This window comes from Pseudomonas sp. R28(2017) (genome assembly GCF_002112505.1).
In the GTDB taxonomy this organism is placed as follows: domain Bacteria; phylum Pseudomonadota; class Gammaproteobacteria; order Pseudomonadales; family Pseudomonadaceae; genus Aquipseudomonas.
Window position 1 is genome coordinate 170048 of the sequence record NZ_NEHW01000010.1, and the last position, 56285, is coordinate 226332.

General features: G+C 63.3%; 58 protein-coding genes (1 of these 58 cut by a window edge). 32 read left to right on the forward strand and 26 right to left on the reverse strand.

Translation table 11 applies throughout. The features are described 5' to 3' along the window. The first annotated feature begins 167 nt into the window (after window positions 1-167). The 13 genes from arcD (at window position 168) to CAF78_RS18735 (ending at window position 16087) form a co-directional block, all read left to right on the forward strand. Entirely contained in the window at window positions 168-1595 is a 1428-nt protein-coding gene (gene arcD / locus CAF78_RS18670; protein WP_085673523.1) for an arginine-ornithine antiporter, read from the forward strand. A gap of 33 nt (window positions 1596-1628) precedes the next feature. Then, complete coding sequence (gene arcA / locus CAF78_RS18675) at window positions 1629-2882, forward strand: arginine deiminase (RefSeq protein WP_085673525.1); 1254 nt, start codon at window positions 1629-1631, stop codon at window positions 2880-2882. Between the two features lie 69 nt (window positions 2883-2951). Next, on the forward strand, window positions 2952-3962 hold the full coding sequence (locus tag CAF78_RS18680) for an ornithine carbamoyltransferase (RefSeq protein WP_027920178.1): 1011 nt from the start codon (window positions 2952-2954) through the stop codon (window positions 3960-3962). Between the two features lie 62 nt (window positions 3963-4024). Beyond that, window positions 4025-4954 (forward strand): carbamate kinase, encoded by a 930-nt coding sequence (arcC, locus tag CAF78_RS18685; RefSeq protein WP_085673527.1) that lies wholly within the window; start codon window positions 4025-4027, stop codon window positions 4952-4954. Window positions 4955-5009: 55 nt separating this feature from the next. Then, complete coding sequence (locus CAF78_RS18690) at window positions 5010-5378, forward strand: DUF5064 family protein (RefSeq protein ID WP_085673529.1); 369 nt, start codon at window positions 5010-5012, stop codon at window positions 5376-5378. A 396-nt stretch (window positions 5379-5774) separates the two neighbouring features. Beyond that, window positions 5775-7103 (forward strand): IS110 family transposase, encoded by a 1329-nt coding sequence (locus CAF78_RS18700; protein ID WP_085673532.1) that lies wholly within the window; start codon window positions 5775-5777, stop codon window positions 7101-7103. Between the two features lie 134 nt (window positions 7104-7237). Beyond that, complete coding sequence (locus tag CAF78_RS18705) at window positions 7238-8746, forward strand: sigma-54-dependent transcriptional regulator (RefSeq protein ID WP_085673534.1); 1509 nt, start codon at window positions 7238-7240, stop codon at window positions 8744-8746. A 265-nt stretch (window positions 8747-9011) separates the two neighbouring features. Continuing rightward, on the forward strand, window positions 9012-9395 hold the full coding sequence (gcvH, locus tag CAF78_RS18710) for a glycine cleavage system protein GcvH (protein ID WP_085673536.1): 384 nt from the start codon (window positions 9012-9014) through the stop codon (window positions 9393-9395). Window positions 9396-9406: 11 nt separating this feature from the next. Beyond that, on the forward strand, window positions 9407-12262 hold the full coding sequence (gcvP, locus tag CAF78_RS18715) for an aminomethyl-transferring glycine dehydrogenase (protein WP_085673538.1): 2856 nt from the start codon (window positions 9407-9409) through the stop codon (window positions 12260-12262). 152 nt (window positions 12263-12414) lie between these two features. Then, on the forward strand, window positions 12415-13791 hold the full coding sequence (locus CAF78_RS18720) for an L-serine ammonia-lyase (protein ID WP_085673540.1): 1377 nt from the start codon (window positions 12415-12417) through the stop codon (window positions 13789-13791). 27 nt (window positions 13792-13818) lie between these two features. Then, on the forward strand, window positions 13819-14940 hold the full coding sequence (gene gcvT / locus CAF78_RS18725) for a glycine cleavage system aminomethyltransferase GcvT (protein WP_085673542.1): 1122 nt from the start codon (window positions 13819-13821) through the stop codon (window positions 14938-14940). Window positions 14941-15297: 357 nt separating this feature from the next. After that, window positions 15298-15507: a cold-shock protein gene (locus CAF78_RS18730; protein WP_016392187.1), complete on the forward strand. Its 210-nt coding sequence runs from the start codon at window positions 15298-15300 to the stop codon at window positions 15505-15507. A gap of 91 nt (window positions 15508-15598) precedes the next feature. Beyond that, window positions 15599-16087, forward strand: a complete 489-nt coding sequence (locus tag CAF78_RS18735) for an RDD family protein (RefSeq protein ID WP_085673544.1) — start codon at window positions 15599-15601, stop codon at window positions 16085-16087. 49 nt (window positions 16088-16136) lie between these two features. On the opposite strand, the gene lptG is transcribed toward CAF78_RS18735, so the two are convergent. Beyond that, window positions 16137-17198: an LPS export ABC transporter permease LptG gene (lptG, locus tag CAF78_RS18740; protein ID WP_085673546.1), complete on the reverse strand. Its 1062-nt coding sequence runs from the start codon at window positions 17196-17198 to the stop codon at window positions 16137-16139. Continuing rightward, entirely contained in the window at window positions 17191-18306 is a 1116-nt protein-coding gene (gene lptF / locus CAF78_RS18745; RefSeq protein ID WP_085673548.1) for an LPS export ABC transporter permease LptF, read from the reverse strand. Before lptF ends, lptG begins: the two co-directional genes overlap by 8 nt. 289 nt (window positions 18307-18595) lie before the next feature. Between lptF and CAF78_RS18755 the strand changes: the two genes are divergently transcribed. From CAF78_RS18755 to rlmF, 5 genes are all read left to right on the forward strand, one after another. Next, window positions 18596-20089 carry a leucyl aminopeptidase gene (locus CAF78_RS18755; protein WP_085673552.1) on the forward strand — a complete coding sequence of 498 codons (1494 nt, stop codon included), beginning with the start codon at window positions 18596-18598 and terminating at the stop codon, window positions 20087-20089. Window positions 20090-20139: 50 nt separating this feature from the next. Continuing rightward, window positions 20140-20568 carry a DNA polymerase III subunit chi gene (locus tag CAF78_RS18760; protein WP_085673554.1) on the forward strand — a complete coding sequence of 143 codons (429 nt, stop codon included), beginning with the start codon at window positions 20140-20142 and terminating at the stop codon, window positions 20566-20568. 5 nt (window positions 20569-20573) lie between these two features. Then, window positions 20574-20939, forward strand: a complete 366-nt coding sequence (locus CAF78_RS18765; RefSeq protein ID WP_085673556.1) for a DNA polymerase III subunit chi — start codon at window positions 20574-20576, stop codon at window positions 20937-20939. 209 nt (window positions 20940-21148) lie between these two features. Beyond that, window positions 21149-23995 (forward strand): valine--tRNA ligase, encoded by a 2847-nt coding sequence (locus CAF78_RS18770; RefSeq protein WP_085673558.1) that lies wholly within the window; start codon window positions 21149-21151, stop codon window positions 23993-23995. A gap of 172 nt (window positions 23996-24167) precedes the next feature. Beyond that, window positions 24168-25121, forward strand: a complete 954-nt coding sequence (gene rlmF / locus CAF78_RS18775) for a 23S rRNA (adenine(1618)-N(6))-methyltransferase RlmF (RefSeq protein WP_085673560.1) — start codon at window positions 24168-24170, stop codon at window positions 25119-25121. 51 nt (window positions 25122-25172) lie between these two features. On the opposite strand, the gene CAF78_RS18780 is transcribed toward rlmF, so the two are convergent. Then, window positions 25173-25454: an HU family DNA-binding protein gene (locus CAF78_RS18780; protein ID WP_027920195.1), complete on the reverse strand. Its 282-nt coding sequence runs from the start codon at window positions 25452-25454 to the stop codon at window positions 25173-25175. Between the two features lie 394 nt (window positions 25455-25848). Between CAF78_RS18780 and yejK the strand changes: the two genes are divergently transcribed. Beyond that, entirely contained in the window at window positions 25849-26856 is a 1008-nt protein-coding gene (gene yejK, locus CAF78_RS18785) for a nucleoid-associated protein YejK (protein ID WP_060511262.1), read from the forward strand. On the opposite strand, the gene CAF78_RS18790 is transcribed toward yejK, so the two are convergent. From CAF78_RS18790 to CAF78_RS18805, 4 genes are all read right to left on the reverse strand, one after another. Beyond that, complete coding sequence (locus tag CAF78_RS18790) at window positions 26857-27150, reverse strand: GIY-YIG nuclease family protein (protein ID WP_085673562.1); 294 nt, start codon at window positions 27148-27150, stop codon at window positions 26857-26859. Between the two features lie 18 nt (window positions 27151-27168). After that, window positions 27169-27639, reverse strand: a complete 471-nt coding sequence (locus CAF78_RS18795) for a nuclear transport factor 2 family protein (protein WP_085673564.1) — start codon at window positions 27637-27639, stop codon at window positions 27169-27171. Window positions 27640-27718: 79 nt separating this feature from the next. Next, the gene (locus tag CAF78_RS18800; RefSeq protein ID WP_085673567.1) at window positions 27719-28999 is read right to left on the reverse strand and encodes an MFS transporter; all 1281 of its coding nucleotides are present in this window, start codon (window positions 28997-28999) and stop codon (window positions 27719-27721) included. Window positions 29000-29012: 13 nt separating this feature from the next. Beyond that, window positions 29013-29663, reverse strand: a complete 651-nt coding sequence (locus tag CAF78_RS18805) for a FadR/GntR family transcriptional regulator (protein WP_085673569.1) — start codon at window positions 29661-29663, stop codon at window positions 29013-29015. Window positions 29664-29801: 138 nt separating this feature from the next. Here CAF78_RS18805 and CAF78_RS18810 point away from each other — a divergent pair, with 138 nt between their 5' ends. Further along, window positions 29802-31010 (forward strand): alkaline phosphatase family protein, encoded by a 1209-nt coding sequence (locus CAF78_RS18810; protein WP_085673571.1) that lies wholly within the window; start codon window positions 29802-29804, stop codon window positions 31008-31010. Between the two features lie 55 nt (window positions 31011-31065). Here CAF78_RS18810 and hisC read toward each other — a convergent pair whose 3' ends face one another. The 10 genes from hisC to CAF78_RS18860 form a co-directional block, all read right to left on the reverse strand. After that, on the reverse strand, window positions 31066-32115 hold the full coding sequence (gene hisC, locus CAF78_RS18815; RefSeq protein WP_085673573.1) for a histidinol-phosphate transaminase: 1050 nt from the start codon (window positions 32113-32115) through the stop codon (window positions 31066-31068). Between the two features lie 2 nt (window positions 32116-32117). Next, window positions 32118-33443, reverse strand: a complete 1326-nt coding sequence (gene hisD, locus CAF78_RS18820; protein WP_085673575.1) for a histidinol dehydrogenase — start codon at window positions 33441-33443, stop codon at window positions 32118-32120. A gap of 126 nt (window positions 33444-33569) precedes the next feature. Beyond that, on the reverse strand, window positions 33570-34205 hold the full coding sequence (hisG, locus tag CAF78_RS18825) for an ATP phosphoribosyltransferase (RefSeq protein WP_085673577.1): 636 nt from the start codon (window positions 34203-34205) through the stop codon (window positions 33570-33572). A 162-nt stretch (window positions 34206-34367) separates the two neighbouring features. Next, window positions 34368-35633 (reverse strand): UDP-N-acetylglucosamine 1-carboxyvinyltransferase, encoded by a 1266-nt coding sequence (murA, locus tag CAF78_RS18830; RefSeq protein ID WP_085673579.1) that lies wholly within the window; start codon window positions 35631-35633, stop codon window positions 34368-34370. A gap of 23 nt (window positions 35634-35656) precedes the next feature. Next, the gene (locus CAF78_RS18835) at window positions 35657-35896 is read right to left on the reverse strand and encodes a BolA family protein (RefSeq protein ID WP_003255121.1); all 240 of its coding nucleotides are present in this window, start codon (window positions 35894-35896) and stop codon (window positions 35657-35659) included. A gap of 118 nt (window positions 35897-36014) precedes the next feature. Continuing rightward, the gene (locus CAF78_RS18840) at window positions 36015-36317 is read right to left on the reverse strand and encodes a lipid asymmetry maintenance protein MlaB (protein WP_085673581.1); all 303 of its coding nucleotides are present in this window, start codon (window positions 36315-36317) and stop codon (window positions 36015-36017) included. After that, window positions 36314-36961: a phospholipid-binding protein MlaC gene (locus tag CAF78_RS18845; protein WP_085673583.1), complete on the reverse strand. Its 648-nt coding sequence runs from the start codon at window positions 36959-36961 to the stop codon at window positions 36314-36316. The genes CAF78_RS18840 and CAF78_RS18845 overlap by 4 nt, the downstream gene beginning before the upstream one ends. Window positions 36962-36970: 9 nt before the next feature. After that, entirely contained in the window at window positions 36971-37456 is a 486-nt protein-coding gene (gene mlaD / locus CAF78_RS18850) for an outer membrane lipid asymmetry maintenance protein MlaD (RefSeq protein ID WP_054885956.1), read from the reverse strand. Beyond that, window positions 37456-38253: a lipid asymmetry maintenance ABC transporter permease subunit MlaE gene (gene mlaE / locus CAF78_RS18855; protein ID WP_054885955.1), complete on the reverse strand. Its 798-nt coding sequence runs from the start codon at window positions 38251-38253 to the stop codon at window positions 37456-37458. Before mlaE ends, mlaD begins: the two co-directional genes overlap by 1 nt. Beyond that, window positions 38253-39062, reverse strand: a complete 810-nt coding sequence (locus tag CAF78_RS18860; RefSeq protein WP_043213285.1) for an ATP-binding cassette domain-containing protein — start codon at window positions 39060-39062, stop codon at window positions 38253-38255. Before CAF78_RS18860 ends, mlaE begins: the two co-directional genes overlap by 1 nt. A gap of 247 nt (window positions 39063-39309) precedes the next feature. Here CAF78_RS18860 and CAF78_RS18865 point away from each other — a divergent pair, with 247 nt between their 5' ends. From CAF78_RS18865 to CAF78_RS18915, 11 genes are all read left to right on the forward strand, one after another. Then, window positions 39310-40284 carry an SIS domain-containing protein gene (locus CAF78_RS18865; protein WP_085673586.1) on the forward strand — a complete coding sequence of 325 codons (975 nt, stop codon included), beginning with the start codon at window positions 39310-39312 and terminating at the stop codon, window positions 40282-40284. Window positions 40285-40298: 14 nt separating this feature from the next. Beyond that, the gene (gene kdsC, locus CAF78_RS18870) at window positions 40299-40823 is read left to right on the forward strand and encodes a 3-deoxy-manno-octulosonate-8-phosphatase KdsC (protein WP_085673588.1); all 525 of its coding nucleotides are present in this window, start codon (window positions 40299-40301) and stop codon (window positions 40821-40823) included. An 8-nt stretch (window positions 40824-40831) separates the two neighbouring features. After that, complete coding sequence (lptC, locus tag CAF78_RS18875; protein WP_085673590.1) at window positions 40832-41404, forward strand: LPS export ABC transporter periplasmic protein LptC; 573 nt, start codon at window positions 40832-40834, stop codon at window positions 41402-41404. Then, on the forward strand, window positions 41391-41915 hold the full coding sequence (gene lptA, locus CAF78_RS18880) for a lipopolysaccharide transport periplasmic protein LptA (protein ID WP_027595608.1): 525 nt from the start codon (window positions 41391-41393) through the stop codon (window positions 41913-41915). Before lptC ends, lptA begins: the two co-directional genes overlap by 14 nt. After that, entirely contained in the window at window positions 41916-42641 is a 726-nt protein-coding gene (gene lptB, locus CAF78_RS18885; RefSeq protein WP_060511298.1) for an LPS export ABC transporter ATP-binding protein, read from the forward strand. 176 nt (window positions 42642-42817) lie between these two features. Further along, on the forward strand, window positions 42818-44311 hold the full coding sequence (locus CAF78_RS18890; protein ID WP_085673593.1) for an RNA polymerase factor sigma-54: 1494 nt from the start codon (window positions 42818-42820) through the stop codon (window positions 44309-44311). 78 nt (window positions 44312-44389) lie between these two features. Then, window positions 44390-44698, forward strand: a complete 309-nt coding sequence (gene hpf / locus CAF78_RS18895) for a ribosome hibernation-promoting factor, HPF/YfiA family (protein ID WP_003255135.1) — start codon at window positions 44390-44392, stop codon at window positions 44696-44698. Between the two features lie 12 nt (window positions 44699-44710). After that, window positions 44711-45175 carry a PTS IIA-like nitrogen regulatory protein PtsN gene (gene ptsN, locus CAF78_RS18900; RefSeq protein WP_085673595.1) on the forward strand — a complete coding sequence of 155 codons (465 nt, stop codon included), beginning with the start codon at window positions 44711-44713 and terminating at the stop codon, window positions 45173-45175. Window positions 45176-45177: 2 nt separating this feature from the next. Continuing rightward, window positions 45178-46032, forward strand: a complete 855-nt coding sequence (rapZ, locus tag CAF78_RS18905; RefSeq protein ID WP_085673597.1) for an RNase adapter RapZ — start codon at window positions 45178-45180, stop codon at window positions 46030-46032. Window positions 46033-46052: 20 nt separating this feature from the next. Continuing rightward, a complete protein-coding gene (locus CAF78_RS18910) occupies window positions 46053-46325 on the forward strand; it encodes an HPr family phosphocarrier protein (protein ID WP_085673599.1) in 273 nt (90 codons plus the stop codon). A gap of 91 nt (window positions 46326-46416) precedes the next feature. Next, entirely contained in the window at window positions 46417-46746 is a 330-nt protein-coding gene (locus CAF78_RS18915) for a type II toxin-antitoxin system RelE/ParE family toxin (protein WP_143515067.1), read from the forward strand. A 23-nt stretch (window positions 46747-46769) separates the two neighbouring features. Here the strand turns inward: CAF78_RS18915 and CAF78_RS18920 are convergent, their stop codons facing one another. The 6 genes from CAF78_RS18920 to pmbA form a co-directional block, all read right to left on the reverse strand. Beyond that, entirely contained in the window at window positions 46770-47663 is an 894-nt protein-coding gene (locus CAF78_RS18920; RefSeq protein WP_085673601.1) for a ZIP family metal transporter, read from the reverse strand. Between the two features lie 11 nt (window positions 47664-47674). Continuing rightward, window positions 47675-48286, reverse strand: coding sequence for a superoxide dismutase (locus CAF78_RS18925; protein ID WP_085673603.1), 612 nt, complete (start codon window positions 48284-48286; stop codon window positions 47675-47677). Between the two features lies 1 nt (window position 48287). Continuing rightward, window positions 48288-48749, reverse strand: a complete 462-nt coding sequence (locus tag CAF78_RS18930; protein ID WP_085673605.1) for a hypothetical protein — start codon at window positions 48747-48749, stop codon at window positions 48288-48290. Window positions 48750-48778: 29 nt separating this feature from the next. After that, window positions 48779-50155 carry a lyase family protein gene (locus tag CAF78_RS18935; RefSeq protein ID WP_085673607.1) on the reverse strand — a complete coding sequence of 459 codons (1377 nt, stop codon included), beginning with the start codon at window positions 50153-50155 and terminating at the stop codon, window positions 48779-48781. Beyond that, window positions 50148-50549: a hypothetical protein gene (locus CAF78_RS18940; RefSeq protein WP_060484655.1), complete on the reverse strand. Its 402-nt coding sequence runs from the start codon at window positions 50547-50549 to the stop codon at window positions 50148-50150. The genes CAF78_RS18935 and CAF78_RS18940 overlap by 8 nt, the downstream gene beginning before the upstream one ends. Window positions 50550-50676: 127 nt before the next feature. After that, window positions 50677-52023, reverse strand: coding sequence for a metalloprotease PmbA (pmbA, locus tag CAF78_RS18945; protein ID WP_085673609.1), 1347 nt, complete (start codon window positions 52021-52023; stop codon window positions 50677-50679). Window positions 52024-52131: 108 nt separating this feature from the next. On the opposite strand from pmbA, the gene yjgA reads away from it, so the two are divergent. Beyond that, entirely contained in the window at window positions 52132-52653 is a 522-nt protein-coding gene (gene yjgA / locus CAF78_RS18950; RefSeq protein WP_085673611.1) for a ribosome biogenesis factor YjgA, read from the forward strand. A gap of 41 nt (window positions 52654-52694) precedes the next feature. Here yjgA and tldD read toward each other — a convergent pair whose 3' ends face one another. The 3 genes in view from tldD to CAF78_RS18965 are tightly spaced (at most 14 nt apart) and all read right to left on the reverse strand, a layout consistent with a single transcriptional unit that may run on beyond the window. Further along, window positions 52695-54134 carry a metalloprotease TldD gene (gene tldD, locus CAF78_RS18955; protein ID WP_085673613.1) on the reverse strand — a complete coding sequence of 480 codons (1440 nt, stop codon included), beginning with the start codon at window positions 54132-54134 and terminating at the stop codon, window positions 52695-52697. Window positions 54135-54136: 2 nt separating this feature from the next. After that, entirely contained in the window at window positions 54137-54988 is an 852-nt protein-coding gene (locus CAF78_RS18960) for a carbon-nitrogen hydrolase family protein (protein WP_085673615.1), read from the reverse strand. Between the two features lie 14 nt (window positions 54989-55002). After that, window positions 55003-56285, reverse strand: the 3' portion of a protein-coding gene (locus CAF78_RS18965; protein ID WP_085673617.1) for a YhdP family protein. It continues 2533 nt past the right edge of the window; only the last 1283 of its 3816 coding nucleotides appear in the window; its start codon lies beyond the right edge, outside the window; the stop codon is at window positions 55003-55005.

A 56285-nucleotide genomic window follows, 5' to 3' on the forward strand; every position in this document is an offset into this window, starting at 1 on the left:
ATGGAGATGCCAGCGCACAGGGCCTGCAGCTGAGCAGTCGGCACTCTCCAGGAGTCGCGCGTAGGAAATTTCCTACCTTCGCGTTGCCATGAACTGATCCAAGTCAGCTCATGGTCCAGGCGTCGGATTTATTCTGTCGTCAACTTTCTCCTGGCAGGAGTTGTTAAATGTCTGATTCTTCCGGAAAACTAAAGCTCGGCGCGTTAGTTGCACTTGTAGTGGGTTCGATGATTGGCGGCGGGATCTTCTCGCTGCCGCAAAACATGGCTGCCAGTGCAGGCGTTGGCGCGGTACTGATTGGCTGGGCGATCACGGCGGTCGGCATGCTGACCCTGGCCTTCGTGTTCCAGACCCTGGCCAACCGCAAGCCTGATCTGGATGGCGGTGTGTACGCTTACGCCAAGGCCGGCTTCGGCGACTACATGGGCTTCTCGTCGGCCTGGGGCTACTGGATCAGCGCCTGGCTGGGCAACGTCGGCTACTTCGTGCTGCTGTTCAGCACCCTCGGCTACTTCTTCCCGATCTTCGGTGAGGGCAACACCCCGGCGGCGATCATCGGTGCCTCGATATTGCTCTGGGCCGTGCACTTCCTGGTGCTGCGCGGCATCAAGGAAGCAGCGTTCATCAACCTGGTCACCACCGTGGCCAAGGTCGTGCCGCTGGTGCTGTTCGCGCTGATCTGCCTGTTCGCCTTCAGGCTCGATATCTTCACCGCCGACATCTGGGCGGTGGGCACCCCAGACCTGGGCAGCGTGATGAACCAGGTGCGCAACATGATGCTGGTCACCGTGTGGGTGTTCATCGGCATCGAAGGCGCGAGCATCTTCTCGTCGCGGGCGGAAAAACGCTCCGACGTGGGCAAGGCCACGGTCATCGGCTTCATCACCGTGCTGCTGTTCCTGGTACTGGTCAACGTGCTGTCGCTGGGCATCATGACCCAACCGGAACTGGCCAAGCTGCAGAACCCGTCGATGGCTGCCGTGCTCGAGCACGTGGTCGGCCACTGGGGCGCGGTGCTGATCAGCGTCGGCCTGATCATCTCGCTGCTCGGTGCCCTGCTGTCGTGGGTGCTGCTGTGCGCCGAGATCATGTTCGCCGCCGCCAAGGACCACACCATGCCGGAGTTCCTGCGCCGCGAGAACGCCAACCAGGTGCCGGCCAACGCCCTGTGGCTGACCAACGCCATGGTGCAGATCTTCCTGGTCATCACCCTGTTCTCCAGCAGTACCTACCTGTCGCTGATCTACCTCGCCACCTCGATGATCCTGGTGCCCTACCTGTGGTCGGCGGGCTATGCGTTCCTGCTGGCTCTGCGCAGCGAAACCTACGAACAGGCCCTGGCCGAGCGGCAGAAGGACCTGATCATCGGTGCCATCGCGCTGATATACGCCATCTGGCTGCTGTATGCCGGCGGCGTGAAATACCTGCTGCTCTCGGCCCTGCTCTATGCCCCTGGCGCGATCCTGTTCGCCAAGGCCAAGCGCGAGGTGGGCCAACCCATCTTCACCAACGTGGAAAAACTGATCTTCGCAGCCGTGGTCATCGGCGCCCTGGTGGCAGCCTTCGGCCTGTATGACGGCTTCCTGACCCTTTGACCCACGTCTTCGTTCAATTGGAGGAATGAAACCATGTCCGCTGAAAAACAGAAGTACGGTGTCCACTCAGAAGCCGGCAAGCTGCGCAAGGTAATGGTTTGCGCACCGGGCCTGGCGCACAAGCGGCTGACGCCAAGCAACTGTGACGAGCTGCTGTTCGACGACGTGATCTGGGTCGACCAGGCCAAGCGTGACCATTTCGACTTCGTCACCAAGATGCGCGAGCGCGGCGTCGATGTGCTGGAAATGCACAACCTGCTGACCGACATCGTCCAGCAACCCGAAGCCCTGAAGTGGATTCTCGACCGCAAGATCACCGATGACACCGTCGGTGTGGGCCTGAAGAACGAAGTGCGCAGCTGGCTCGAAGGCCTCGACCCGCGTCACCTGGCCGAATTCCTGATCGGCGGCGTGGCTGGCCAGGACCTGCCACAGAGCGAAGGCGCCGACGTGGTCAAGATGTACAACGACTACCTGGGCCACTCCAGCTTCATCCTGCCACCACTGCCCAACACCCAGTTCACCCGCGACACCACCTGCTGGATCTATGGCGGCGTGACGCTGAACCCGATGTACTGGCCGGCGCGTCGCCAGGAAACCCTGCTGACCACCGCCATCTACAAGTTCCACAAGGAGTTCACCAACGCCGACTTCCAGGTCTGGTACGGCGACCCGGACAAGGACCACGGCCAGTCCACCCTCGAAGGCGGTGACGTGATGCCGATCGGCAACGGCATCGTGCTGATCGGCATGGGCGAGCGCACCTCGCGCCAGGCCATCGGCCAGCTGGCGCGCAACCTGTTCGCCAAGGGCGCGGTCAAGGAAGTGATCGTCGCCGGGCTGCCGAAGTCCCGCGCCGCCATGCACCTGGACACCGTGTTCAGCTTCTGCGACCGCGACCTGGTCACGGTCTTCCCGGAAGTGGTCAACGAGATCGTACCGTTCATCATCCGCCCGGACGAGAAAAAGCCCTACGGCATGGACGTGCGCCGCATCAACAAGTCGTTCATCGAGGTGGTCGGCGAGCAACTGGGCGTCAAGCTGCGCGTGGTCGAGACCGGCGGCAACAGCTTCGCCGCCGAACGCGAACAGTGGGATGACGGCAACAACGTGGTGGCCATCGAGCCCGGCGTGGTCATCGGCTACGACCGCAACACCTACACCAACACCCTGCTGCGCAAGGCCGGCATCGAGGTCATCACCATCAGCGCCGGCGAGCTGGGCCGGGGCCGGGGCGGTGGCCACTGCATGACCTGCCCGATCGTGCGCGACCCAATCGACTACTAACGCCCATACACCCGGCCGCGCCCACGAAGCAGCGGCCGGGCCCCTCACCGAATTCAAGGAGTTACAGTCATGGCGTTCAACATTCACAACCGCAACCTGCTCAGCCTCGAACACCACACCACCCGTGAGCTGAAATACCTGCTGGACCTGTCCCGCGACCTCAAGCGCGCCAAGTACACCGGCACCGAGCAGCAGCACCTGAAGGGCAACAACATCGCCCTGATCTTCGAGAAGACCTCGACCCGTACCCGCTGCGCCTTCGAAGTCGCCGCCTATGACCAGGGCGCCAACGTCACCTACATCGACCCCAACTCGTCGCAGATCGGCCACAAGGAAAGCATGAAGGACACCGCCCGCGTGCTCGGGCGCATGTACGACGCCATCGAGTACCGCGGCTTCAAGCAGGAAATCGTCGAGGAGTTGGCCAAGTTCGCCGGCGTACCCGTGTTCAACGGCCTGACCGATGAATACCACCCGACCCAGATGATCGCCGACGTGCTGACCATGCGCGAACACAGCGACAAGCCACTGCACGACATCAGCTACGCCTACCTGGGCGACGCCCGCAACAACATGGGCAATTCGCTGCTGCTGATCGGCGCCAAGCTCGGCATGGACGTGCGCATCGCCGCGCCCAAGGCGCTGTGGCCACATGACGACCTGGTCGAGCGGTGCCACAAGTACGCCGAAGAAAGCGGTGCGCGCATCACCCTGACCGAGGACCCTAAGGCGGCGGTCAAGGGCGTCGACTTCATCCACACCGACGTCTGGGTGTCGATGGGCGAGCCGATCGAAGCCTGGGGCGAGCGCATCAAGCAGCTCAAGCCCTACCAGGTGAACAAGGAGCTGATGAAAGCCAGCGGCAACCCACGGACCAAGTTCATGCACTGCCTGCCAGCGTTCCACAACTCCGAGACCAAGGTCGGCAAGCAGATTGCCGAACAGTACCCGGACCTGGCCAACGGCATCGAAGTGACCGATGACGTGTTCGAGTCGCCGGCGTGCATCGCCTTCGAGCAGGCGGAAAACCGCATGCATACCATCAAGGCGATCCTGGTTTCGACCCTGGCTGACCTGTAAGCCGGCCGCGCCGCCCTGCCCATGGGGCGGCGCCCTTCCCTCTTCGTTAAAGGACATTCCCCATGCGTATCGTTGTTGCATTGGGCGGCAACGCCCTGCTGCGCCGTGGCGAACCCATGACCGCTGACAACCAGCGCGCCAATATCCGCACGGCCACCGAACAGATCGCCAAGATTCACCCCGGCAACGAACTGGTCATCGCCCACGGCAACGGCCCGCAAGTGGGCCTGCTGGCCCTGCAAGGGCTGTCGTACAAACCCGACGAGGCCTACCCGCTGGACGTGCTCGGCGCCGAGACCGAAGGCATGATCGGCTACATGATCGAACAGGAACTGGGCAACCTGCTGGCGTTCGAAGTACCTTTCGCCACCCTGCTGACCCAGGTGGAAGTGGACGCCAACGACCCGGCCTTCAAGGACCCGAGCAAGTTCATCGGCCCGGTCTACAGCAAGGAAGAGGCCGAGCGCCTGGCCAAGGAGAAAGGCTGGGTGGTCAAGGCCGACGGCGACAAATACCGCCGCGTGGTCGCCAGCCCGAAACCCAAGCGCATCTTCGAAATCCGCCCGATCAAGTGGCTGCTGGAGAAGAGCAGCATCGTGATCTGCGCCGGTGGTGGCGGCATCCCCACCATGTACGACGAGAACAAGAAGCTCAAGGGCATCGAGGCGGTGATCGACAAGGACCTGTGCTCGGCGCTGCTGGCCGAACAGCTGGAAGCCGACCTTCTGGTAATCGCCACCGACGTCGATGGCGCCTACATTGACTGGGGCAAGCCGACGCAGAAAGCCATTGCCCAGGCCCACCCCGACGAACTCGAACGCCTCGGCTTCGCGGCCGGCTCCATGGGGCCAAAGGTGCAGGCAGCCTGCGACTTTGCCCGCCACACTGGCAAAGTGGCGGTGATCAGCTCGCTGGAGAACATCGAGGGCATCGTCAAAGGCACCGCCGGCACCCGCGTGAGCACCGAAAAGCCAGGTATCAGCTACCGTTGATTGCAGTGGGCGGGCTGACGGGGCCCGCCATTTTCACCTTCCGGAGGAGTTTGCCATGGCCCAGTTTCAACCCGGCCACGTCCATATCGAGCGCACTGCGCTGACCAAGAACGACCATAGCTACGACCTCAACATCGAGTACGAGGCGGCGACAGACCCCAAGGAAGGCCGCGGTATCCAGTTCCGCATGCACGGGATCATCGAGGGCAAGACGGTGGATGAACCGTTCTTCCTGGCCAAGGACCAGGTACTGCCCAGCTTCCTCATGATTGCCTCGCGCAAGGCCCAGTCCTACCTGGCACCCCACCAGAAGTTCGAGAGCCTGGGCTCGCCGCACAAGCTGTACGACGCCATGTTCGAAGACATTCGCCAGAAGCTGGATGTGAAATCGGGCGATCCGATCAAGCCTGAACACCTCGAATAACTCCATTCGCAGGCAAGCTCCCACAGGTTGATCACTGCCCTTGAGGGCATGTGTAGTCCCTGTGGGAGATCACCCAGCCCTTCCGGGCTGCGCTGTCGCGCAGCAAACATGAGATGTACGGCTTCAGTTCTGCTGCAGCGCTGACATTTTGAAAAAGAAAAGGCGGCTGGCCCGGTAGGGCCAGCCGCCTTTTGCTTTGTTAGGGTTCGTGTGCGCGGGACAGAGATCGTAGCCAGCACTGGTGTGTGTCCGCACACCCGCGTGGGAGAGTGATCCGCACGGTATCGGCGTGAAGTCCCTGTAGGCATCAGCTGAATCAGCTGTGACCACGTATGAGAGAGTGAACCCTTTCGCCACCGTGTGCCCCGCGCGCCCCTTATCCTGCGAGGATTCATCATGGCGCGCAAGCCTTCCAAGCAACGCTTTACCGTCGTTCATCCCGATTGCGCGGCGATCGACGTCGGTGGTCGAGAGCATTTCGTGGCGGTCGATCCACGGCACGAAAACCCCGTCCAGTCGTTCACGTCCTTTACTGACGACCTGTTCAAGATGGCTGATTGGCTTGAAAGCTTGGGGATCAAGGTCGTTGCCATGGAGTCCACAGGCGTTTATTGGATTCCCATTTACGAGATCCTCAGCGAGCGCGGTTTTGAGGTTTACCTCGTCAATGCCAGAGCAACTCGGCAAATCACGGGCCGCAAATCAGATGTGCTGGATTGTCAGTGGATTTGGCAACTGATGACGCATGGACTGCTGAGAGGCGCATTCCGCCCCGATGATCTGACTTGCTGCGTCCGCTCATTGGTCAGGCAGCGGGCTTCCAAAGTCAAAGACCAGGCACAGACCCTGAACCGGATGCAAAAGGCCATGAGCCAAATGAACATCCAGTTGGCCAATGTCATCAGTGATATTTCCGGCGTAACCGGCATGAAAATTTTACGAGCCATCTGCGCAGGTGAACGGGACCCTGCGCAACTGGCTGAACTGACCGACCGCCGCATCAAAGCAGGCAAAGAGGCTGTCGCTCGGAGTCTTCATGGCAATTGGCGGCGCGAGCATTTGCATGCGCTAACTCAAGAATTGGCTGCCTACGATTTCCTGGAGCAGCAAATTACTGATTGCGACGACGCCATAAAAACTGCGTTAGAACAGCTGCCGGTGCTGCAAAACGAGCCAGAGCCATCCAACAAGCCTTTGCGTAGCCCACACCGAAGCGGCGCCCAACAGACTGAGTTGCATCAGGCATTGTGGAAAGTTCTTGGCGTGGACCTGACCGCAATCCCGACCATCGGGGTGGATACCGCATTAGTGCTGGCAGGCGAGATCGGTACAGATCTATCACGCTTCCCGTCCTCACAGCACTTCTGCTCTTGGTTAGGACTGGCTCCTCCTACTCGGATTTCCGGCGGTCATCGACTGGCAGGCGGCGGGCCAAAAATAATCAATCGAGCAGCTCAAGCACTCAAGCAGGCCGCGTCCAATGCCCGTAACGACAAGGGTTTCATTGGTGCACCGCACCGAGCCAGGCTAACTCGAATGGATACCAGCTGCGCCATCAAAGCCACTGCTCATCAATTGGCACGACTGGTGTACAACCTGCTAACCAAGAAACAGGCTTATGTCGAAAAAGGTCTTGAGGAATTCGAAGCCAGGAGCCAAGACCGGCAGGTCCGGGCTTTGCTTCGCAAAGCCCGGAAACTAGGGTATCAGCTGGTGGCTGCCTGAGTGCTTAGAAAACAGTGGGTTGCATTTTGTTTGATGAGAGCGGGCTTGCCCGCGAAGAAGCCACCGCCGATGTTGGGCCTGGCATCCGACTCAAGGCATACTGGCGAACCCCGTCGCCTACTGTTCGAACCCCCATGCGCATCCATGTCAGCTTCATCGACCGCGTCGGCATCACCCAGGAAGTCCTCGCCCTGCTCGGTGCCCGCAACCTCAACCTGGACGCCGTGGAAATGGTCCCGCCGAACGTCTACATCGACGCCCCGACGCTCAGCCCGGCAGTGCTCGAAGAACTCCATGACGCCCTGTTCGAAGTGCGCGGCGTGCAATCGGTGGACGTGGTCGACATCCTCCCCGGCCAGCGCCGCCACCTGCAGCTCGACGCCCTGCTCGCGGCCATGAGCGACCCGGTGCTGGCGGTCGACAGCGCAGGCAAGGTGCTGCTGGCCAACCCGGCGCTGATCGCCCTGTGCGGCCGCGAATCCGCCGGGCGCTCGGTGGGCGAACTGTTCGACGATGCCGACCTGCTGCAGGCCCTGCTGGACAACAACTTTCACCTGCCGATGCGCGAGATGCAGCTCAACGGCCAGAGCCTGCTGCTGGACGCCTCGCCGATCACCAACGCCGGCGGCCTGCTGACACTGTATGCGCCGAACCGCATGGGCGAGCGCCTGTCAGCGCTGCACCACGACCACGCCGAAGGCTTCGATGCGCTGCTCGGCGAATCACCGGCGATCCGCACCCTCAAGGCCCGCGCCCTGCGCGTGGCGGCCCTCGATGCGCCGCTGCTGGTGCACGGCGAAACCGGTACCGGCAAGGAACTGGTGGCCCGCGCCTGCCATGCCATCAGCAGCCGTCAGGCAGCGCCGTTCCTCGCCCTGAACTGCGCCGCACTGCCAGAAAGCCTGGCCGAGAGTGAGCTGTTCGGCTACGCCCCCGGCGCCTTCACCGGCGCCCAGCGCGGCGGCAAGCCCGGGCTGATGGAGCTGGCCAACCAGGGCACGGTGTTTCTCGACGAGATCGGCGAGATGTCGCCATACCTGCAGGCCAAGCTGTTGCGCTTCCTCAGCGATGGCAGCTTCCGCCGCGTAGGTGGCGACCGCGAGGTGAAGGTGGATGTGCGCATCATCAGCGCCACCCACCGCGACCTGGAGCGCATGGTCGCCGAAGGTACCTTCCGTGAAGACCTGTTCTACCGGCTGAATGTGCTCAATCTGCAGGTACCGCCGCTGCGCGACCGTGGCCAGGACATCCTCATGCTGGCGCACTACTTCATGCAGCAGGCCTGCACCCAGATCCAGCGGCCACCCTGCCGCCTCACTCCGGCCACCCATTCGGCGTTGCTGGCCAACCCCTGGCCAGGTAACGTGCGCCAGCTGCAGAACGTGATCTTCCGCGCAGCAGCGATCTGCGAGGGCAACCTGGTGGATATCGGTGATCTGGATATCGCCGGCACCTCGGTAGCGCGTGGCCAGGATGGCGACGTGGCGAGCCTGGAACAGGCGGTGGGGGATTTCGAGCGCGAGCTGCTGCAGCGGCTGTATGCCAGTTACCCCTCGACCCGGCAGTTGGCGGGGCGGCTGCAGACCTCGCATACGGCGATCGCGCAGCGCTTGCGCAAGTACGGCATAGCAACCAAAAACTAACACTGGAACGAATTCATTACGCCGTAATGAATTCGAAACAGACCCATTCTGGCGCGCCTGCGCAAGGGTTTGATCCATCAAACCTTTTCCCCTCTCGCTCAACTGTAATGATTTCATTCCAGAAATGAGCAACCCTGAATGCGTTAATTATTCAACTTATTGATTTATAACGATTTTTTACTAGTGGCCGTATTTTTGCTTAGGGAATCCCAACCCAAGAGCGCGGAGCCACCGCGCCCAACGCCCTGCTTTCCGAGGATTCCCCATGAGCGAGTTGCGTTTCACTGAAGATCACGAATGGCTGCGCGTCGAAGCCGACGGTAGCGTCACCGTGGGCATCACCGCCTACGCCCAGAACGCCCTTGGCGATGTGGTCTATGTGCAACTGCCTGAGCTGCAGCCGTACGACAAAGGCGCCGAAGCCTCCACCGTGGAGTCGGTGAAAGCTGCCAGCGGCGTGTACATGCCGCTGACCGGTGAAGTGGTCGCCGTCAACGATGGCCTCAATGACAGCCCCGAGCTGGTCAACGAAGACCCGCTGGGTGAAGGCTGGTTCTTCCGCTTCATCCCTGCCGACATGAGCGAAGTCACCGCCCTGCTCGACCAGGACGCCTACGACCGCCTGATCAAAGCCAACGACGACGCCTGAGGAATCCGACCATGACCACCCATCTCGGCACCGCCAACGAATTCATCGCCCGTCACATCGGCCCGCGCGCCGCTGACGAGCAGGCCATGCTCGCCACCCTGGGCTTCGAGTCGCTGGAAGCCATGAGCGCCGCAGTCATTCCTGACAGCATCAAGGGCACCAGCGTGCTTGGTTCGGAAGACGGCCAGAGCGAGGCCGATGCCCTCGCTGCGCTGAAAGCCATCGCCGGCAAGAACGAACTGTTCAAGAGCTTCATCGGCCAGGGCTACTACAACACCCACACCCCAGCGCCGATCCTGCGCAACCTGCTGGAAAACCCGGCCTGGTACACCGCCTACACCCCGTACCAGCCAGAAATTTCCCAGGGCCGCCTGGAAGCGCTGCTGAACTTCCAGACCCTGATCAGCGACCTCACCGGCCTGCCGATCGCCAACGCATCCTTGCTCGACGAAGCCACCGCCGCTGCCGAAGCCATGACCTTCTGCAAGCGCCTGTCGAAGAACAAGGCCAGCCATGCCTTCTTCGCCTCCGTGCACTGCCACCCGCAGACCCTCGACGTGCTGCGCACCCGTGCCGAGCCGCTGGGCATCGAAATCGTGGTCGGCGACGAGCGTGAACTGGGCGATGTCAGTGCCTTCTTCGGCGCCCTGCTGCAATACCCGGCCAGCAACGGCGAAGTGTTCGACTACCGCGACGTCGTTGCGCGTTTCCACGCTGCCAACGCCCTGGTCGCCGTTGCCGCCGACCTGCTGGCCCTGACCCTGCTGACCCCACCAGGCGAATTCGACGCCGACGTGGCCATCGGCAGCGCCCAGCGCTTCGGCGTGCCACTGGGCTTCGGTGGCCCGCACGCGGCCTACTTCGCCACCCGTGATGCCTTCAAGCGCGACATGCCGGGCCGCCTGGTCGGCGTGTCGATCGACCGCTTCGGCAAGACCGCCCTGCGCCTGGCCATGCAGACCCGCGAACAGCACATCCGCCGCGAGAAGGCCACCAGCAACATCTGCACCGCCCAGGTGCTGCTGGCCAACATCGCCAGCATGTTCGCCGTGTACCACGGCCCGGCCGGCCTCAAGCGCATTGCCGAACGCACCCACGCGCTGACCGCGATCCTGGCTGCCGGCCTGAAAACCCTGGGCCTGGAAGTGGTTGGCGAAACGGCCTTCGACACCCTGACCCTGGCCACCGGCAACGCCACCGCCAGCCTGCACGACAAGGCCCGCGCACAGCGCATCAACCTGCGCCAGATCGACGCCGCTCACCTGGGCCTGTCGCTCGACGAAACCAGCACCCAGGCCGACGTCGAAGCCCTCTGGAAACTGTTCGGCGCCGAAAAGCCGCAACCTGACTTCGCCGCCCTGGCCGCCAGCACCGGCTCGCGCCTGCCGGCCGCCCTGCTGCGCCAGTCGGCCATCCTCGAGCACCCAGTGTTCAACCGCTATCACAGCGAAACCGAGCTGATGCGCTACCTGCGCCGCCTGGCCGACAAGGACCTGGCGCTGGACCGCAGCATGATCCCGCTGGGCTCGTGCACCATGAAGCTCAACGCTGCCAGCGAAATGATCCCGGTGACCTGGGCCGAGTTCGGCAACCTGCACCCGTTCGCCCCGGCCGAGCAGAGCCAGGGCTACCTGCAGATGACCACCGAGCTGGAGGCCATGCTCTGCGCCGCCACCGGCTACGACGCCGTGTCGCTGCAACCCAACGCCGGCTCCCAGGGCGAGTACGCCGGCCTGCTGGCCATCCGTGCCTACCACCGCAGCCGTGGCGAAGGCCACCGCGACATCTGCCTGATCCCGTCTTCGGCCCACGGCACCAACCCGGCGACCGCACACATGGCCGGCATGCGCGTGGTGGTCACGGCCTGTGACGCCCGCGGCAACGTCGATGTCGAGGACCTGCGCGCCAAGGCCATCGAGCACCGCGAGCGCCTGGCCGCGATCATGATCACCTACCCGTCGACCCACGGCGTGTTCGAGGAAGCGATCGGCGAGATCTGCGCGATCATCCACGACAACGGTGGCCAGGTGTACATCGACGGCGCCAACATGAATGCCATGGTCGGCCTCTGCGCCCCGGGCAAGTTCGGTGGCGACGTGTCGCACCTGAACCTGCACAAGACCTTCTGCATCCCGCACGGCGGTGGCGGCCCGGGCGTCGGCCCGATCGGCGTGAAGTCGCACCTGGCGCCGTTCCTGCCAGGCCACGCGGCACTTGCCAACACCGAGGGCGCGGTGTGCGCCGCGCCGTTCGGCAGCGCCAGCATCCTGCCGATCACCTGGATGTACATCCGCATGATGGGCGGTGCCGGCCTCAAGCGTGCTTCGCAGATGGCCATCCTCAACGCCAACTACATCGCTCGCCGCCTGGAAGAGCACTATCCTGTTCTGTACACCGGCGGCAATGGCCTGGTCGCCCACGAATGCATCCTCGACCTGCGCCCGCTCAAGGACACCAGCGGCATCAGCGTCGACGACGTGGCCAAGCGCCTGATCGACTTCGGTTTCCATGCGCCGACCATGTCGTTCCCGGTGGCCGGCACGCTGATGATCGAACCGACCGAAAGCGAGTCCAAGGAAGAACTGGATCGCTTCTGCGACGCGATGATCCAGATCCGCGAAGAAATTCGCGCGGTGGAAACCGGCAGCCTGGACAAGGACGACAACCCGCTGAAGAACGCCCCGCACACCGCGGCCGAGCTGGTTGGCGAATGGGCCCATGGCTACAGCCGCGAACAGGCGGTGTACCCGCTGCCGAGCCTGGTGGAAGGCAAGTACTGGTCGCCGGTCGGCCGGGTCGACAACGTGTTCGGCGACCGCAACCTGGTCTGCGCCTGCCCGTCGATCGAGAGCTATCAGGACGCCTGATATCGCTCGGCCCCGCTACCTGACTTGAGGTGTGGGCCTTTGTGGGAGCGGGCGTGCCCGCGAATGCGATGGTGGCTTCAGCGCCGCATTCGCGGGCACGCCCGCTCCCACAGGGTTCACCGTCCGCCCAACGCATCTGGCAGGAGGTTCCCATGTCTTTGAGCGTCTTCGACCTGTTCAAGATCGGCATCGGCCCCTCCAGCTCCCACACGGTCGGCCCGATGCGCGCCGCCGCGCGCTTTGCCGAAGGGCTGCGCCGCGATGGCCTGCTGGCCAGCACCGTTTGCGTCAAGGCCGAGCTGTATGGCTCGCTGGGCGCCACCGGCAAGGGCCACGGCAGTGACAAGGCGGTATTGCTCGGCCTGGAAGGCGAGCACCCTGATACCGTCGACACCGAAACCATCCCCGCCCGCCTGCAGGCCATCCGCACCAGCGGCCAGCTCAGCCTGCTCGGTGAGCAGGCCATCGCCTTCGTTGAGAAGCAGCACCTGGCGATGATCCGCAAGCCCCTGGCCTATCACCCCAACGGCATGATCTTTCGGGCGTTCGATGCAGCCGGATTGCAAATCCGCAGCAGGGAGTACTACTCCGTGGGTGGCGGTTTCGTGGTGGACGAGGACGCTGCCGGCCAGGACCGCATCGTCGAGGACAGCACCGTACTGGCCTACCCGTTCAAGACCGCCAAGGAACTGCTCGGCCACTGCACCGCACAGCAAATGTCGATCAGCCAGGTGATGCTGGCCAACGAGGCTGCCTGGCGCCCCGAGCGCGAAACCCGCAGCGGGCTGCTGCACATCTGGCAAGTGATGCAGGACTGCGTCGAAGCCGGTTACCGGCACGAAGGCATCCTGCCCGGCGGGCTCAAGGTCAAGCGCCGCGCCCCGGCGCTGTACCGCCAGCTAAGCCGCCATCCGGAGGCCAGCTTGCGCGATGCACTCTCGGTGCTGGACTGGGTCAACCTCTACGCCCTGGCAGTGAACGAGGAAAACGCCTACGGCGGGCGCGTGGTCACTGCGCCCACCAACGGCGCGGCGGGCATCGTCCCGGCGGTGTTGCACTACTACATGCGCTTCGTCCCGGGTGCCAACGAGGACGGGGTGGTGCGCTTCCTGCTCACCGCTGCGGCCATCGGCATCCTGTATAAGGAGAACGCCTCGATTTCCGGGGCCGAGGTCGGCTGCCAGGGCGAGGTCGGCGTGGCCTGTTCGATGGCTGCGGGGGCCCTGTGCGAAGTGATGGGCGGCACCCCGCAGCAAGTGGAGAACGCCGCTGAAATCGGCATGGAACACAACCTCGGCCTGACCTGCGACCCGATTGGCGGCCTGGTCCAGGTGCCCTGCATCGAGCGCAACGCCATGGGCTCGGTGAAAGCCATCAACGCCGTGCGCATGGCCCTGCGCGGTGACGGGCAGCACTACGTGTCGCTCGACAAGGTGATCCGCACCATGCGCCAGACCGGCGCCGACATGAAAAGCAAATACAAGGAGACCGCCCGCGGCGGTCTGGCCGTCAACATCATCGAATGTTGACCCAATAAAAAAACTAAGGAGTCATCGATGTCCGAAACACTGCAAAAGACCCCGCTGCACGCCCTGCACCTGGAGCTGGGCGCGCGCATGGTGCCGTTCGCCGGCTTCGACATGCCGGTGCAGTACCCGCTGGGCGTGCTCAAGGAGCACCTGCACACCCGTGAACAGGCCGGCCTGTTCGATGTCTCGCACATGGGCCAGATCGTCCTGCGTGGCGCCGATGCCGCCAAGGCGCTGGAGTCGCTGGTGCCGGTGGACATCATCGACCTGCCGGTGGGGATGCAGCGCTATGCCATGTTCACCAACGAGCAAGGCGGCATCCTCGACGACCTGATGGTCGCCAACCTCGGTGACGACACCCTGTTCCTGGTGGTCAACGCGGCGTGCAAGGACCAGGACCTGGCCCACCTGCAACAACGGATCGGCAACCGTTGCGAAGTGCAGCCATTGTTCGCCGAGCGTGCCCTGCTCGCCCTGCAAGGCCCCGCTGCGGTCAAGGTGCTGGAACGCCTGGCGCCGGAAGTGGCAGGCATGACCTTCATGCAGTTCCGCCCGGTGAAACTGCTCGGTGAAGACTGCTTCGTCAGCCGCTCGGGCTACACCGGCGAAGACGGCTACGAGATCTCGGTGCCGGTTGGCGCTGCCGAAGCCCTGGCGCGCCGCCTGCTGGCGGAACCTGAAGTGCAGCCTATCGGGCTGGGCGCCCGCGACTCGCTGCGCCTGGAAGCCGGCTTGTGCCTGTACGGCCACGACATGGACACCACCACTACGCCGGTCGAGGCCAGCCTGCTCTGGGCAGTGTCCAAGGTCCGTCGCGCCGACGGTGCCCGTGCCGGTGGCTTCCCCGGCGCCGAGGCGGTGTTCGCTCAGCAGCAACAAGGTGTAGCGCGCAAACGGGTGGGCCTGTTGCCGCAAGAACGGACGCCCGTGCGTGAAGGTGCGGATATTGTCGATGCGTTCGATAAAACAGTAGGCAAAGTCTGCAGTGGCGGTTTCGGCCCGACACTCGGTGCCCCGGTTGCGATGGGCTATGTCGATATCGAACACAGTGCACTCGACACCGCATTGTTTGCCGTGGTTCGTGGCAAGAAGGTTGCCTTGAAAGTCAGCAAAATGCCTTTCGTTGCACAGCGTTACTACCGGGGTTGAAGGTACGGCCTGAGGTGTGCGGGCAGGTGTGACATATTCGATTTCGAACCTGCCCAATAACTTTTGAACATGGCGCCAGGCCAGGCGCCATGCCGTTTCCGACAAAATTGTCGGTTATCGGAAAAACGCCGATTTTCCATACGACCAAGGGCTTGTTTTTTTCTTGGGAGTTGGCGTAGAGTCACTGCACTGTGTTTGCATGGGTCGCAACAGTTCGTGACCTGGGCCAGTAGCCGAGATTTGCTACAACCCGTTCGACGTCTCTTACTTTCCTGCAACCCAGCCCAGTAATCTTTCACTCATATATAACGTGAAAGAAACTGTCATCAAAATTTAAGCTTCATAGGAAATAAGACAATGGCTGAGCGTCAGAACGGTACCGTCAAGTGGTTCAATGACGAAAAAGGTTACGGTTTCATCACCCCAGAAAGCGGTCCGGATCTGTTCGTGCACTTCCGTGCCATCGAAGGTAACGGCTTCAAGAGCCTGAAAGAAGGCCAGAAGGTCACCTTCGAAGCAGTCCAAGGCCAGAAAGGCATGCAGGCTGACAAAGTCCAGCCTGTCTGAGCACAAGCCCGACTCCCAAAAAGCCCCTGCCATGTGCAGGGGCTTTTTTTTGCCCGTAGAATAGCGGCTTCGCCATTTGGAGCTGTACTGCATGTCCAAGCCTCTGCTCTCCCCCCAGGGTGATTTCCCACCGGTCGGCCTGGGCCGACGCCTGGCGGCGATGTTCTACGACTTCCTGCTGTGCACGGCACTGCTGATCGTCACCGCCGGGGCCTACAAGATGATCCAGATGGCGATCATCGGCGAAGCCCGCATGCGTGAACTGACCGAAGCCGGCGCGCTGGATGGCGACCCGCTGCTCTCGACCATTCTGCTGTTCGCCCTGTTCGGCTTCTTTGCCAAATTCTGGACCCATGGCGGGCAGACGCTGGGCATGCAGGTGTGGGGCGTTCGCGTGCAGAACGCCGATGGCAGCGCGATCAGCCTGTGGCAGGCACTGTTGCGCTTCGTGGTGTCGATTGCCTCCTGGCTGTGCCTGGGGCTCGGGTTCTTCTGGTCGCTGATCGACAAGCGTAAGCGTGGCTGGCATGACATCTATTCGGAAACCCAGCTGGTGCGGGTGCCGAAGCAGAAAAAGTAGGCACAAAAAAGCCGACCCCAGGGTCGGCTTTTTCAGCTAGTTCAGGCCATCAACCAGCCCGGCGCAACAACCACAGGCCGGCCACCGCGCAGATGCCGGCCGGAATCACCACCGCCAGCAGCGGCGGGAAACCGAACACCTGGCTCGACGGGCCCAGCAGGTCCTGGCCGATGCGGAACACGAAGCCCACCAGCACGCCGGTGAACACGCGCTGGCCGAGGGTGACCGAACGCAGCGGGCCGAAGATGAAGGAAATCGCCATCAGCACCAGCGCTGCAGTCACCATCGGCTGCAGCACCTTGGTCCAGAATGCCAGCCAGTAGCGGGCATTGTTCAGGCCCTGGTCGGAAAGATAGTGGATGTAGTCCCACAGCCCGGTGATCGACAACGACTCAGGGGCCATGATCACGGTATTGAGCAGTTGCGGTGTCAGCGAAACGTCCCAGAGCTCCGTAGGCGCCTTCACCACTTCGGTACGGTCACCGTGGAAGTAGGTGGTGCTGATATCACTGAGCGTCCAGTGGTCGTTGGTGTACTGGGCACGACGGGCAAAGCTCGAGGTCTGGATCTTGCGCTCGTCGTCGAAGCGGTAGCGGGTCACGCCCAGCAGCAAGCCATTGGGCTGCACGGAGTTGATGTGCACGAACTCCTCGCCCTGGCGGTGCCACATGCCGTGCCGGGAGCTTTGTGCTTCGCCCCCGCCCTGGGCCAGGGAACGGTCTGCCTGGGCCTTGTTCTCGGTCACCGGGGCGACGTACTCACCGATCAGCAGGCCGACCAGCATCAGCACCAGCATCGGCTTCATCACCGCCCAGACGATGCGGCCGATGGAGACACCGGCGGCGCGCATGATGGTCAGCTCACTGTTGCTGGCCAGGCTGCCAAGGCCGATCAGGCAGCCGATCAGGGCCGCCATCGGCAGCATTTCGTACAGCCGCCGCGGGGCGGTCAGCAGGACGAAATTGCCGGCATCCAGCAAGGTGTAGGTGTCGCTCAGTTCACCCATCTCGTCGATGAAGGCGAACAGCGAGGCCAGGCCGAGGATGATCCCCAGCACGGCCAGAATGGCCAGCAGCACGCTCTGGCCGATATAACGGTCGAGTTTAGCCACGGGCCACCTCCGCACGACGAGCCGCCATTTTCAGGCGCAGCGGTTCCCAGTACATCAGGGCCAGGCCGATCAGCAGGAACAGGCCATGCACCCACCAGATGCCAAGGCCAATCGGCAATTTGCCCTTCTCCAGGGCGCCGCGTACGGAAATCAGCATTGTCAGGTAAGCCATGTACAGAAGAATCGCCGGCAGCAGCTTGAGGAAGCGGCCCTGGCGCGGGTTGACCCTGGCCAGCGGCACCGCCATCAGGGTCACGATGAACACCAGGATCGGCAGCGACAGGCGCCATTGCAGCTCGGCACGCTCGCGCAGGTCGGTCTTGCCGAACAGCTCGAGGGTCGGGATCGCTTCGCGATCGGTCACTTCCTCGGCAACTTCCGGCTTGGGCAGCAAGACGCCATAGGTGTCGTACTTGATGGCACGGTAGTCGGCCTGGCCCGGGTTACCGTCGTAGCGGTAGCCGTTTTCCAGCACCAGGTAGCGATTGCCATCGGCCTGTATTTCCTGATGGCCTTTTTCGGCGACCAGCACCGACGGTGCACGGTCCTTGGTCTTGTCCTGGTTGAAGCGCTTCTCGGAAATGAACACCCCGGCCAGCTTGACGCGGTCGTCCGACAGCTGCTCGGTGTAGGTGACCCGCGAACCGTCGCGCAGGGTCTGGAAGCGGCCCGGCACCAGGGTGTCGAACTCGGTCATGGCATCCTGCTGGGCGATGATCTTCTGCACCTGGGCAACGCCCAGTGGTGACAGGCTCAGGCTCAGCCAGGCGACCAGCACGGCGACCAGCGCCGCCGGCGCCATGGTCAGGCCCAGCAGACGCTGCTGGCTCATGCCGGTCGCCGAAAGGACGGTCATCTCGCTTTCCAGGTACAGCCGGCCGTAGGCCAGGAGAATGCCGAGGAACAGGCCCAGCGGCAGAATCAGCTGCAGGAAGCCTGGCATGCGGAAGCCCATGATCAGGAACAGCACGCCCGGGTCGAGAATACCCTGGGCCGCCTGGGCCAGGTACTTGATGAAGCGCCCGCTCATGATGATCACCAGCAGCACGGCGCTGACGGCGCTCAAGGTCACCAGGACCTCGCGGGACAGATAACGAAAGACGATCAAACCAGACACTCCTGGGTTGTCAGGGGCGGACTGCCAAACATTGGCCTGTGACAGCCAGGACCAAAGCCGGTTCGCCTAGGGCGAACCTCCATGTAAAGTGCGCGCATTATCCTGTGATTGGCCGCGCCTGTCACTTGGCTGCGCATGAAGGCCAACATCGGGGTTGTCAGCACGCTGGCGGGAGGCTCAAACTGGCAGCTTTTCCACTGGTGCGCGACAACGCGGCCAGGCCCGTCCAGAGCGCGAAAACGCATAGCGCCAACTGCATAGATCATTCGGGGACCCTGACATGGAACTGGTTGTAAAAAGCGTAGCTGCTGCATCCGTAAAAACCGCCACCCTGGTCGTACCGGTCGGTGAAGGGCGCAAGCTCGGTACCGTTGCCAAGGCCGTCGACCAAGCCACCGAAGGCGCCATCAGCGCGGTGCTCAAGCGTGGCGACCTGGCCGGCAAGCCTGGCCAGACCCTGTTGCTGCAGAACCTGCCGGGCCTGAAGGCCGAGCGCGTGCTGCTGGTCGGCAGCGGCAAGGACGAAGCCCTTGGTGACCGTGCCTGGCGCAAACTGGTCGCCAGCGTGGCCGGCGTGCTCAAGGGCCTGAACGGCGGCGATGCGGTGCTGGCGCTGGACGACATCGCCGTCAGCAACCGCGACGCTCATTACGGCAAGTACCGCCTGCTGGCCGAGACCCTGCTCGACAGCGAATACGTGTTCGACCGTTTCAAGAGCCAGAAGGCCGAACCGCGCGCCCTGAAGAAAGTCACCCTGCTGGCCGACAAGGCCGGCCTGGCCGAGGTCGAGCGCGCCGTCAAGCACGCCAGCGCCATCGCCACCGGCATGGCCTTCACCCGCGACCTGGGCAACCTGCCGCCCAACCTGTGCCACCCGAGCTACCTGGCCGAGCAGGCCAAGGACCTGGGCAAGGCTCACAAGGGCCTGAAGGTCGAAGTGCTGGACGAGAAGAAGATCAAGGACCTGGGCATGGGCGCGTTCTATGCCGTTGGCCAGGGCAGCGACCAGCCGCCACGCCTGATCGTGCTCAACTACCAGGGCGGCAAGAAGGCCGACAAGCCGTTCGTGCTGGTGGGCAAGGGCATCACCTTCGATACCGGCGGCATCAGCCTCAAGCCTGGCGCCGGCATGGATGAAATGAAGTTCGACATGTGCGGCGCCGCCAGCGTGTTCGGCACCCTGCGTGCGGTCCTCGAGCTGCAGTTGCCGATCAACCTGGTGTGCCTGCTGGCCTGCGCCGAGAACATGCCAAGCGGCGGCGCCACCCGCCCAGGCGACATCGTCACCACCATGAGTGGCCAGACCGTCGAAATCCTCAACACCGACGCCGAAGGCCGCCTGGTGCTGTGCGACACCCTGACCTACGCCGAGCGCTTCAAGCCGCAGGCGGTGATCGACATCGCCACCCTGACCGGTGCCTGCATCGTCGCCCTGGGCAGCCACACTTCCGGCCTGATGGGCAACAACGACGAGCTGGTCGGCCAGCTGCTCGACGCCGGCAAGCGTGCCGACGACCGTGCCTGGCAGCTGCCGCTGTTCGACGAGTACCAGGAGCAACTGGACAGCCCGTTCGCCGACATGGGCAACATCGGCGGGCCGAAAGCCGGCACCATCACCGCTGGCTGCTTCCTGTCGCGCTTCGCCAAGGCTTACAACTGGGCGCACATGGACATCGCCGGCACGGCCTGGATCAGCGGCGGCAAGGACAAGGGCGCCACCGGGCGCCCGGTCCCGCTGCTGACCCAGTACCTGCTCGACCGCGCTGGCGCCTGATGCCGTGAAGCTGGCGGCGCCCCCGGCGCCGTCGGCTGGCAGAGCCCACCATGAGCAAAGTCGATTTCTATATCCTGCCCACCGACTCGCTGTCAGCGCGGCTGGATTTCGCCTGCAAGCTGTGCGAGAAAGCCTGGCGCCTCGGCCACCGGGTCTACCTGCACTGCCAGAACGCCGAACAGCGCAACGAGCTGGATCAACGCCTGTGGCGCTTCAAGGGCGAAGCCTTCGTGCCCCACGACCTGGCTGAAGAACACGCGCACGCTTCGGTTGCCCTGGGCCTGGCGGACACTGCCGGCGAACACCGGGACCTGCTGATCAACCTGGGCGCCGATGTGCCGGGCTTCGTCGGCCAGTTCGAGCGGGTGGCCGAGATCGTTGTCGAGGAGCCCGGCATTCGCCAATTGGCCCGCGAGCGGTTCCGTTTCTACCGCGAACAGGGCTATGCTCTGCAAGACCACCGCTTACAGCGACTTTAACGACGATGGACAAGCCTTCCGCCCTACCCGATTCCGCCCATCTGCTGGACGATCTGGAATCGATTCGCCAGTTGCTCGGCGATGCCGACCTGCAGCCGCCGCTGCTGACCGAAACGGTCGAGCAGATTCCGCTGTTGCTTGATGTGCCCGCAGGCAATGCGGCGCCTGAAGCCGAGCCTGTAGCAGCTGAACCCGAAGATGATCCGCAAACCCGCCGCCAGGACACCCTGCTGCACCTGGAGAGCGAGTTGCGCGCCGCCGCACAGATGATCATGCAAGACGTGATCAACGACTTCACCCCGCATATCGAGAACGAGATCAAGCGCCGCCTGGATGCGCGGATCGAACGATTGATCAAGCGCTCCGAGTAAAACTCAAGATCTTTGCTGCCTGCTTCGCGGGCAAGCCCGCTCCCACAGGATCACCACAATTCTGAAGACTGTGCTGCACCTGTGGGAGCGGGCTTGCCCGCGAAGCAGTCGCCACTGTTCCGACAGTTGTCAGCAGTTTGTCGCCTGCGGCCCCCAGCTTGGTTATACTTCCCGGCTTTCCCGAATAAATGCACAGGGTCCCGCCGCGCATGGATAAGACCTACCAGCCGCACGCCATCGAAACTTCCTGGTACAACACCTGGGAGTCCGAAAACTATTTCGCTCCACAAGGTGCAGGCGAGTCCTACACCATCATGATCCCGCCACCGAACGTGACGGGCAGCCTGCACATGGGCCACGGTTTCAACAACGCGATCATGGACGCCCTGATCCGTTTCCGCCGCATGCAAGGCCGCGACACCCTGTGGCAGCCCGGTACCGACCACGCCGGTATCGCCACGCAGATGCTGGTCGAGCGCCAGCTCGAGGCCAAGGGCCAGAACCGTCACGACCTGGGCCGTGAGAAGTTCCTGGAGAAGGTCTGGGAATGGAAGGATCAATCGGGCGGCAACATCAGCCGCCAGATCCGCCGCCTGGGCTCGTCGGTAGACTGGAGCCGCGAGCGCTTCACCATGGATGACGGCCTGTCCGAGGCGGTCAAGGAAGCCTTCGTGCGCCTGCACGAGGATGGCCTGATCTACCGCGGCAAACGCCTGGTCAACTGGGACACCAAGCTGCACACGGCCATTTCCGACCTCGAAGTGGAAAACCACGACGAGAAGGGCCACCTGTGGAACCTGCGCTACCCGCTGGCCGACGGCGCCAAGACCGCCGAGGGCAAGGACTACCTGGTCGTCGCCACCACCCGTCCGGAAACCCTGCTGGGTGACGCCGCGGTCGCCGTCAACCCGACCGACGAGCGCTATCAGGCACTGATCGGCAAGTTCGTCGAGCTGCCGCTGGTCGGCCGCCGCATCCCGATCATCGCCGACGACTACTGCGACCCGGAATTCGGCACCGGCTGCGTGAAGATCACCCCGGCCCACGACTTCAACGACTACGAAGTCGGAAAGCGCCACAACCTGCCGCTGCTGAACATCTTCGACAAGAACGCCCTGGTGCTGCCCGCCGCCCAGGCCTTCAACCTCGACGGCAGCCTCAACGAGCTGGTCGATACCAGCCTGCCTGCCCAGTACGCCGGCCTCGACCGCTTCGTCGCCCGCAAGCAGATCGTCGCCGACCTGGACGCCCAGGGCCTGCTGGTGAGCATCGACGACCACGCCCTGAAAGTGCCGAAAGGCGACCGTTCGGGCACCGTCATCGAGCCGTGGCTGACCGACCAGTGGTACGTCTCCACCAAGCCGCTGGCAGAACCTGCCATCGAAGCCGTGGAAGATGGCCGCATCCAGTTCGTGCCCAAGCAGTACGAGAACATGTATTTCTCGTGGATGCGCGACATCCAGGACTGGTGCATCAGCCGCCAGCTGTGGTGGGGCCACCGCATCCCGGCCTGGTACGACGAGGCCGGCCAGGTCTATGTCGGCCGCAATGAAGAAGAAGTCCGCGCCAAGCACAACCTCGGCAGCGAAGTGAACCTGCGCCAGGACGACGATGTGCTCGACACCTGGTTCAGCTCGGGCCTGTGGACCTTCTCCACCCTGGGCTGGCCGGAGCAGACCGAGTTCCTCAAGAAGTTCCACTCCACCGACGTGCTGGTGACCGGCTTCGACATCATCTTCTTCTGGGTTGCGCGCATGATCATGCTGACCATGCACCTGATCAAGAACGAGGACGGCACCCCGCAGGTACCGTTCAAGACCGTGTACGTGCACGGCCTGGTGCGTGACGGCCAGGGCCAGAAGATGTCCAAGTCCAAGGGCAACGTGCTCGACCCGCTGGACATCGTCGACGGCATCACCCTCGACGCCCTGCTGGAAAAACGCACCAGCGGCATGATGCAGCCCAAGCTTGCCGAGAAGATCGCCAAGCAGACCAAGGCCGAGTTCCCTGAAGGCATCGCCAGCTACGGCACCGACGCCCTGCGCTTCACCTTCTGCTCGCTGGCCTCCACCGGCCGCGACATCAAGTTCGACATGGGCCGCGTCGAAGGCTACCGCAACTTCTGCAACAAGATCTGGAACGCCGCCCGCTACGTGCTCGACAAAGGCGAAGACTGCGGCCAGAACGGCGAAGCCTACGAGCTGTCGCTGGCCGACCGCTGGATCATCTCGCAGCTGCAGCGCACCGAAGCCGAAGTGACCCGCCAGCTCGAGCAGTTCCGCTTCGACCTGGCCAGCCAGGCGCTGTACGAGTTCATCTGGAACCAGTACTGCGACTGGTACCTGGAGCTGTCCAAGCCCGTACTGTGGGACGAGAACGCCCCGGTCGAGCGCGCTCGCGGCACCCGTCGCACCCTGGTGCGCGTGCTGGAAGTGGCGCTGCGCCTGGCGCACCCGTTCATGCCGTTCATCACCGAAGAAATCTGGCAGCGCATCGCGCCGCTGGCCGGCATCCAAGGCAAGACCATCATGCTGCAGCCATGGCCAGTGGCCGTGGAGGCCCGCATCGATGCCGCCGCCGAAGGTGATATCGAGTGGCTCAAGGAGCTGATGGTCGGCCTGCGCAACATCCGCGCCGAGATGAACATCGGCCCGGGCAAGCCGCTGCCGCTGTTCCTGAAGAACGCCAACGCCGACGACCAGCGTCGCCTGCAGGAAAACGAAGCCCTGCTGAAGAAGCTGGCCAAGGTCGAATCGTTCACCGTACTCGGCGACGCCGACGAAGCACCGCTGTCGGCAACCGCTCTGGTTGGCGACCTGCAGGTGCTGGTGCCGATGGCCGGCCTGATCGACAAGGACGCCGAACTGGCTCGCCTGAACAAGGAAATCCAGCGCTTGCAGGGTGAAGTCCAGCGCGTGGGCGGCAAGCTGTCCAACGCGGCCTTCGTCGACAAGGCACCGCCCGCGGTGATCGAGAAGGAGCGCGCCAAGCTGGCCGAGTCCGAGCAGGCCCTGGCCAACTTCACCGAGCAGCATGCGCGGATTGCAGCGCTGTAACCTGACATTGCTGATCTGACCGGCGAGGGCTTCGCCCTCGTTCGCGGCCAAGGCCGCTCCCACAGGAATGATGCTGCCTTCAAGGAGCACCACTATCCTGTGGGAGCGGCCTTGGCCGCGAATGGGCTGCACAGCGGCCCTCTGGCCAGCGCACGCAACACCGGACCCGAGCATGACCCAGAACAAACCCACCCTGCACCCGCGCAACCGCCACCAGGGCCGCTACGACTTCCCCAGCCTGATCAAGGCCCACCCTGACCTGGCCCGCTTCACCATCACCAACCCCCACGGCAAACCCAGCATCGACTTCGCCAACCCCGAAGCTGTGCGGGTGTTCAACCGTGCCCTGCTCAAGGCGCAGTACGGCATCCAGCACTGGGATATCCCGGCCGATTACCTGTGCCCGCCGATTCCCGGCCGCGCCGACTACCTCCACGTGGCTGCCGACCTGCTGGCCGAGGACAATGCCGGCGAGGTACCCAGGGGCGCCCCGGTTCGCGCACTGGACATCGGAGTTGGCGCCAACTGCATCTACCCGCTGCTCGGCCATAGCGATTACCGCTGGCGCTTCCTCGGCTCGGACATCGACCCGGTTGCCCTGGCCTCGGCCAAGGCCATCGTCCAAGCCAACGGTTTGAGCAAGGGCATCAGCCTGCGCCAGCAAGCCAACCCCAAGCACATCCTCAGCGGCCTGCTGCAAGCGGACGAGCGCTTCGACCTGACCCTGTGCAACCCGCCCTTCCATGCCTCGCGCGAGGAAGCCACCCGTGGCAGCCAGCGCAAGTGGAAGAACCTCGGCAAGCAGGACCCCAAGCGCAAACTACCGGTGCTCAATTTCGGCGGGCAGAACAACGAACTGTGGTGCGAGGGCGGCGAGATCCGCTTCGTCACCCAGCTGGTCGGCGAAAGCGTGCAATACGCCCAGCAGGTGCTGTGGTTCACCAGCCTGGTGTCCAAGGCCAGCAACCTGCCGGGCATCGAGGCGGCGCTGAAGAAGGCCGGCGCCAAGGCCGTGCGCATCACCGAGATGGGCCAGGGCCAGAAGCAGAGCCGCATGGTCGCCTGGAGCTTCCAGGACGCCACCGCTCGCCAGGCCTGGCACGCCCTGGGTAAATCGCAGGCATGAAAAAACCGCGCCCGGGCAAGCCGGGCGCGGTTTCGTCAATGCGTCAACCGATTACTTGTTGACTGCGTCGGTCAGGCCTTTGGCCGGTACGAACTTGACGACTTTCTTGGCAGCGATTTCGATGGCAGCGCCAGTCGAAGGGTTGCGGCCGGTACGGGCAGGACGCTCGGAGACTTTCAGCTTGCCGATGCCTGGCAGGGTGATTTCAGCGCCGTTTTCCAGTTGGTCGGCAACGATCTGGCCCAGTTGCTCCAGCGCATTGCGAGCGGTGGTTTTTGGCGCGTCGATGGCTTCAGCGATATCGGCAATCAGTTGGTCTTTGGTCAATGCCATGGTGGTGTTCCTTCCCTATCTAATTCAGTGGTTATGCAGCGTTCTACGACGTTATCGGGCCAGCCCCTGCGTTCTGGAGGGCCGCGCCAATCGCGCATGTAGATGCGTAAATCGGCGTTTGGTTCGACACGGCATGAGCACACTGCCAGCAATGCGCCACACAGGGGGGCGCAAGACGGCGCAAAGCTACCACAGGAAGGGATAAATATCCGCTACCCGCTTCGATTTAGTGCAGGTTTTTCGGGGGTTTTAGCCGAAAACCCACAAATTTGAACAAAAAACGAACAACCGGCATTTCTGCCAACATCCGGCCACTGCAGCGCCTGTCGTCTGGGTTAAACTGGACGACTTTTGCAGCGCGGCTTGTGGCCGCCCCGGACTCACCGAGAATTCCATGCCAATCCGTCATTGCATCGTTCACCTGATCGACAAGAAGCCCGATGGCAGCCCCGCCGTGCTCCATGCACGGGATACCGAACTGGGCGCATCGGACGCCATCGAAAACCTCCTGGCCGACCTCAACGACAGCTACAACGCCAAGCAAGGCAAGGCCTGGGGCTTCTTCCACGGCGAGTCCGGCGCCTACCCGCTGAGTGGCTGGCTGAAGCAGTACCTGGAAGACGAGAAAGACTTCGCCGCGTTCAGCCGGGTGGCGGTCGAGCACCTGCAAAAGCTGATGGAAGAGTCCAACCTCTCCACCGGCGGCCACATCCTGTTCGCCCACTACCAGCAAGGCATGACCGACTACCTGGCCATCGCCCTGCTGCACCACAGCGAAGGCGTGGCCGTGAATGCCGAGCTGGACGTGACACCGTCGCGCCACCTGGACCTCGGCCAGCTGCACCTGGCGGCGCGCATCAACCTGTCGGAGTGGAAGAACAACCAGAACTCCAAGCAGTACATCTCGTTCATCAAGGGCAAGAACGGCAAGAAGGTGTCGGACTACTTCCGCGACTTCATCGGCTGCCAGGAAGGCGTCGACGGCCCCGGCGAGACGCGCACCCTGCTCAAGGCCTTCAGCGACTTCGTCGAAAGCGAGGACCTGCCGGAAGAAGCCGCCCGCGAAAAGACCCAGACCCTGGTCGAGTACGCCACCACCCAGACCAAGCTGGGTGAGCCGGTGACCCTGGAAGAACTGTCGAGCCTGATCGACGAAGACCGCCCAAAGGCGTTCTACGACCACATCCGCAACAAGGACTACGGCCTGTCGCCGGAAATCCCTGCGGACAAACGCACCCTCAACCAGTTCCGCCGTTTCACCGGGCGCGCCGAAGGCCTGTCGATCAGCTTCGAGGCGCACCTGCTGGGTGACAAGGTGGAATATGACGAGGCCGCCGGGACCCTGATCATCAAAGGCCTGCCGACCACGCTGGTGGATCAGCTCAAGCGCCGCAAGGACTGATCAGACGGCCACATAGGAGGCGACCAGCGCCTCCTTGGCTGACTTGCGCAACTTCTTCACCAGGCGCTCCTGGCGCAGCGCCTCGCCCTTGTCCGGCCATTGTTCGACGTAGACCAGCGCCTGTGCCGGGCTGGTCTTGAAATAGCGGGCGCCCTGGCCCTTCTGGTGGGCCGCGAAACGCCGCTGCGGGTCATCGCTGATGCCGCAGTACAGCGAGCCATTGGCAGCCCGCACCAGGTACACGTACCACGGCTTGCATAGCGGGGTTTCGGTGACTTCGTTGACGATGCTCATGGCCGACAGCTTAACCGCTCAGCTCGCCTGCTGGAACGCTCGCAGGCCTTTGAAGGCCTGCTGGCGCACCTTGTTCTGCAGCAGGGGTGACCAACCCAGCAATACCCCTGGCACCCCCAGCGCCTGACGCGACCAGCGCCACAGGTCGAACGTGTCGTCATGCTGGCAGATCAACCCGTCGCGAATGACGAAGCGTGCCTGGATATCGTTGACCACGGTGCGGCCGGTCTGGCTGAACAGGTAGGTTGCAACCCAGTGCGCGCAGCCGCTGCGCGGGTCGGCACGGACCTGGTCGAACGTCAGCGAAAAGTCCTTGGCGCGGGTGGTGAGCATGCGCCACATGTCACCGACGTCGCGGCCACGCAGGGTGCCGAACACCGGATCGCTGAAGACAATGTCGTCGCTGTAGCAGGCCACCATGGCCTCGGCATCCAGGCGCTGGAAGGCCTGGTAGAAGCGGGTGATCAGGTCACGGTTGGCGTCGCTCATGGGGGGCTGGTCCGTCCTGGGAATGGGAAGCTGCACGATAATCTGCCCCGCCTGCATTACGCCAGTACCGGCCTCGATGTCAGAGTTTTTCGCTGCTCGCCTGCACATGCAAAGCCCGCCCGGCGCCAAGCCCGAACACGATCGCCCCGACACCCAGCACAGCGAAAATCCAGCCCACCGCCGCCCAGCCCCCGGTCAGGTCATGCACCAGGCCGACCGCAAACGGGCCCATGGACGCCAGGGTATAACCCACCCCTTGCGCCATGCTCGACAGGTTCGCCGCCACATGGGCATCCTTCGAGCGCAGCACGATCAACGTAAGGGCCAAGGCGAAAGTACCGCCCTGCCCCAGCCCCAGCAGCACCGCCCAGCCCCACAGCCCGTCGACAGGTGCATACAGGCAACCGAACAGCCCCGCCAAGGTCACCAGCATGACGATCACGATGGCCAGGCGCTGGTCCTTGCCCCGGGTCGCCAGCCAGGGTGCGCCCAGCGAGCTGACCAGCTGCACGATCACCGAGCCGGACAGCACCAGGCCGGCCTCGGTCGGGCTCAGGCCACGGCCGATGAGGATCGACGGCAACCAGCCAAAGACGATGTACGCCAGCGACGATTGCAAGCCCATGTACAGCGTTACCTGCCACGCCAGCGGGTCTCGCCACAGCCCGCGCACCCGGTAGGCCGCCTTGTGCAGGCCGTGGCCCTGACGCGCTTGCGGCAACCAGACGAGCATGGCCAATAGCGCCGGTATCATCCAGAAGCCCAGGCCAAGGGCCCAGTTGTCATCGAAATGCTGGGTCATTGGCACCGTGGCCCCGGCGGCCATGGCCGCCCCCAGGCACAGCGCCATGGTGTAGACGCCGGTCAAGGTGCCCGCGTGCCGTGGGAAGTCGCGCTTGACGATACCCGGCAACAACACCCCGATGATGCCGATGCTGGCCCCGGCCATCACGCTGCCGATGAACACCCCGGCAGCCCCCAGGGCGCTGCGCACCACGATACCCAGCGCCAGGGTGAGCAGGATACCCAGGATCACCCGTTCGCTGCCGAAGCGGCGCGCCAGGACCGGCGCCAGCGGTGCGAACAGCCCCAGGCAGAGCACCGGCAAGGTGGTCAGCAAACCGGCCTCGGAGGCATTCAGGCCGAGCCCCGCCGCAACCTGGCCAAGCACGGGCGCCATGCTCGACAACGCCGGGCGCAGGTTCAGTGCCACCAGCACCAGGCCCAGCAACAACAGCCAGGGCCGCTGCAGGGCCGGCGTATGTTGTTGCACCTGGGCATCGTCGGCCTCGGCGTCGATCAGCAGTTCTTCCAGTTCTCTTTCGCGGGCAGGCGCGTCTCGGGTCATTGGTTCAGCCATGGCCTTCTCGTCTTCAGGATTCGATGAGGGTCCGGCTCAGGGCTTTGGCCCGCTCCGGATCGCGTTGTTCGATGGCGTCGAGGATCTGCCCGTGCAGGTCGAAGGTCGCCTGGCTGCGTGGCACGGTCGCCATGTTGTGTTGCAGCGCAGCGGCCACCACCCCGGAAAAGTAGCGGTACAGCTCGCTCAGTGCCGGGTTGTGCGCGGCATCGATCAGGCGCTGGTGAAACACCAGGTCGCAACTGACGTAGGTATCGACATCACCGTGAAAATGCTCGGCACTGCCCGCCAGTGCAGCGCGCAAGGCTTGCAGGTCCTCGTCGGTACGGCGCAACGCGGCGAGGCCGATCGCCTCGGTTTCAAGGATATGCCGTGTCTCGCGTGCCTGCTCCAGGGTGCAGCGCGACAAGGCCTGCACGGCTTGCAGCGGGTCCTGGCAGGTGCGCAGGTAGCTGCCGTCCCCCTGGCGGATCTCCACCAGGCCACTGAATGCCAGCACACGCATGGCTTCGCGCACGGTATTGCGACTGATGCCCAACTCCAGCGCCAGCACCGGCTCGGTCGGCAGACGCTGCCCGACTTGCCAGTCGCCTTGGAGAATACGCTCACGCATGCGCTCTACGGCGAGTTCGACCAGCGATCGCCTGGTCAATTCACTGCTCATTTCACTCAACCAATCATCCGATGAATTGACGAAGCTTAACGGAACACCTTCCAGACATCAATTCAACTGGCATTTCTACCAGTTGTCAGCGCAATGCCGTGTTGTAACGCTTGGCGCGACTCCATCAAGGCGCCATACATGTCCATTTCCAAAGCATTGCGGTGGGTTGCGCTGCTTGCAGCTGCCCTGCTGCTCGGCCTGTTCTTCAAAGGCTGCGAGCCCAGACAATCCCCCATACACCCCAAGACACTTCTCATCGGCATGGACGGCGTGCAGTTGCAGCACTACGAACAACTGGGCGGGGATACCCACCTGCAGCGGCGCCTGTTCTCTGGCAAAGCCTATGCCGGTGGCGTCAATGGCCGTGCAAGCGAACAGCCGACCATCAGTGGCCCAGGCTGGATGACCTTGCTTACCGGCGTATGGGCGAACAAGCACGGCGTCATTTCAAACGCCGAGTCCCTGCGGATCGACCCCGAATTCCCCAGCCTGTTCAAACGGCTGCGTGAGGCCTTGCCGAGCGCTTACCTCTCCAGCGTCGTCAACTGGTCGCCGATCAATACCGCCTTCCTGCTGGAGGATGCGCAAGGCAACAATGTGCGCGAAAGCGGCCTGGACGATGAGCGGGTCACCGACCGAACCCTGGAAATCCTCGAAAACACACCTGCCGACTTCACCTTCATCCAGCTCGACGAACCCGATGAAGCCGGCCACGCCAGTGGCTTCGGCCCGGCCTACCAGTTTGCCCTGCGCGAAGCTGACGACAGGCTGGGGCGCCTGTTGGACAAGGTCGAGGAGCGTGCCTACAAGAACCCGCAGGAGGACTGGCTGGTGATCGTATGCACCGACCACGGTCGTGATTTCTGGGGCTCAGGCCACGGTGGCGTGACCGAGCAGGAGAAGACGGTCTTCATTGCCAGCAACAAGCCGCTGAACGAAGAGTTGAACCAGCCCAGCATTCCAGAAGACAACCCAGGGCCCAACAATTTGTATGGCTACGCGGCGCAGACCTCGGTGGCCCCGACCGTGCTCAGGCACATGGGGCTCGACCTGAAGCCGGAATGGAGGCTCGATGGCACGCCACTGCTGGGCGCTACGGGCGTACGCAAGGCACGGGCCATTGAAGCCGACGCCAAGTTGCTGTGGAACAGCGACTCGTCAGGCACGGTGATCATTCACAAGAACGGCCAGGTCGTCACGAACGTGCAGGCCTACCTGCAGCAATGGACCGACCCGCAAGGCATGCGCCAGGCCAACGACTACGTGCTTGAGCTGGATGACACACCGGTAGCGGTGCGCACCCGGCCAGCGAGCAAGCCATTCATCCTCGAGGAAATCAGCTACTGATGCGCACGCATCGCCTGCAGGAGCGAGATCAACCCGCCCCTGCGGCAAGCCAGGTTCAGTTCAGCGCGTCGATCAACGCCTGGTTCATCTGCGGCGTGCCAATGGTGATACGCAGGAACTGGGCAATCCGCTCCTGCTTGAAGTGACGTACGATCACCCCTTGCTCACGCAAGCGCGCCGCCAGTTGCGCGGCATCCTGCTGCGGGTGGCGGGCAAAGATGAAGTTGGCCGCCGATGGCAGCACTTCAAAGCCCTTTGCAACCAGCTGCTCGACCAGCGCTTCACGGCTGTCGATCACCTTGCGGCAAGTCTGCTCGAAATAGGCCTGGTCTTCGAACGCCGCCGCGGCACCGACGATGGCCATGCGGTCCAGTGGGTAGGAGTTGAAGCTGTTCTTGATCCGCTCCAGCGCCTCGATCAGGTCTGGGTGGCCGACCGCCAAGCCGACCCGCAGGCCCGCCAGCGAGCGCGATTTCGACAGGGTCTGGGTCACCAGCAGGTTGTCATAACGATCCACCAGGCTGATGGCCGTCTCACCACCGAAATCGATGTAGGCCTCATCCACCACCACGACCGAATCACGGTTGGCCTGCAACAACTGCTCGATCGCTTGCAGCGGCAGCAGGCAGCCGGTTGGCGCGTTGGGGTTGGGGAAGATGATCCCGGCGTTGGCCTTGGCGTAGTCGGCGATGCGGATCTGGAACTGCTCATCCAGCGCCACTTGCTCGAATGGGATGCCGTACAAGCCGCAGTACACCGGATAGAAGCTGTAGCTGACATCCGGGAACAGCAGCGGGCCGCGATCGTGCTGGAACAAGCCATGGAAGATGTGCGCCAGCACCTCGTCCGAGCCGTTGCCGACGAATACCTGGGCGGGGGTGACACCGTAGTACTCGGCCACGGCCTGCTTGAGCCGGTCGCTGTTCGGGTCCGGGTACAGGCGCAGGTTGTCGTTCAGCTCAGCGCGCATGGCTTCCAGTGCCTTGGGCGACGGGCCATACGGGTTCTCGTTGGTGTTCAGCTTCACCAGGCGGGCCATTTTCGGCTGCTCGCCCGGCACGTACGGCACCAGCGCCTTGACGAAGGGGCTCCAGAATCGACTCATGTTCAGTTCCCCTTGTCTTGGGTCAGGATACGGTATTCAGCACTGCGGGCGTGGGCGGTCAGCGACTCGCCACGGGCCAGGACCGAAGCAGTGTGGCCAAGCTCGGATGCGCCCTGCTCGGAGCAGAAGATGATCGACGAGCGCTTCTGGAAGTCATACACACCCAGCGGCGACGAGAAACGTGCGGTGCCGGAGGTCGGCAACACGTGGTTGGGGCCGGCGCAGTAGTCGCCCAGCGCTTCGCTGGTGTGGCGGCCCATGAAGATCGCGCCGGCGTGGCGGATCTGCGGCAGCCAGGCTTGCGGGTCGGCGACCGACAGCTCGAGGTGCTCAGGGGCGATGCGGTTGGCCACTTCGATGGCCTGCTGCATGTCGCGCACCTGGATCAGCGCACCACGGCCGTTGATCGACTTCTCGATGATCTCGGCACGCTCCATGGTCGGCAACAGCTTGTCGATGCTGGCGGCCACGCGGTCGAGGAAGGCGGCATCCGGGCTGACCAGGATGGCCTGGGCGTCTTCGTCGTGTTCGGCCTGGGAGAACAGGTCCATGGCGATCCAGTCCGGGTCGGTCTGGCCATCGCACACCACGAGGATTTCCGAAGGGCCGGCGATCATGTCGATACCGACCTGGCCGAACACATGGCGCTTGGCGGTAGCCACGTAGATGTTGCCCGGGCCGACGATCTTGTCCACCTGCGGCACGCTTTCGGTGCCATAGGCCAGGGCGGCAACGGCCTGGGCACCACCGACGGTGAACACCCGGTCGACACCGGCGATGCAGGCAGCGGCCAGCACCAGTTCATTGACCTCGCCACGCGGGGTCGGCACCACCATCACCACCTCGGTGACGCCGGCGACCTTGGCCGGAATGGCGTTCATCAGCACCGACGACGGGTACGACGCCTTGCCGCCCGGCACGTACAGGCCGGCACGGTCCAGCGGGGTGACCTTCTGGCCGAGCACGGTGCCGTCGGCTTCGGTGTACTGCCAGGAGTCCTGCTTCTGCCGCTCGTGGTACAGGCGCACACGGTTGGCGGCTTTCTCCAGGGCTTCACGCTGGGCGTCGGTGATGCGGGTCAGGGCCAGTTCCAGGCGCTCGCGGCCGAGGATCAGGTCATCGATGCTTTTGGCGTCAACACCGTCGAAACGCTGGGTGAATTCCACCAGCGCGGCGTCACCGCGCTCGCGCACGGCCTTGATGATGTCGAGCACGCGCTGGTTGACCGCGTCATCGGACACACTTTCCCAGCTCAGCAGATGATCCAGATGTCGGGCGAAATCCGGATCAGCAGCGTTGAGACGGGCAATTGCAGTGGACACGGTCATGGCGAGGGCCTCGATTATTAGCGAATGCTCAGGCGCCCTAGGCTACCAGTCCATCCGCGCGGGCACCCGAGAAAAGTGGCTATGACGCGGATAGACGGGCGCGACAGCAAAGGTCGCGCGCAGAAGTCAACCGCGGTGTCGCGACTCGACTGCTTGGCGCAGCGTGTCGATCAGGCTCTGGATGCGGGCGTGCTGCATCTTCATGGACGCCTTGTTGACCACCAGGCGCGAGCTGATCGTGGCGATCAGTTCCTGGGGTTCCAGGCCGTTGGCACGCAGGGTGTTACCGGTGTCGACCACGTCGATGATCTTGTCGGCGAGGTTGATCAGCGGGGCCAGCTCCATCGAGCCGTACAGCTTGATGATGTCGACCTGGCGGCCCTGCTCGGCGTAGTAACGCTTGGCCACGTTGACGAACTTGGTGGCGACGCGCAGGCGGCCCTTGGGCTCGGGTGCACCGACCGCACCGGCGGTCATCAGCTTGCACTTGGCAATCTGCAGGTCCAGCGGCTCATACAGGCCCTGGCCGCCGTACTCCATCAGCACGTCCTTGCCCGCCACGCCGAGGTCGGCAGCACCATGCTCGACATAGGTCGGCACGTCGGTGGCACGCACGATCAGCAGGCGCACGTCGTCCTGCGTGGTAGGGATGATCAGCTTGCGGCTCTTGTCCGGGTTCTCGGTCGGCACGATACCGGCCTCGGCCAGCAATGGCAGGGTATCGTCGAGAATACGGCCTTTGGAAAGCGCGATGGTCAACATTGGAACGTCGGTCCTTAAGCGGCTACTGCCGGCCGGGCTGCTACAGCCCGACCGCATTCAATTCTTGCGATGACTCTGTAGGAGCGGGCTTGCCCGCGAACACCGGCAGAGCCGGTGCCATGCATCGCGGCGGCCTCTTCGCGAGCACGCTCGCTCCCACAACTAGCCCGGTACGCGGCGGATTTTCGCGCCGAGCATCTGCAGTTTTTCCTCGATGCACTCGTAACCACGGTCGATGTGGTAGATGCGGTCGATCAGGGTATCGCCTTCGGCAACCAGTGCCGACAGCACCAGGCTGGCGGAGGCACGCAGGTCGGTGGCCATTACCGGAGCCCCTTTGAGGGCCGGTACGCCAGTGACGATCGCGGTGTTGCCTTCGACCTGGATCTGCGCGCCCATGCGGTGCATTTCGTACACGTGCATGAACCGGTTCTCGAAGATCGTCTCGATGACCGCGCCAGTGCCTTCGGCAATGGCGTTCAGCGAGATGAACTGCGCCTGCATGTCGGTCGGGAACGCCGGGTACGGGGCGGTGCGCAGGTTGACGGCTTTCGGCCGCTTGCCGTGCATGTCCAGCTCGATCCAGTCCTCACCCGTGGTGAGGTCGGCACCCGCTTCCTTGAGTTTTTCCAGTACCGCTTCGAGGATGGTCGGGTCGGTGTCCTTGACCTTGACGCGGCCACCGGTCACGGCAGCGGCGACCAGGTAGGTGCCGGTCTCGATACGGTCAGGCATGACGCGGTAGTGGGCCGAGTGCAGGCGCTCGACGCCATCGATGGTGATGGTGTCGGTACCGGCGCCCTGGACCTTGCCACCCATGGCGTTGATGAAGTTGGCCAGGTCGACCACTTCAGGCTCGCGCGCGGCGTTCTGCAGCACGCTGCGGCCTTTGGCCAGGGCTGCGGCCATCATGATGTTCTCGGTACCGGTCACGCTGACGGTGTCGAAGAAGAAGTGCGCGCCGCGCAGGCCGCCTTCAGGGGCTTTGGCCTTGATGTAGCCGCCTTCGACTTCGATCTTCGCACCCATGGCCTCAAGGCCGCGGATGTGCAGATCGACCGGGCGCGAACCGATGGCGCAGCCACCTGGCAGTGCCACTTCGGCTTCACCGAAGCGCGCGACCATGGGGCCGAGCACCAGGATCGAGGCGCGCATGGTCTTGACCAGCTCGTAAGGGGCTACCAGGGTCTTGATGGTGCGCGGGTCGATTTCCACCGCCAGCTTTTCGTCGATCACAGGCTCGATGCCCATGCGCCCGAACAGCTCGATCATGGTGGTGATGTCGTGCAGGTGCGGCAGGTTGCCCACGGTGACCGGGCCATCGGCCAGCAGGGTCGCCGCCAGGATCGGCAGGGCCGCGTTTTTCGCGCCGGAAATGCGGATCTCGCCGTCAAGACGAGCGCCGCCAGTAATAATCAGTTTGTCCATTGGTGTCTCGCCGCCAAGTTGGCTCAGGTGCGCTCAGCCCAGGCTGCGCTGCTGAAAAATTTCATGGTTACCGCATGGATGCTGCCATTGGCAATCCACGGATTCAGGTGAGCATAGATCGCCTGCTGACGTTTGACCGGGCTCAGGCCAGCCAACTCGTCGCTGATCACGTTCAACTGGAAGTTGCAGCCTTCGCCTTCAACTTCGACCCGGGATCCCGGCAATTTCTCTTCAAGGAAGCTCTTAACTTCTACGGCCTGCATGCTCAACCTCAATCGGCGCCCGATGCGCACGGGTCGGCCATCATACAAAAAAGCCCCTCGCCTGCGAAGCCCAACGAAGGGGCGCGCGACCGAGGGGCCTCCGATCACTGCCAAGCCATCAGCTTGCCAGCACCTCATCGAGGTCATAGACCCCGGCGATTTCCCGCATGTCGTCGGGCATGCCGCGCACTTCGAAGGCCTTGCCGGCTGCCTGGGCGTCACGGATGAACGCCAGCAGCAGCGACAGGCCGACACTGGTGGAGCGCGCCACGGCCGAACAGTCCAGCACCAGGCGCGCTTCACGGCAGGCGCCGATCAGCGCCTTGCCCTGCGTGCGCAGGGCCGGCCCGCTGCGGTAATCCAGTTCACCGGCCAGGCACAGCACGCCCGGCTCGGCCATGGTTACAGCGGCCTCGCTCATTTGACGGTCTTCTCAGGCGAGTTGTCGGCAGCTTCCTTGGCCTTGGCCACTTCGCCGGCCCAGCCGTCGATGGTCTTGTCCAGGTCGTTGCCGTTGCGCTGCATGGCGTCGGCGAACTGGTCGCGGAACAGCTTGCCGATGTTGATGCCGTTGACGATGACGTTGCGCACCTTCCACTCACCACCGAGGTTTTCCAGGGTGTACTGGACCGGATAGACCGCACCGTTGTTGCCGGTAACCTTCATGCCGACACTGGCGCGCTTGCCGTCATCAGCCTTGGCCGGGTCGACGGTGATGCCCTGGTTGTTGTACTCCAGCAGCGCATTGCCATAAAACTGAAACAGGCTGCGCTTGAAGTTGTCCTGGAAGCGCTGAATCTGCGCAGGGGTGGCCTTGCGCGAGTACTTGACGGTCATGATGCTTTTCGAGATGCCTTCAGCATCCACTACCGGACCGAGAATGCGGTTGAGCGAATCGTAGAAGGCATTCGGGTTGGTCTTGTACTGCTCCTTGTTGGCCTTGAGGTCGCCGAGCAGTTCGGTGGTGGTGCTCTGCACCACGTCGTGCGGCGACTGCGCGGCCAGCGCCATCAGGGGGAAGGCCGCCAGCAGCACCAGCAGGCCACGTCGCAGGATCGAAATCATGGAAACTCCTTAATTAGCCGGTTGCGCTTCTTTTGGTTCCTTGCCAACAGAGTTGAGCAGGAACTTGCCAATCAGATCTTCCAGTACCAGCGCCGACTGCGTGTCGTGGATGGTCGAGCCATCCTTGAGCACGTCTTCTTCACCGCCCACGCTGATACCGATGTACTTCTCACCAAGCAAGCCGGCGGTCAGGATCGAAGCAGTGGAGTCGGTCGGCAGGTTGTTGACCGCCTTGTCCAGTTGCAGCGTCACCCGACCGGTGTAGGAATCACGGTCCAGATCGATGGCGGTGACCTTGCCGATCGTCACACCGGCCATGGTCACTTTAGCTCTGACCGTCAAACCGGCGATATTGTCGAAGTACGCATAAACTTTATAGGTATCGCTGCTCGGGCTGGCCGACAGCCCGCTGACACGCAGGGCCAGCAGCAGCAGCGCCAGGATCCCGGCCAGGAGGAACAGGCCGACACCGATTTCCAGGGTGCGGTTTTGCATCAGAAATCTCCAAACATCAAGGCGGTCAGAATAAAGTCCAGACCCAGTACTGCCAACGAGGCATAGACCACGGTCTTGGTGGTGGCACGGCTGATCCCCTCTGAGGTGGGTTCGCAGTCGTACCCCTGGAATACGGCAATCCAGGTCGTGACGAAGGCGAATACCAGGCTCTTGATCAGCCCGTTGAGCACGTCGTCGGTAAAGGAAACGCTGTTCTGCATGTTGCCCCAGAACGAGCCTTCGTAAACGCCCAGCCAGTCGACTGCGACCCACGAACCACCCCAGATGCCGACCACGCTGAAGATCAGCGCCAGCAGCGGCAGCGAGATGAAACCGGCCCACAGGCGTGGCGCGACGATGTACTTGAGCGGGTCGACGCCGATCATTTCCAGGCTCGACAGCTGCTCGGTGGATTTCATGTTGCCGATTTCGGCGGTCAGCGCAGAGCCGGCGCGGCCGGCGAACAGCAGCGCGGTGACCACCGGGCCGAGCTCACGCAGCAAGGTCAGGGCGACCATCTGCCCGACCGCCTGCTCGGAGCCGTACTTGGTCAGGATGCTGTAGCCCTGCAGGGCCAGCACCATGCCGATGAACACCCCGGAAACGACGATGATCGCCAGCGACAGCACGCCCACCGAGTACAGCTGCTTGGTCAGCAACTGGAAGCCGCCGCCGATGCCGCCACGCCCGATCAGTGCATGGAACAGGAACAGGCACGAACGCCCGAGCACCGCCAGCACGTCGATCGCCGAGCGCCCGAGCAGGCGGATACGTTCGAGTAAGGATTTTCTGCGCATCACCGCGCCCCCAGCAGATCGGCGCGGTAGTCAGGCGCGGGAAAGTGGAATGGCACCGGGCCGTCCGGGTCGCCTTTCATGAACTGGCGAATGCGCGGATTGTCCGAGCCCATCAACTCGTCGGGTGTGCCCTGGCCCAGCACCTGGCCATCACCGACCACATAGATGTAGTCGGCGATACTGGCGGTTTCGGCCAAGTCGTGGGAGACCACGATGCTGGTGATGCCCAGGGCATCGTTGAGCAGACGGATCAGCCGCACGAGCACGCCCATGGCAATCGGGTCCTGGCCGACGAACGGTTCGTCGTACATCAGGATCTGTGGGTCCAGGGCAATGGCCCGGGCCAGCGCCACGCGGCGCTTCATGCCGCCGGACAGTTCGTCCGGCATCAGGTCGATGGCACCGCGCAGGCCGACAGCCTGCAGTTTCATCAACACGATGTCGCGGATCATCTCGTCCGAAAGCTGGGTATGCACGCGCAATGGAAACGCGACGTTCTCGAACACGTCGAGATCGGTAAACAGCGCGCCGCTCTGGAACAGCACGCCCATCTGCTTGCGTGCGTCGAACAGGTCGCTGCGCGAAAGGCTCGGCAGGTTCTGCCCCGCCACCCACACTTCGCCGCTCGACGGCCGTAGCTGCGCGCCCATCAGGCGTAGCAGCGTGGTCTTGCCGCAACCCGACGGCCCCATGATCCCGGTGACCTTGCCGCGCGGGATACGGATGTCGACATTGCTGAAAATGCTGCGCGAACCGCGCTTGAAGGTGACTCCCTTCAACTCGACCGCGTAGGCGCTATCCACACTCATCTAGACTCCTTGCTAGTGCAGCCTCGCACTAATGGACGCTGGCCTTCATCGTGAAGGCACACGCACCTTTGGCAGGCCGAATAGCGGCGAACTATAGCACCGCTGACCACCTGCCCCCAAGGGCATGGAACAGGTCGTTCAGGCCAACGACAGGCTTTGATGACACTTGCGAGGGCAATCGAAAGGGTGAGGCTTTCTTGTATTGCGGCTATAATCGCCGCCTTTTAATCAGGCATTGCTTTTCGACATGAGCCAATCCAGCGAGCTGATCCACTCCGCCCAGCGCACCCTGCGCCTGGAACTCGAGGCCGTAGAAGGCCTGGTGGCCCGCATCGACGCCAATTTCGTCAAGGCCTGCGAGCTGATCCTGGCGAGCAAGGGTCGGGTCGTGGTGGTCGGCATGGGCAAATCGGGGCATATCGGCAACAAGATCGCCGCCACCCTGGCCAGCACCGGCACGCCAGCGTTCTTCGTGCATCCGGCCGAAGCCAGCCATGGCGACATGGGCATGATCACCCGCGACGACGTCATACTGGCCCTGTCCAATTCTGGCAGCACCGCCGAGATCGTTACCCTGCTGCCGCTGATCAAGCGCCTGGGGATCCAGATGATCAGCCTGACCGGCAACCCGGACTCCCCCCTGGCCCAGGCCGCCGAGGTCAACCTCGACGCCAGCGTCACCCAGGAAGCCTGCCCGCTGAACCTGGCCCCGACCTCTTCCACCACCGCGGCCCTGGTGCTGGGTGACGCGCTGGCCATCGCCCTGCTCGAGGCCCGCGGCTTCACCGCCGAGGACTTCGCCTTCTCGCACCCTGGCGGCGCCTTGGGCCGCCGCCTGCTGCTCAAGGTCGAGAACGTCATGCACGCCGGTGACGAATTGCCCCAGGTACATCGCGGCACGCTGCTCAAGGATGCGCTCCTTGAAATGTCCCGCAAAGGCCTGGGCATGACCGTGATCGTCGGCGCCGATGGCAAGCTGGCCGGGATCTTCACCGACGGCGACCTGCGCCGCAGCCTGGACCGCAACATCGACGTGCACACCACACTGATCGATCAGGTGATGACCGTGCATGGCAAGACGGCACGCGCCGAGATGCTCGCCGCCGAGGCCCTGAAGATAATGGAAGACCACAAGATCAGCGCCCTCGTGGTCGTGGACAAGGACGACCGCCCGACCGGCGCCCTGAACATGCACGACCTGCTGCGCGCCGGCGTGATGTAAAGGAGAACGAAGCGATGACCCACGATCTGATGCAACGCGCCAAGGCGATCAAGCTCGCCGTTTTCGACGTCGACGGCGTGCTCACCGATGGCCGCCTCTACTTCCTCGAAGATGGCAGCGAGTTCAAGACCTTCAACACCCTCGATGGCCAGGGCATCAAGATGCTCATGGCCTCGGGCGTAACCACGGCAATCATCAGCGGGCGCAAGACGCCAGTGGTAGAGCGCCGGGCGAAAAACCTCGGCATCCCTCACCTCTACCAGGGCCGCGAAGACAAATTGGTCGTGCTCGACGGCCTGCTCGCCGAACTGGGCCTAAGCTATGAACAGGTCGCCTATCTGGGCGACGACCTGCCCGACCTGCCGGTGATCCGCCGGGTGGGCCTGGGTATCGCCGTAGCCAACGCTGCACCGTTCGTTCGCCAGCACGCCCACGGGGTAACCCAGGCACGCGGTGGCGAAGGTGCTGCGCGCGAGTTCTGCGAACTGATCATGCAGGCCCAGGGCACCCTGGACGCTGCCAACGCCAACTACCTTTAAGGCTGCCCATGTTCAGCAAGAAAGCCCGCAATATTGCACTGTTCGCAGTGGTTGCCGCCCTGCTGGCGGCAATCGGCTACTGGAATGTCAGCCCCGAGAGCTTCCTCGAAAAGCCGGTTGCCCAGGTTGACGAAAGCGCCATCGACTATTACGCGATCAATGCGCACAGCGTGCAGTTCATGCCCGACGGCAAGCTGCAATACGAAATGACCGCCGACAAGGTAGAGCACCTGAGGGCCAGCGAAGTCACCCTGCTGACCACGCCCGACCTGCACTTGTACCGCGGCACCGAGTACCCTTGGCATGTGCAAAGCGTACGTGCCGAGGTCAACCCGGATGGCACCGAGGTCGAACTGATCGACAAGGTCCGCGTGCAACGCACCGACGAAAGGCAGCGTGAACTCGTCGTTACCAGCTCCCGCATGACCGTATTCCCGCAGAAGCAATATGCGCAGACCGAGCAAGCCGTTAGAATCGACGGCGCCGGTGGCACAACTACGGGCAATGGAATGAAAGCGTATTTGAAAGAAGGCAAGATGGACTTGCTCTCTAACGTAAGAGGACAGTATGAGGCTCGTTAAAACCCTCCCCCTTTTGCTCAGCCTGAGCGCAGCACTGGGAAGCGCGAGCGCCTTCGCCCTGCCGACCGACCGTGACCAGCCTATTCGCATCCAGGCCGACAACGCGCACCTGGACGACAAGCAGGGCGTGGCCACCTACACCGGCGATGTGATCATCACCCAGGGCTCGATGATGATCAAAGGCAACACCGTGACCATGACCCGTGCCGCCAATGGCGATATCGACGTGGTGACCTCGGTGGGCAACCTGGCCTACTTCGAGCAGCAGCAGAGCACGGCCAAGCCTGACAAGATGAAAGGCTGGGCGGTGACCATCCAGTACCAGGCGCAGAAGGACACGGTGATCCTCACCGACCGCGCCAAGGTCGAGAACGAAGGCAACACCACCGAAGGCGAGAAGATCGTCTACAACACCAAGACCCAGGTTGCGACCGCCGGTCGCGGTGGCAACGTGACTCAACCACGTCAGCGCATCGACATGGTGATCCAGCCGAAGAAGAAGGCCGAGTAAATGGCAACCCTCAAAGCCCAGCACCTGGCCAAGAGCTACAAGGGGCGGCAAGTCGTGCGTGATGTCAGCCTGTCGATCGACAGCGGGCAGATCGTCGGCCTGCTCGGCCCCAACGGCGCCGGCAAGACCACCTGCTTCTACATGATCGTCGGCCTGGTCCAGGCCGACCAGGGGCGCGTGCTGATCGACAACCTCGATGTCAGCCACCAGCCCATGCACGGCCGCGCCCGCGCCGGTATTGGCTACCTGCCGCAGGAAGCCTCGATCTTCCGCAAGCTGTCGGTAGCCGACAACATCATGGCCATTCTCGAGACCCGCAAGGACATCGACCGCGAAGGCCGGCGCAAGGAGCTGGAAAGCCTGCTGCAGGAGTTCCACATCAGCCACATCCGCGACAACCTCGGCATGAGCCTTTCCGGTGGTGAACGCCGCCGGGTCGAAATCGCCCGCGCCCTGGCCACCGCACCGAAGTTCATCCTGCTGGACGAACCTTTTGCCGGTGTCGACCCGATCTCCGTGGGCGACATCAAGCAGATCATCCACCACCTCAAGGCCAAGGGCATCGGTGTACTGATCACCGACCACAACGTCCGTGAAACCCTGGATATCTGCGAAACCGCCTATATCGTCAACGACGGCCGACTGATCGCCGAAGGTGACGCCGAGACCATCCTGGCCAACGACCTGGTCAAGGAGGTCTACCTGGGCCACGAGTTCCGGCTCTGACCCCTGGGACCTGCCCGGAGCGCTGGCAATAACGCCCTGTAGGGGCTTAAGTTGTTACAGTGCTCTAGGCAAACGCTACAATTTAAGGCATAAAACTTGCTTGAATTTGGCGCTCCGGCGCCCTCGTGTAGTGGATGGCGCATGCGCGCCGGCGAACAAGGTATTAAGCCCCAGCCATGAAACCATCGCTCGTCCTAAAAATGGGCCAGCAACTGACGATGACCCCGCAGTTGCAACAGGCCATCCGCCTACTTCAGCTCTCCACCCTGGACCTCCAGCAGGAAATCCAGGAAGCGCTGGAGTCCAATCCGATGCTCGAACGTCAGGAAGACGGCGACGACTTCGACAACAGCGACCCGATGGCGGACAACGCCGAGAACAAGCCGGCCGCCGAAGTTCAGGACAACAGCTTCCAGGAAAGCACCAGCAGTGCCGAAACCCTGGAAGACGGTGAGTGGAACGAGCGAATCCCCAACGAGCTGCCGGTCGACACGGCCTGGGAAGACATCTACCAGACCAGCGCCAGCAGCCTGCCGAGCAACGATGACGACGAGTGGGACTTCACCACCCGCACATCGGCCGGCGAAAGCCTGCAAAGCCACCTGCTGTGGCAGCTTAACCTGGCACCGATGTCCGATACCGACCGCCTGATCGCCGTCACCCTGATCGACAGCATCAACGGCCAGGGCTACCTGGAAGACACCCTCGAAGAAATCTGCGCAGGCTTCGACCCGGAGCTGGACATCGAACTGGACGAGGTCGAAGCGGTACTGCACCGCATCCAGCAGTTCGAGCCGGCAGGCGTCGGCGCCCGCACCCTGGGCGAATGCCTGCTGCTGCAATTGCGCCAGCTGCCCGCCAGCACGCCGTGGATGGGCGAAGCCCAGCGCCTGGTCACCGACTTCATCGACCTGCTCGGCAGCCGCGACTACAGCCAGCTGATGCGCCGCATGAAGCTCAAGGAAGACGAACTGCGCCAGGTGATCGAACTGGTACAGAGCCTCAACCCGCGGCCCGGCTCGCAGATCGAGTCGAGCGAACCGGAATACGTGGTGCCTGACGTGATCGTGCGCAAGGACAGCGACCGCTGGCTGGTCGAACTGAACCAGGAAGCGATCCCGCGCCTGCGGGTCAACCCGCAGTACGCAGGCTTTGTCCGCCGCGCCGACACCAGCGCCGACAACACCTTCATGCGCAACCAGTTGCAAGAGGCGCGCTGGTTCATCAAGAGCCTGCAAAGCCGCAACGAAACGCTGATGAAGGTCGCCACGCAGATCGTCGAGCACCAGCGCGGCTTCCTCGACCACGGCGACGAAGCGATGAAGCCACTGGTCCTGCATGACATCGCCGAAGCGGTAGGCATGCATGAGTCGACCATTTCGCGGGTGACCACGCAGAAATACATGCACACCCCGCGCGGTATCTACGAACTGAAATACTTTTTCTCCAGCCACGTCAGCACCGCCGAAGGCGGTGAATGCTCGTCTACGGCGATCCGCGCGATCATCAAGAAACTGGTTGCAGCGGAAAATCAGAAAAAGCCATTGAGTGACAGCAAGATCGCTGGTTTACTGGAGGCACAAGGCATCCAGGTAGCCCGTCGCACCGTCGCCAAGTACCGCGAGTCCCTCGGCATCGCACCGTCGAGCGAGCGCAAGCGACTGATGTAGCCCCCGGATGTGCCACAGCGTTTGCGGGGCAGGTGCAATACCTGCCTCTTTATGCACGGGCAACAAAGGAGAAGCTGTATGCAAGTCAATATCAGTGGACAGCATGTAGAAGTCACCCAGCCACTGCGCGATTATGTGCTTGAAAAGCTCGCTCGCGTGGAAAGTCACTTCGACAAGATCACCAACGTGCAGGTCATCATGAAAGTCGAGAAGCTGCAGCAGAAGGTCGAGGCGACCTTGCAGATTCCTGGCGGTGAAGTGGTTGCCAACGCGGAACACGAAGACATGTATGCAGCGATCGACGCCTTGGCCGACAAGCTCGACCGCCAACTGAAAAAACACAAGGAAAAACAGCAAAGCCTGCTGCAAGGTGCAGCCGCCCGCTGATCCCTCTCATCCATGATCCGACTTGAAACCATCCTGACCCCCGGCCGTTCCCTGGTGAACGTGCCGGGCGGCAGCAAGAAGCGCGCCCTGGAAAAGGTCGCCAACCTGATTGCCGAGCAAGTACCCGAGCTTGCGATGCAAGACGTCTTCGAAAAGCTCATCGCCCGAGAAAAACTGGGCTCGACCGGCTTTGGCAATGGCATTGCCATTCCCCACTGCCGGCTCGAAGGCTGCGCCTCTCCGGTCAGTGCCTTGTTGCACCTGGATGCGCCGATCGACTACGACGCCATCGATGGCGCCCCGGTGGATCTGCTGTTCGTCCTGCTGGTACCCGAGGCGGCCACCGATGCCCACCTTGAACTGCTGCGCCAGATCGCCAGCATGCTCGATCGCAAGGAGGTCCGCGATCGCCTGCGTGCCGCCGGTAGCAGCGAGGCCCTGTACCAGGTTGTCCTGGACGCACAGAACGAGCACTGAACATGCGCCTGATCATCGTCAGCGGCCGGTCCGGCTCCGGCAAGAGCACCGCCCTCGATGTGCTGGAAGACAACGGTTTCTACTGCATCGACAACCTGCCCGCCGGGCTGCTGCCGCAGCTGGCGGAAAACGCATTGATCAATACCGAACTGCTGCAACCCAAGGTGGCGGTATCGATCGATGCGCGCAACCTGCCCAGCCACCTGTCGCGCTTCCCCGAGCTGTTGGCAGAGGCCCGGGGGCGCCACATCCAGTGTGATGTGCTGTTTCTCGATGCCGACGAAGACACCCTGCTCAAGCGCTTCTCGGAAACCCGCCGGCGTCACCCGCTGACCAACGCCGACCGCTCGCTGGCCGAAGCGATCCGCGTTGAAAGCGAACTGCTGGGGCCGATTGCCGACCTTGCCGACCTGAAGATCGACACCACCAGCCTCAACCTCTACCAGCTGCGCGATTCGATCAAGCTGCGCCTGCTCAACCAGCCCGAGCCTGGCACTGCCTTCCTGGTCGAGTCGTTCGGCTTCAAGCGCGGGATGCCGGTCGATGCCGACCTGGTGTTCGACGTACGCTGCCTGCCCAACCCGTACTGGAAACCGGAACTGCGCGAACATTCCGGCCTGGAACAACCGGTCATCGATTACCTGGCCGCACAGCCGGACGTCGAAGAAATGTTCAACGACATCTCCAGTTACCTGCTCAAATGGCTGCCACGCTTTGCTGCCAGCAACCGCGCCTATGTCACCATCGCCATTGGTTGCACGGGAGGCCACCACCGCTCGGTCTACATCACCGAACGCCTCGGCCAACTGCTGCAGCAATCCCTGAAAAACGTCCAGGTCCGCCACCGCGACCTCTAGCCCACAGGATCCACCGCACGATGCCCGCCCGCGAAATCACCATCATCAACAAGCTGGGCCTGCACGCCCGGGCGGCAGCCAAGTTCGTCGGCGTGGCCGGCAAATTCCCGTGCCAGGTCCGCGTCGGCCGCGCGCCCGACAAGCTGGTGGACGGCAAGAGCATCATGGCAGTGATGATGCTGGCCGCGGGCAAAGGCACCCAGGTGCACCTGCACACCGAAGGGGAGCAGGATGACGAGGCGCTGGAAGCGCTGGTGGCGCTGATCAACAACTTCTTCGACGAAGGCGAGTAAGCCCCTACCTGCAACATCTCCTGCCAATTGTCCGGGTGCATTCCTGCGTGGCTGCCTTTATACCTATATAGGTATAGATTTGGACCAGGCTATGGATGCATTCAAACGAATCAAGACGCTGTACTGGGTAGGCAGCAGCAAAAAGGACCTTCAAGCCCTACCTGAGGATGTTCAGGACATCTTCGGTTTTGCACTGCACCAGGCGCAGGAAGGTGGCAAGCATCTGCAGGTGAAATGCCTGAAAGGGTTCGCCGGAGCGGGCGTGCTGGAGGTCGTGGAGGACTACAACCGAAGCACTTATCGTGCGGTGTACCGTGACATTTGCATCTGCGGTCTACGTGCTGGTCGCGACGTACAAATCGTGGTGAAAGCAGCCCCTCGCTCTCGCCGGGAAGGCCGGGTAGAAGTCATCTTCGCCTGAGTTCAAAGCCCGTCCGCCCGCACTCACGACATCGCCGTATCCATCACCATCATCAGGCAAAAACCGATGCAAAGCCCCAGGCTGGCCAAGCGGTGATTGCCGTTGCTGCGCGACTCGGGAATGATCTCCTGGGTCACCACCAGCAACATCGCCCCAGCCGCACAGGCCAGGCCCACCGGCAACAGCAACTCCGCCATGTTCACCAGCCAGGCGCAGACCACTGCAGCCAGTGGCTCGACCAGACCAGAAGCGGCACCGATCAGAAACGCCTTGAACCGGGGCATTCCCGCCCCTGCCAGCACCAGGGCGATCACCAGCCCTTCGGGTACATCCTGCAAGGCAATGCCCATCGCCAGGCTATCGGCGTCGGCCATGCCGCCACCGGCAGACACACCAATGGCCATGCCCTCCGGGATGTTATGGGCGATGATGGCGATCACGAACAGCCAGATCCGCGCAGCGATCACTGGCTGGTTCTCGGTACCCACCAGCGCTTCTGGCGAAGCCCCGGAGACCTTGAGATCGACCAGAAACAGGCACAAGGCACCGAGCATCAGGCCGAAGCTGATCAGGCCACCGGCGCCCCAAGGACTGAAACCGATGGCCTGGGCAGCATCCAGCCCGGGGATGATCAGCGAAAACGCCGTGGCCGCCAGCATCACCCCTGCCCCGAAGCCCAGCAAGGTATCGGCCAGAGCCACCGGCATGTTGCGAATCACCAGCACCGGTACCGCGCCCAACGCCGTACCCAGCGCGCACAGTGCCCCGCCCTCCAGGGCACGCAACATGCGCGGTTCCAGGTCCAGCCAGGCGATGCCGCGGGCCAGCAGCAATGCAGTGCCGGCCAGCAACAGCAAGGTGCCCAGCGCCAACCGGAACAGGCGCACACTACTGACAGACATCACCTCAGCGCGCATACCGGGTCGGCTCACTTGAAGGCTTCGTGATAGCGGCGATCCACTTCCGCCCAGTCGATCACGTTGTAGAACGCGCCAATGTATTCAGGGCGACGGTTCTGGTACTTCAGGTAATAGGCGTGCTCCCACACGTCCAGGCCAAGGATCGGCGTATTGCCGTGCATCAGCGGGCTGTCCTGGTTGCCACTGCTTTCCACTACCAGCGTGTTCTGCGGTGTAACGCTGAGCCACGCCCAGCCGCTGCCGAAACGGGTCAATGCCGCCTTGGTGAATGCCTCCTTGAATGCCTCGAAGCCACCCAGCTCGGCGTCAATGGCCTTGGCCAGCTGGCCTTGTGGCTGACCACCACCCTTGGGCGACATGACCAACCAGAACAAGCTGTGGTTGGCGTGGCCACCGCCGTGATTGGTGACTGCACCGCGCAGGTTCTCGGGCAGCTGCCTGACCGCAGCGACCAGTTTCTCGACCGGCCATTCGGCCCACTCGGTGCCCTCGATGGCCGCGTTCAGGCCATTGACGTAGGTCTGGTGGTGCTTGGTGTGGTGAATTTCCATGGTTTGCGCATCGATGTGCGGTTCCAGCGCATCGTAGGCGTAAGTCAGTGCAGGCAAGGTATGCGGCATATCAATGGATTCCGTAGGCATGGGTTCTGGGCGCCGCGTCCGGCTGGGCAGCGAGTTCGCTGGCCTGGCCGTCATGGCGATTGAGCAGGCGCTCGGTACGCGGGTACTGGCCGTACTCGGCGATGAAACTCAGCAGTTCGGTGTAGGTCCGTGCGCTGTGGCGCAGCGCTGCATCACGCAGCGCCTGCGGCAAGCGCGCCTCCTGGCTGGCCTGGAGCAATCGCTGATGGGCGGCGCACAGGTAGTCGGCGCTCTCGTGCGGCTGGTTCAGGCGCAGGTGCAGGTCGGCCAGGTTGTGGTGGGCGATGACCAGCGCGGCCACCGCTTCGTCGACGTCATGCCAGCGCTCGAACAGCACCTGGGCCAGGGCCAGTGCTTGCAGATAGTGTTCCCGGGCATCGACCAGCTCGCCCTGTTCGAACAGGCGGTTGGCGGCCTCGGTGGTGCGTCTCCAATGCTGCATGACGTTAGTCCTCTGGGCGCTACGGCGGGTCAGATGCCGCCAGCGGTGAGTTTTTCCGGATCCAGCAGTGCCTCCAGCTGGTCGCGCGACAGGTCGGTGTGCTCCAGTGCGACATCGATGATCGGACGGCCCTCTTTGTAGGCTGTCTTGGCAATTTCGGCGGCCTTGAGGTAGCCGATGATCGGGTTAAGCGCGGTGACCAGGATCGGGTTGCGCGCCAAGGCTTCCTTGAGCTTGCCCTCGTTGACCTTGAAGCTGGCAATGGCCTTGTCGGCCAGCAGGCGGCTGGCATTGGCCATCAGCTCGATGCTCTCCAGCAGGTTGCGGGCGATCACCGGGAGCATCACGTTCAGCTCGAAGTTGCCCGACTGGCCAGCAACAGCGATGGTGGCGTCGTTGCCGATCACCTGGGCGGCCACCATGGCGGTGGCCTCCGGGATCACCGGGTTGACCTTGCCCGGCATGATCGACGAGCCAGGCTGCAGGCCCTGCAGCTCGATTTCACCCAGGCCGGCCAAGGGGCCGGAGTTCATCCAGCGCAGGTCGTTGGCAATCTTCATCAGCGCCACGGCGGTGGTCTTGAGCTGGCCAGACAGCGCAACGGCGGTATCCTGGGAGCCAATCAGCGCGAACAGGTTTTTGCCAGGGGTAAACTCGACGTGGGTGAGAGCGCTCAACTGGCGCGCGAAGCCGGCAGCGAACTGAGGGTGGGCGTTGATCCCGGTGCCCACGGCCGTGCCGCCCTGGGCCAGCGCCTGCAGGCTCGGCAAGGTCGCCTGGATATGGGCCTTGGCAGCGTTGACTTGCGCGGCCCAGCCGTCGAGCACCTGGCTCATGCGCACCGGCATGGCATCCATCAGGTGGGTGCGACCGGTTTTCACATACGGATGCACTTGCGCTGACTTGGCCTCGATCACCTGTACCAGATGGCTCAGGGCCGGCAACAGTTGCTCATGCAGGGCCAGGGCGGCACTGACGTGGATGGTGGTGGGAATGATGTCGTTGCTGCTCTGGCCGCAGTTGACATGGTCATTGGCATTGACCGGCTCGCCGAGGATGCGGCTGGCCAGGGTGGCGATCACCTCGTTGGCATTCATGTTCGAACTGGTGCCGGAACCGGTCTGGAACACGTCCACCGGGAAGTGCTGGATGAAGTCTTCGGCCAACAGCTGCTCGACCGCCTTGGCGATGGCCTGGCCCTGCCCTGCCGACAATTGCTCCAGCTCGATGTTGGCCTTGGCCGCAGCGGCCTTGGCCAGCAACAGGGCACGGATGAACTGGGCCGGCATGCGTTGGCCGCTGATCGGGAAGTTGTCGACCGCGCGCTGGGTCTGGGCGCCATACAGGGCCTTGGCCGGCACCTGCAGCTCGCCCATGCTGTCACGCTCGATACGGGTATCACTCATCTTCAAATCCTTGCATCAGTTCATCGGGAGAAATCGACGGCAACAGCCGGCAGTTGGCCAGCTGCAGCGCATAGGGCTGCCAGCGCTGGTTCTGCTCGCGGCGATCGAGGTTGCGCAAGTCGAGCAGGGGGCGCCAGGCCTGGTCCAGGCACAGACAGCGCCAGTGCCACGGCAACATGCGGTCGCAGGCGGTATCCAGCAGCAGGCGGAAGGAGGTCAGTGCCACGGTCCATGGCGAGGTTTCGGTGCAGCACACCAGGTAACGGCCTTCGGCCAGGTAGTGCTCGATCAGGCGCGGCTCGTCGGGTTCGAGGGCGCAACGGATGCGCCGGCTGAGCCAGCGCCAGTTTTCCAGGTAGGGCAGTTCGCGGAGGACGGGTTTCATGAACATCATCGCCGAGTTACTGGATAATGATATTCATTATTAAGTGATAACCAGAATCACTTCAAGTGGATCGTGATGAAAGAAAAACCCGGCGCGATGGCCGGGTTTCATGGTCACTGGGTATTTCTGGAAGCGATCAGCTGCCGGCAACCGTCATCCGTTCGATCAGCACCGACCCGGTGTGGATGTTGCTGCGGGTTTCAAGATCACTGCCAATCGCGACAATCTGCTGGAACATGTCCTTCATGTTGCCGGCAATGGTCACTTCCTGCACGGCATGCTGGATTTCGCCGTTCTCGACCCAGAAGCCCGCCGCGCCGCGCGAATAATCGCCGGTGACCATGTTCAGGCCATGGCCCATCAGTTCGGTCACCAGCAGGCCGCGCCCCATGCGCCGGATCAGCGCCGCCTGGTCTTCGACACCATGGGTGACGTACAAGTTGTGCACGCCCCCGGCGTTGGCAGTGCTCGGCAGGCCCAGCTTGCGCCCGGAGTAGGTACCCAGCAGGTAGGACACCAGCTCGCCTTTGTCGACGAACGGCTTGGCGTAGGTCGCCAGGCCGTCGCCGTCGAATGCGGCGCTGCCCAGCGCACGCGGAATGTGTGGGCGCTCGTCGAGGGTGAGCCAGGACGGGAACAGGCGCTGGCCGATGGCGCCGTCGAGGAACGACGACTTGCGGTACAGGTTGCCCCCCGAGATGGCCGACAGGAAGCTGCCGAACAGGCCGCCCGCCAGCTCGGCGGAGAACAGCACCGGCACTTCGCAGGTCGGTACCGGCCGTGCGCCCAAGCGGCTGGCGGCACGCTGGGCAGCGCGCACGCCAATGCTGCGCGGGTCGGCCAGCAGGTTGCCCTGGCGGTTCACGTCATACCAGTAGTCGCGCTGCATCTGGCCTTCGCCTTCGGCGATCATTACGCAGCTCAGGCTGTGCCGGGTCGAAGCGTAGCCACCGATGAAGCCGTGGCTGTTGCCGTAAACGCGGCAACCTTGGTGAGTATTCAGGGTGGTGCCATCAGCATTGAGGATGCGCTTGTCGGCGTCGAATGCCGCCGCCTCGCAGGTCAGCGCCATCTCGATGGCTTTCTCCGGCTCGATGTCCCAGTCGTGATACAGGTCGAGGTCGGGAATCTCGCGGGCCATCAGCGCGGCGTCAGCCAGGCCCGAGCATTCGTCCTCGGACGTGTGCCTGGCAATCGCCAAGGCGGCGGCCACGGTTTCGCGGATAGCCTCCGGGCCACTGGCCGAGGTGCTGGCCGAGCCTTTGCGCTGGCCGACATAGAGGGTGATGCCAAAGCCTTGGTCGCGGTTGAACTCGACCGTCTCGACCTCGCGCTGACGCACCGTGGTGGACAAGCCCTGCTCCAGCGATACCGCCACTTCGCAGGCACTGGCGCCTTGCTTGCGTGCTTCTGCAATGATCGCTTCGACCTGCTCCTGCAACGCTGGCAGGTCCTTGGGGCCTACGCTCTGGACTGCACTCATGGTTTTCTCCACTCAAATTCTGCGTTCGGCAAAGGTCATTCTACGACCGGGCCGGACAAGCGGCCCCCGACTGGTTATCATGGCGGCGATTTCTAGCGGACTGCCACCATGGTTGATTCATACGACGACGCCTTCGACGGCGAAAAAAGCAAAACCCAGATCAAGCGCGAGCTGCATGCGTTGGTCGAACTCGGCGAACGCCTGACCACGCTCAAGGCCGACACCCTGGCACGCCTGCCATTGACCGACGAACTGCGCAAGGCCCTGGCCGACGCCAGCAAGCACACCGCTCATGGTGCCCGCAAACGCCACATGTCGTTCGTCGGCAAGCTGATGCGCGTGCAAGACCTGGACGCCATCCATGCCCTGCTCGAACAGATGGACAGCTCGACCCGCCAGTACAACGAGCGCTTCCACAGCCTTGAACGCTGGCGCGACCGGCTGATCGACGGTAACGACGACGACCTCGAGCGCTTCGTCAACGAATACCCCGAGACCGATCGCCAGCAACTGCGCTCGCTGATCCGTCATGCCCAGCACGAAAAGGCGCGGAACAAACCGCCCGCCGCTGCGCGCAAGGTGTTCAAGTACATCCGCGACCTCGACGAGCTGCAGCGCGGCCTGCGCTGACTCCCGCCGCCTGGGGCTGCCTTGCAGCCCCCGGACATATCTCAAGCGCCAGTACCGCCCACGGTAATCGCATCCAGCTTCAAGGTCGGCTGACCGACGCCTACCGGCACCGATTGCCCATCCTTGCCACACGTTCCCACACCACTGTCCAGCGCCAGGTCATTACCGACCATCGACACCCGGCTCATGGCCTCAGGCCCGTTGCCGATCAGGGTCGCGCCTTTGACCGGAGCGGTGATCTTGCCGTCTTCGATCAGGTAGGCTTCGCTGGTCGAGAACACGAACTTGCCACTGGTGATATCGACCTGCCCACCGCCGAGGTTGGCGCAGTAGATGCCCTTTTTCACCGAGGCGATGATTTCCTCGGGGTCGCTTTTGCCGGCCAGCATGTAGGTGTTGGTCATGCGCGGCATCGGCAGGTGCGCGTAAGACTCGCGACGGCCATTGCCGGTTACCGCCATGCCCATCAGGCGCGCATTGAGCTTGTCCTGCATGTAGCCCTTGAGGACGCCGTTCTCGATCAGCGTGGTGCATTCGGTGGGCGTGCCTTCGTCATCGACGCTCAACGAACCGCGGCGACCTTCGAGGGTGCCGTCGTCGACAATGGTGCACAGGCTCGAAGCGACCTTCTCGCCGATCCGGCCACTGAATGCCGAGCTGCCCTTGCGGTTGAAGTCGCCTTCCAGGCCATGGCCGACCGCTTCGTGCAGCAGCACGCCTGACCAGCCAGAACCCAGAACCACCGGCAACGTACCGGCCGGAGCCGGGATGGCCTCGAGGTTGACCAGCGCCTGGCGCAGCGCTTCGCGGGCATAGCCCATGACGCGCTCTTCAGTGAAGAAGCGGTAGTCGGTACGCCCGCCACCGCCCTGCCCGCCGCGCTCGCGACGGCCATTCTGCTCGACGATGACGCTGACGTTGAAACGCACCAGCGGGCGCACATCGGCGGCCAGGCTACCGTCGGCGGCGGCAATCAGGATGCGCTCCCAGACCCCGGCCATGCTCACGCTGACCTGCTGGATGCGCGGGTCGAGGGCACGGGTGGCGGCATCGACACGCTTGAGCAGTTCGACCTTCTCGGCACGGCTGAGCACGTCCAGCGGGTTGTCCGGCGCATACAGCGCCGTCACGTCCTGGCTGCGGAAGGCCTGCACCGTGCCGTTCTGGCCGGCGCGGGAAATCGAGCGGGCAGCACGGGCTGCCGAGGTCAGCGCCTCTAGGTTGATCGCATTGCTGTAGGCAAAACCGGTCTTCTCGCCGGACTGGGCACGCACACCCACACCCTGGTCAAGGTTGAAGCTGCCTTCTTTGACGATGCCGTCCTCCAGCGCCCAGGTTTCCGAAATCTGGCCCTGGAAATACAGGTCGGCGGCATCGATGCCCGGGCCGGCCAGCTCGCCCAGCACGCTCTGCAGGCTGTCGAGGCTGAGTCCGCCCGGGGCCAGGAGCTGCTCGCTGACGGTGGATAACATCTGGCTCATAGTCACTCCGAGGTGTGCGCAGGCCGCAAGGCGTCCTGCGAGAAAAAGCGCCGGTGCGTGGTGACCGGCATGCGCGCCCGGATGGACGCCTGTTCATCAGTGTCGCGCTCGGCGAGCAGAACCGCTTCGCCTTGCGCCTGTTCGGCAACGATCCGCCCCCAGGGGTCGACGATCGCCGCATGCCCGTGGGTTTCCCGCGGGCCTGGATGGGTACCGCCCTGGGCCGCCGCCAGCACATAGCACTGGGTCTCGATGGCCCGGGCGCGGATCAGCACTTCCCAATGCGCTGCACCTGTGACCGCAGTAAAGGCAGCCGGTGCCGTGATCAGTTCCGCGCCAGCACCACGCAAGGCGCTGTACAACTCGGGGAAGCGCAGGTCGTAGCATACGCTGAGCCCCAGGCGCCCTACCGGCGTATCGGCCACCACCACCTGGGCACCATGGGCATAGTCATCGGACTCGCGGTAGCGGCCATGGTTGTCGGCCACATCCACGTCGAACAGGTGCAGCTTGTCGTAGCGCGCCACCACTTCGCCGTGTTCGTCGACGAGCAGCGAACAGGCATGGGCCTTGGCTTCAGGCTGACCTTGCGGTGGCAGCGGCAAGGTACCGGCAACAATCCATAATCTGAGGTCGCGTGCGGTACGTTTCAACCATGGCAGGATCGGGCCTTCGCCCATGGCTTCGGCGCGGCCGATGGCGGCGGCATCCTTGCGCCCCATTGCCGCGAAGTTTTCCGGCAGCACCGCCAGCCGCGCACCGCCCAAAGCCGCCTGTTCGAGCAGGGCGCCCGCACGCTGCAGGTTGGCCAGCACATCATCCTGGCTGACCATCTGGATCACCGCTGCCTTCATGGGCACTCCCGAAGTTATTTGTCGAACGGTTTCACAAAGGTGATTTTAGGCTCTTTCACCGGGCCTTCGACGCGATAGTGCACGCTGGCGAAACGCGACACCCGGTCGCCGATCAACCGATCGACCAGGAACAGCGCACCACCGACCGCTGGCGCACCGACGATCAGTGCGGCCAGCGGCAGGTTGTTGGTCACCGGCAGGGTCACCTGAAGGTTGGCAGCGACCCGGTCGCGTACCAGGTCCAGGGTGCCATCGAGTTCGAAGTTGCTCGACGGCCCGGTCACGCTGATCGGCTCGCGGGTCACGTAGACACCGTTGCTGGCCACCAGCAGGCCCTTGACCCGGTCGTAGGCCAGGCCCTTGTCGAACAGGTCGGAGAAGTCCAGGCGCAAGCGCCGGCCAATCGAGTTGAAGTTGAGCAGGCCGAACACACGCAGGGCCTGGGCGCCACCTTCCACCTCGACGAACTGGCCGCTGCGCAAGGCTGCATCCATGCTGCCAGAGAAGCGCTTGAGGCCGACCCAGGCAGGCGAACCGGGCCAACGGCCGTCCACATCCAGACGGAAATCGCGACTGGTCACGGTCGGGGCGAAGCCCCAGGCCTTGAGCACATCAGCGAGGTTCTTGCCATCGAGGCGGCCTTTGTACCAGCTGCTGGTCGCCCCCGTTTCGCCTTCCCAGCCACCACTGCCGTCGACATGCAGGCCTTTGAAATCGAGGTCGATGTCCTGCGCCGCCACACCCCGTGCGGTCGGGCGCAGCTTCAGCGCGGCGTTGCCGAACAGGTCGTCGCCGCGGTACAGCTTGTCGATGCTCAAGTCCAGGGCCGGCACCTTGCGCGGGTCGAACGAGGCCAGCGGGTCCGGGCCCTCTTCCGATTGTGTTTCAGCCGGGTCGGCAGGCGGCAGGCGCAGGGTCTGCAGGCGCACAGTCATCGGCGTAGCCTTGGCATCTGGCACGCGCGCGTTGCCGATGACCTCCTTGCTGTCCAGGCGCAGGTCCCAGGCCGGGCCGCCGCGGGCCAACCGGACCACCGCCTGGTTCAGGCTCATGCCGAAGGCTTTCAGCTGGCCGATGCTCAGGTCGACACTCTGCAGGTTCTGCCGGGCATTGCCACCGGGATCGTCACCGGCAAAGCGTGCGGCCTGTTCCTGCCAGGGCGCCAGGTCCAGGCTTTCCAGCCGGCCTTTCACCCGCAGCCCCTGGCCCGCCGGCAGCTGCGCCTGCCCGGCGCCGAGCAGCAATTCGCCGCGGCCCTGGCCCAGCTTGTCGGCCGGTGCGGCATAGGCGAAACGGG

Excerpts from the sequence above, each read along its gene's own strand:
- CAF78_RS18765 (WP_085673556.1), top strand. The coding sequence starts at position 20,574 with ATGGACAAGCCTTCCGCCCTACCCGATTCCGCCCATCTGCTGGACGAT.
- CAF78_RS18960 (WP_085673615.1), bottom strand. The coding sequence starts at position 54,988 with ATGAAGGCAGCGGTGATCCAGATGGTCAGCCAGGATGATGTGCTGGCC.
- lptB (WP_060511298.1), top strand. The coding sequence starts at position 41,916 with ATGGCAACCCTCAAAGCCCAGCACCTGGCCAAGAGCTACAAGGGGCGG.
- CAF78_RS18890 (WP_085673593.1), top strand. The coding sequence starts at position 42,818 with ATGAAACCATCGCTCGTCCTAAAAATGGGCCAGCAACTGACGATGACC.
- pmbA (WP_085673609.1), bottom strand. The coding sequence starts at position 52,023 with ATGAGTGCAGTCCAGAGCGTAGGCCCCAAGGACCTGCCAGCGTTGCAG.
- CAF78_RS18705 (WP_085673534.1), top strand. The coding sequence starts at position 7,238 with ATGCGCATCCATGTCAGCTTCATCGACCGCGTCGGCATCACCCAGGAA.
- arcC (WP_085673527.1), top strand. The coding sequence starts at position 4,025 with ATGCGTATCGTTGTTGCATTGGGCGGCAACGCCCTGCTGCGCCGTGGC.
- arcD (WP_085673523.1), top strand. The coding sequence starts at position 168 with ATGTCTGATTCTTCCGGAAAACTAAAGCTCGGCGCGTTAGTTGCACTT.
- yejK (WP_060511262.1), top strand. The coding sequence starts at position 25,849 with ATGCCAATCCGTCATTGCATCGTTCACCTGATCGACAAGAAGCCCGAT.
- yjgA (WP_085673611.1), top strand. The coding sequence starts at position 52,132 with ATGGTTGATTCATACGACGACGCCTTCGACGGCGAAAAAAGCAAAACC.
- gcvP (WP_085673538.1), top strand. The coding sequence starts at position 9,407 with ATGACCACCCATCTCGGCACCGCCAACGAATTCATCGCCCGTCACATC.
- CAF78_RS18790 (WP_085673562.1), bottom strand. The coding sequence starts at position 27,150 with ATGAGCATCGTCAACGAAGTCACCGAAACCCCGCTATGCAAGCCGTGG.
- CAF78_RS18795 (WP_085673564.1), bottom strand. The coding sequence starts at position 27,639 with ATGAGCGACGCCAACCGTGACCTGATCACCCGCTTCTACCAGGCCTTC.
- hisG (WP_085673577.1), bottom strand. The coding sequence starts at position 34,205 with ATGTTGACCATCGCGCTTTCCAAAGGCCGTATTCTCGACGATACCCTG.
- CAF78_RS18860 (WP_043213285.1), bottom strand. The coding sequence starts at position 39,062 with ATGAGTGTGGATAGCGCCTACGCGGTCGAGTTGAAGGGAGTCACCTTC.
- CAF78_RS18930 (WP_085673605.1), bottom strand. The coding sequence starts at position 48,749 with ATGCAGCATTGGAGACGCACCACCGAGGCCGCCAACCGCCTGTTCGAA.
- gcvT (WP_085673542.1), top strand. The coding sequence starts at position 13,819 with ATGTCCGAAACACTGCAAAAGACCCCGCTGCACGCCCTGCACCTGGAG.
- CAF78_RS18805 (WP_085673569.1), bottom strand. The coding sequence starts at position 29,663 with ATGAGCAGTGAATTGACCAGGCGATCGCTGGTCGAACTCGCCGTAGAG.
- hisD (WP_085673575.1), bottom strand. The coding sequence starts at position 33,443 with ATGACCGTGTCCACTGCAATTGCCCGTCTCAACGCTGCTGATCCGGAT.
- CAF78_RS18700 (WP_085673532.1), top strand. The coding sequence starts at position 5,775 with ATGGCGCGCAAGCCTTCCAAGCAACGCTTTACCGTCGTTCATCCCGAT.
- CAF78_RS18935 (WP_085673607.1), bottom strand. The coding sequence starts at position 50,155 with ATGAGTGATACCCGTATCGAGCGTGACAGCATGGGCGAGCTGCAGGTG.
- CAF78_RS18780 (WP_027920195.1), bottom strand. The coding sequence starts at position 25,454 with ATGGCATTGACCAAAGACCAACTGATTGCCGATATCGCTGAAGCCATC.
- CAF78_RS18840 (WP_085673581.1), bottom strand. The coding sequence starts at position 36,317 with ATGAGCGAGGCCGCTGTAACCATGGCCGAGCCGGGCGTGCTGTGCCTG.
- mlaE (WP_054885955.1), bottom strand. The coding sequence starts at position 38,253 with ATGCGCAGAAAATCCTTACTCGAACGTATCCGCCTGCTCGGGCGCTCG.
- rapZ (WP_085673597.1), top strand. The coding sequence starts at position 45,178 with ATGCGCCTGATCATCGTCAGCGGCCGGTCCGGCTCCGGCAAGAGCACC.
- CAF78_RS18735 (WP_085673544.1), top strand. The coding sequence starts at position 15,599 with ATGTCCAAGCCTCTGCTCTCCCCCCAGGGTGATTTCCCACCGGTCGGC.
- CAF78_RS18720 (WP_085673540.1), top strand. The coding sequence starts at position 12,415 with ATGTCTTTGAGCGTCTTCGACCTGTTCAAGATCGGCATCGGCCCCTCC.
- CAF78_RS18680 (WP_027920178.1), top strand. The coding sequence starts at position 2,952 with ATGGCGTTCAACATTCACAACCGCAACCTGCTCAGCCTCGAACACCAC.
- CAF78_RS18865 (WP_085673586.1), top strand. The coding sequence starts at position 39,310 with ATGAGCCAATCCAGCGAGCTGATCCACTCCGCCCAGCGCACCCTGCGC.
- CAF78_RS18925 (WP_085673603.1), bottom strand. The coding sequence starts at position 48,286 with ATGCCGCATACCTTGCCTGCACTGACTTACGCCTACGATGCGCTGGAA.
- lptA (WP_027595608.1), top strand. The coding sequence starts at position 41,391 with ATGAGGCTCGTTAAAACCCTCCCCCTTTTGCTCAGCCTGAGCGCAGCA.
- CAF78_RS18800 (WP_085673567.1), bottom strand. The coding sequence starts at position 28,999 with ATGGCTGAACCAATGACCCGAGACGCGCCTGCCCGCGAAAGAGAACTG.
- rlmF (WP_085673560.1), top strand. The coding sequence starts at position 24,168 with ATGACCCAGAACAAACCCACCCTGCACCCGCGCAACCGCCACCAGGGC.
- CAF78_RS18730 (WP_016392187.1), top strand. The coding sequence starts at position 15,298 with ATGGCTGAGCGTCAGAACGGTACCGTCAAGTGGTTCAATGACGAAAAA.
- CAF78_RS18835 (WP_003255121.1), bottom strand. The coding sequence starts at position 35,896 with ATGCAGGCCGTAGAAGTTAAGAGCTTCCTTGAAGAGAAATTGCCGGGA.
- arcA (WP_085673525.1), top strand. The coding sequence starts at position 1,629 with ATGTCCGCTGAAAAACAGAAGTACGGTGTCCACTCAGAAGCCGGCAAG.
- CAF78_RS18755 (WP_085673552.1), top strand. The coding sequence starts at position 18,596 with ATGGAACTGGTTGTAAAAAGCGTAGCTGCTGCATCCGTAAAAACCGCC.
- tldD (WP_085673613.1), bottom strand. The coding sequence starts at position 54,134 with ATGAGCCAGATGTTATCCACCGTCAGCGAGCAGCTCCTGGCCCCGGGC.
- mlaD (WP_054885956.1), bottom strand. The coding sequence starts at position 37,456 with ATGCAAAACCGCACCCTGGAAATCGGTGTCGGCCTGTTCCTCCTGGCC.
- murA (WP_085673579.1), bottom strand. The coding sequence starts at position 35,633 with ATGGACAAACTGATTATTACTGGCGGCGCTCGTCTTGACGGCGAGATC.
- CAF78_RS18920 (WP_085673601.1), bottom strand. The coding sequence starts at position 47,663 with ATGCGCGCTGAGGTGATGTCTGTCAGTAGTGTGCGCCTGTTCCGGTTG.
- gcvH (WP_085673536.1), top strand. The coding sequence starts at position 9,012 with ATGAGCGAGTTGCGTTTCACTGAAGATCACGAATGGCTGCGCGTCGAA.
- hpf (WP_003255135.1), top strand. The coding sequence starts at position 44,390 with ATGCAAGTCAATATCAGTGGACAGCATGTAGAAGTCACCCAGCCACTG.
- CAF78_RS18690 (WP_085673529.1), top strand. The coding sequence starts at position 5,010 with ATGGCCCAGTTTCAACCCGGCCACGTCCATATCGAGCGCACTGCGCTG.
- CAF78_RS18770 (WP_085673558.1), top strand. The coding sequence starts at position 21,149 with ATGGATAAGACCTACCAGCCGCACGCCATCGAAACTTCCTGGTACAAC.
- CAF78_RS18910 (WP_085673599.1), top strand. The coding sequence starts at position 46,053 with ATGCCCGCCCGCGAAATCACCATCATCAACAAGCTGGGCCTGCACGCC.
- hisC (WP_085673573.1), bottom strand. The coding sequence starts at position 32,115 with ATGAGTCGATTCTGGAGCCCCTTCGTCAAGGCGCTGGTGCCGTACGTG.
- ptsN (WP_085673595.1), top strand. The coding sequence starts at position 44,711 with ATGATCCGACTTGAAACCATCCTGACCCCCGGCCGTTCCCTGGTGAAC.
- CAF78_RS18845 (WP_085673583.1), bottom strand. The coding sequence starts at position 36,961 with ATGATTTCGATCCTGCGACGTGGCCTGCTGGTGCTGCTGGCGGCCTTC.
- kdsC (WP_085673588.1), top strand. The coding sequence starts at position 40,299 with ATGACCCACGATCTGATGCAACGCGCCAAGGCGATCAAGCTCGCCGTT.
- CAF78_RS18940 (WP_060484655.1), bottom strand. The coding sequence starts at position 50,549 with ATGATGTTCATGAAACCCGTCCTCCGCGAACTGCCCTACCTGGAAAAC.
- CAF78_RS18915 (WP_143515067.1), top strand. The coding sequence starts at position 46,417 with ATGGATGCATTCAAACGAATCAAGACGCTGTACTGGGTAGGCAGCAGC.
- CAF78_RS18760 (WP_085673554.1), top strand. The coding sequence starts at position 20,140 with ATGAGCAAAGTCGATTTCTATATCCTGCCCACCGACTCGCTGTCAGCG.
- CAF78_RS18810 (WP_085673571.1), top strand. The coding sequence starts at position 29,802 with ATGTCCATTTCCAAAGCATTGCGGTGGGTTGCGCTGCTTGCAGCTGCC.
- lptC (WP_085673590.1), top strand. The coding sequence starts at position 40,832 with ATGTTCAGCAAGAAAGCCCGCAATATTGCACTGTTCGCAGTGGTTGCC.